Source organism: Alcanivorax borkumensis SK2 (assembly GCF_000009365.1).
GTDB classification, from domain to species: domain Bacteria; phylum Pseudomonadota; class Gammaproteobacteria; order Pseudomonadales; family Alcanivoracaceae; genus Alcanivorax; species Alcanivorax borkumensis.
Genome location: NC_008260.1, coordinates 1 through 57,671, shown reverse-complemented (window position 1 = coordinate 57,671; position 57,671 = coordinate 1). Strand labels below are relative to the sequence as shown.

Here is a 57,671-nt window from a genome sequence, read left to right as displayed (position 1 = left end):
ACAATGCATCCACGTAGCTCACATGATTACAGACCAGCATGCAGGGGCCTTCATCCGGAATATTGTCCATTCCTGTATGCTTTACACGGTACATGGTGTGGGTAAGCATCCACACCAACAAGCGGATCAGAAATTCCGGCACCACGGTATAAATATAAGCAGCCACCAGAATATTGCTCAGCGCAAGGGCAAGGAAAAACTGTGGAACCGTTATTTCCAACAAACCAACCAAGACAATACCCGCCACCGCGGACAAGACCATCAACAAGGCATTAAGGATATTGTTGGCGGCAATGATTCGCGACAGGTGCTTAGGGTTGGCCCGGTGCTGGATAAAGGCAAACAATGGCACAATATAGAAGCCACCGAACACCCCAATACCGAGCAGATCCAGTAGCACCCGATAACCACCAGGCTGCTGTAGAAAGCTGGCAACGCCGATATTATTATTCGTTACCGAGCCAACGCCTGCCAACCCGGCATAAGAAAAGAACAAATCGATACCGAACACGCTCAAGCCAATAGACCCCAACGGCACCAGCCCCAGCTCTACCCGTTTGCCCGAGAGCTTTTCACACAGGAATGAGCCTAAGCCGATCCCCACGGAAAAGGTGCCCAGTAGCAGGGCGTACAAACCATCGGTACCGAACAGATAATCGTCCACGTAGACTTTCAGCTGCGTGGTATATGCCGCCCCCATAAACCAGAACCAGGAAATCGCCAGCACACACATCCACACGGATTTCACTTCCCGTGCATAGCCAACGATGTGCCAGGTTTCTTTCCACAAATTCCAGTTAATCTTGATGGATGAATCCGCTGCCGGCGCGGCAGGAATCCCTCTAGCAGCCAGGTAACCCAACAGCGCCAGCCCCACCACGGTCATGGCAACCACGCCATCGCCCACGCCGTCCATCTTCAGAAAAACGCCAGAAATGGAGCCCAGCAGGATCGCCAGAAAGGTACCCATTTCCACCAACGCGTTGCCAGAAACCAACTCCTTGTCTGTCAGATGTTGGGGAATAATCGAATACTTAATCGGCCCGAAAAAAGTGGATTGCAGGCCCATACAAAACAGCACCGCCAACAGAAAATAGACACCATCAAAAAAGAACCCTACTGCGGCGGCGCACATAATGAACACCTCTACCATCTTGATCTTGCGCACCAGGGTTGCCTTGTCGTACTTGTCTGCCACTTGGCCAGCTAGGGCAGAAAATAAAAAGAACGGGACGATGAACAGCGCTAACGCTACATTGTTCAGTGTGTTGACGCTGACCGTGCTAACCACGCCAGAAGCAATAAGAAGAATCAGCGCTTGGCGAAACACATTATCGTTAAAGGCGCCCAAAAATTGAGTAAAGAAAAACGGCCCGAAACGCCGTGAAACCAATAATGAAAACAACCCTTTTTTCACTGTTTATTCCTTTTTCCGTTGTCGCCATCATCAGTTTCAATAGGCGAGCTAAAATTTGCACTCTCAACTGCTCTCCAGTCCCGCCCAGCTTTTCAGATAATTTTCTAGCAACGAATCCAACATCGCCTGTTCATCCACATCACCGGTTACCTCTAGTTTGTTCTCCGCCGCCAATACGGCAATACCATGAACACTGCTCCACAGAGTTCGGGCTGCCAGATGGACCGCCTCGGTGGGCTGCCGGCCCGCCATCCGAGCCATTTGCTGTTCCACTCTCTCGAACAACAGCCCTGTGCGTTGCTGATACCAAGACGGCACGGGCGCTTCATGCTGCATACGGTGCATAAAGACCATCTGCCACAGGGCAGTTTGCGTGCGTGCCAAGTTCAAGTAGGCGCTAGCCATCTGGTGCAATGCTTGGAAAGGGGCCAGATCAGCCGGTGCCATCATATCCGCCAACAAGATATCGAGAGTGGCCGCATTCGCATGCAAAATCAGGTCATCAAGATTGGTAAAAACGTGATATAGCATCCCCGGGGTATAACGTATTTTTTCAGCGACCTTGCGCACACTGAGTTTGGCCAGCCCTTGCTCTGCGACCAATTCACGCACCGCTTCGATTGCCAGTGCCTGAAGTTCTTCACGACTATGTTGATTTCGGCGTGCCATAGTTAATGCTCAATCATTTTTTTGTTTTAGACATACAGCCGGCATCAGACAAACAATGGCCATACGATAGTGAACGGCCTTTGTTGGCTAATGCACCATTATTCTCGTTACAAGCACGCCAGACTATCTCCATCACGCGCCATTCTTTGCCGGGCACCCGCGTCATTATTCTCTTTCATACGGTGTTCAATCAATACAACGATTAAACATCGTTTAATAAAGGGCGGTTACCGAGTATCACATAGCGTGCTCAGCAGGATGGAGCCCCCGGGCGGCGGCCAATGGGACGGGCGGGATTACCGGCCACGATGGTCCAAGGCGGCACATCACGGGTGACCACCGCCCCCATGCCTACCACCGCATGGTCCCCCAGAGTAACGCCATCAACGATGCCCACCCGGGCACCAATCCAGACATCACAGCCAATGCGAATCCCACGGGAGTTCACTGGCTGCTCGCGCACCAACCGGTCCGCCTCCATGCCATGGTTAAACGCAAAAAGGGTGCAATAGGCGGCAATGCGGGTGTCATCACCGATCTCAATACCCGCTGCCCCACCTTCCAGGCTCACATGATGATTAATACTGACCCGTTGCCCCAACCGAACAGGGCCATGAATAACGCAATCAGCGGCAATTTGGCAGCCATCTCCCACGAAAATATCGCGACCCGGCTCGGCTAACAGAACCGCCTGTGGCGCTACAAAGCAATCCGTCCCGCAATGCACCGTTTCCAGCGCCATCAACCGCTGCTGGATCCCTTGCTGCCAGGGCTCCACCCAAGCTCGATGCCTGAGTTTCAAGCGACCATACAGCCAAGGCATGTAGGCAAGACGTTGTTTGTGTTGTTCACGGTAATCGTCTTCACTCATTGAGCCCCCTGGCCGGCAGCCTACGACGCTGTAGAAGTCCCTATACAAAAAATAGCAGTTTAGCAGTCCCCGCCCTTGCAGTAGCATAACGCCCGAAGACAAGGAGAACACCGTGAAGAAACTACTGCCCTTTGCAATAACCCTAGTACTCGCCGGCTGTCAGAATATGGAATCAGCCATGCCCTGGATCAACATGGGCAACGAGATGGCCAAAAATGCCGGTTACAACACCGACGAAAAACTGGCTGCCGGAATCAAAGAAGCCCTCATCAAAGGCACCGATGTGGCCGCCAACCAGCTGTCTCAGGAAGGGGCCATGAATATGAAATTGCCCAAAAGCGCAGATCCGGTTACCAATACGTTGCGTAACTTTGGCCTTGGCAGCTACGTGGATCAGCTGGAAACGGCCATGAACCGCGGCGCAGAAAAGGCGGTGGCGTCCGGCGCCCCCGTATTCAAAGACGCCATCAACGCTATGAGCGTAGAGGATGCCCTAGGAATCATTCAAGGCGGGGACACCGCCGCTACCACCTACTTCCGTGGCGAGACCGAGAGTAGCCTGCGAGAGCGCTTCCAGCCCATCGTGGAAGATAACCTGCGCCAGACCGGTTTTTATGACCAATACCAAACAATGCTGGGCACCTATAATAAGTTACCACTTACCAACAAGCCCAATCTCGATCTGGAAAGCTACGTTATCGACAACAGCATGAATGAGCTATACACACGCATCGGCGAGCAGGAAACCTTGATTCGGCAGAACCCCATGCAGCAGGGTAGCGCTCTGATCGGAGCAGTATTTGGCAACGCTAACTAGCCAGCCAAAACTCTTGCAGGAGCATCGCTGGCGGCGTGACTGAAGATGAGGCGCTGGAACGTAACGAGCTTCCAGCGGTGAAGATGACAATGCCGGCACAACCTAAAGCGCTGTGCCGGCGAGCCCAAACACTGGCAGCAGGTAACATTAATGCCAATCCGAGCCATACTGCGCTGCGGTTTGTCACTGCTCTTACGCTACCTGCGCTAACGTTAGCTGGGCGAACCGGGCAAGGATAGCGCTGGCATCCCGGCATTCGCGCACATTCTGAAGGTGCGTATCTACCTGTTGCTGCATCAAGCCCTCGCCACTCAACCTCTGCAAGTAGGAACGCATCACATCTGCACTGAATTCAGGATGGAACTGCACTCCCCATACCCGTTCGCCATAACGGAACGCCTGGCAGGCATCGTGCACATTACTGGCCAGCACGGTGCTGCCCGGGGGAGGAGTAAGCACTGACTGCCTGTGCACCACTTGCGCCCACGGGTGACCAGCCATGGCGCCTAACAGCGCATCCTGCTGCCCAGCCGCAGTAAACCGCAGCGGCACGGTGCCCACCTGCATCCCCAGGGGATTATCCGCCACCTCCCCGCCCAGCACCTGGGCCAGCAATTGGTGACCAAAGCACAGCCCCAGCACTGGCAACTGCTGGGCGTTCTCTAGGGTAGAAAAAAGCCAGTGGGCCAGCTTTTTCATCCACGGTTTCGCCTCGGTGACCATGGCGTGAGAGCCGGTAATCACCACACCTGCCAGCGATTCCGGGGCAGGCAGCGGCCCCTCCTTAATGGCATCCACCCGTATCACGGGTGATAACTGGCCCAATCCCTGGGCTATCCAGTCATCGAAATCGCCATAATGCTGGCGAATTTGCGGGTAGGTATGGCCGGTTTGAATAATCGCGATTGGCTTGAGACTGCTCATAATACTCTCCTTGTATGAAGGAGCCTCAGCAAGGGATGTACCAACTTTTCAGTAATAGACTGAAACGCGGGAATAAAGAGAGAATTAGGGGGCCTCTGAAACCCCCTTACGCGGTCGAGAGTAAGCGTGCGGCTTACCGCCCACCTTTTTTATTACAGGGGCATATCGTGGTGAGTATAAGCCCGGCTAAATGAGGGAAGAGGATGACCGGTCATCACCGCTGCCGACAGAACGTCAAACGAGGAGAGCACCGAGCTGAATGTTAAGGAAAGGGCCCCGCCAAAGCAGAGGCCCAAAGGCTCAGACCTTCAAATACTTGGCCGCCTTGCCGTCAGCCTTCTTGGCCAGCGGTTTGAGTTCCGCAATTTTCTTGCAGACCTCATCGCATTCTTCCTTGCTCAAGGCATGCCCTTCCACCGCCTTATGCAACTGGGACATGTAATTATCCAGTACGGAGATCACCGACAAGTGAACCACCGGTGCAATCGACGATTTTTTCTTTTGCGGGCCCTGTTGGCGATGAGCCTGCTCCCAACGCTTCTCGAACTCCTTGTGACTCAAAGACATATTGAACTCCTTTTCAGAATGTCAGCTTACTGACGTTAATGCTGCTCAGGCCCAGCCCGCCACCAGAGATGCCCTCCAATGCCACCGGCAAGCTAATTTCGTTGAGAGAAACATTACCCAACTTCGCCGACAACTGGGCATCCTTGAGGGTCATGCTACCCACATTGAGATGGACCGTTGGCGTGACGGCAATGGTGACTTTTAGAATCCCTAGGTCCACCGTCAGCGATTTGTCGGAGGCAGTGGCATCGGCATCAAAGGCACCACTTTGCGCGCTGGGCAAGCTAATAGAAGGAATATTCACATTACTGAGGCTAGCGCCAGGCAGCTTAAGCTGTCCGGTTGGTGCAGCGTGATTGACCCGCAGTGACTCACCTTCAGCGGCGGGTACGCTTAACGAGCTAAGCGATAATTCACCAATCCCCATGCCGGATACCGACAAACCGGCACTGGGCAGCCCCAACTTGTCTAACCGCATTCCGGCAATTTCCAAGCTCCCCAAATCCAAGTCACGGATCGGCTGCATATCGGCAACCAAACCTGGGATGTCGATGGCCGGAATCTGCAGGTCTATATCAGCCAGGTCGGGAATAGTAATAGTGCCCAAATCCACCGGGACATCCAGGCTGCCAAGACTTTCACTGCCATCCCAGTTACCAATCCAGCCTAGATCGATTTCCCAATCCAGCCGTAAACCCAACTCCACAATGCTGCGCACCTGATTGAGAACCGCACTGGCGTTATTGAGGCTGGCCGAGCCGTTAGTCACACTTAGGGTGCCAATGCTGGCGCTACCCAGCGAAACCTTGTCGACCTTGAGATTACTGAGCATGCCACTATCAACCTTGACCTGGTCGATAGCGATCTTGCGGGATACTTGGGCTCCGAGCAGGCCCAGACGAGTCAATAGATCCCGAGAACCCGGGAACGATTCCATCAAGCTGTCAGCGGACAGCCTTTCCTTAAGTGGCATAAGGTGCCTCCTTGGCGTTGTCATTTTCAGCGCTGCCTACGGTGTAGCCGTGAGGCGCCCTGCTCAACATAAAGGGGCCGTGCCGGGTAAACTATACTGCAAACGTACCAATTTACCGTTATCTGAAGTGAGCCCTTAATCCTCCGTATAGGAGGCGCATGCTCCTTCTGCTTAGGGCGCGTATACTTGCCTGCTAGCCATTACAGGGAGACCCAACCCCATGCCGTCTTTTGACATTGTTTCCGAGATTGATGAAGTGGCCCTTCGCCATGCAGTGGAGAACGCCAACCGTGAACTTTCCACCCGGTTTGATTTCCGTGGCGTAGAAGCCAGCATCGCGCAGAACGGCTTGGCCGTTACCCTGAAAACCGAATCCGATTTCCAGGTACGTCAGCTGGAAGAATTGTTTACCAAAGCCTGCCTGAAGCAGAACATCAGCGCCGCCGGTGCCGACAAACCCGAAGAGCTTGAGCACAGCGGCAAGACCTTCTCGCTTACACTGACTTTCCGTCAGGGCATCGACCAGCCCGTGGCCAAACAAATCGTCAAGCTCATTAAGGAAAGCAAGATCAAGGTGCAGGCATCTATTCAAGGCGACCAAGTACGAGTAAACGGCAAAAAACGCGATGACTTGCAGGCCGTAATGGCCCTGCTGCGAGAATCGAAAATCGAAACGCCGCTGCAATTTAATAACTTTAGAGATTAAGCCGCGCCCCCCAACCCCTTAAGCACCAGCAACCGATTACAGGAATAGTGTTATGTCCGCGCCTACTTCAGCCGTACAGAGACTTAATATGTTTTGGTTTCTGGTGCTCTCAGCACCGCTTTTGATCGGCATAGCCATTGCCGGCCTAGTCTGGTTCGGTAACTACACGGCCTCCATAGAATGGCTGCCGCAAGACACCCTACGCACGGGGGCCATGGGCGCCATGGCACTCATGCTAGTGATTGCCAGGCCGCTGCGTAATGCACTGCTAGCCCCCTCCACCATTGCCCAGCGTTCGGTTCAAACCACCACCCCCGCTGACCCTGCCGGGGACACGGCGGTATTCAAGGTTCAAGCCAGCATGTTTATGCTGTTGGGCATTCTCGATGCGGTATCCATGATTGTTATCGCTCTTAGCCTAATGCAAGCGGATGCCCTGCTAGCCCTGCTCAACGGTGTTTATACTCTGGTTCTGGCGATTATCGCCCGCCCAGATTTTGCTGCTCTACTAGACGCCACCCGTAACCAACTGACACAAAAGGGATAACCCGCAAAATCAATTCCTATTGAACACCCCAAGACATGGCTTGTTAATGAACGCCGTTTAACAAAGCCCTCCGCCACAGGTAAAACAGTGCCCATGATTCATAACAAGGAGAACCATCATGGGTTTCAGGAACGGATACACGCGTTTTGCGGCCGGCCTGGCGTTGCTGTTTGGCTGCCTGCTAACCAACCCAACCCTAGCCGCAGGGCTGATGACCCCAGCGAACAGCTCCCTGCCGCCACTGCAGATTCGCGAGCAACATGTCACCGTGGATGTGGAAGACGGCTATGCCATCACCGAAGTCGAGCAGGTTTTTCACAATCCGAATAACCAGGACCTGGAAGCTTACTACCGCTTTCCTGTTCCCGAAAAAGGCACCGTGGCCGAATTCACCGCGTGGATCGATGGCAAGCCAGTGATCGGTGAAGTACTGGAAAAACAACAGGCCCGCCAGGTCTACGAGCAAGAAAAAGCCGCTGGTCGCGAGGCCGGGCTCACCGAGAAGGACAGCTTCAAGGCCTTCGATGTGAAAGTGCAACCAGTGCGCGCCGGCCAGGACACTCGCGTGCGGTTGGTTTACATGCAACCGGCCTTCGTGGACAACGGCATCGGCCGCTATGTATATCCGCTGGAAGAAGGCAGTGTAGACGAGAAGAAACTGGCGTTCTGGACCGCCAACGAAAAGGTAGAAGAACGCTTCAGCTTTACCCTTAACTTGCGCAGCAGCTATCCGGTGGATGCCCTGCGTCTGCCCAAGCACCCTCAGGCGAAGATCCAGCAGCTTGGTTCGCAGCAATGGCAAGTGACACTGGATAACCGTAACGCAAGCACCACCATTAAAGGGAAAGGAAGGAGTGAAAAGGGCGATAACAACTTCGCTCCGCCAGCAACCAATGGCCACCCCCCCAGCGCCTTCACCTTGGACCAAGACATCGTTGTCTACTGGCGTCACCAGCAAGACCTGCCCGGCAGCGTCGATCTAGTGGCTTATAAGGCACCGGGCAAAGACCGCGGCACCTTCATGCTGAGCATTACCCCAGGGGACGACCTGCCCCCGATCACCACCGGTAGCGACTGGGTGTTCGTACTGGATATTTCAGGCTCCATGAATGCCAAACTGGCGACTCTAGGCGACGGCGTCCGCCAGGCCCTGGGAAAACTGCGTGGCAACGACCGCTTCCGTATCGTTCTATTCGATGACCGAGCCGAAGAACTCACTAGCGGTTTTGTAGATGCCACACCCAATAATATTCGTCAGTACACCCAAAAAATCATGCAGCTCCAGTCCCGTGGTGGCACCAACCTGTTCGGAGGCTTAAGCCTGGCACTGACCCCGCTGGACGCAGACCGGCCCACCGGCATCGTGCTCGTCACCGATGGCGTAGCTAACGTAGGTAAAACCCGACAGAAAGACTTTATCGACCTTCTGGAAAATCACGACGTTCGGTTATTCACCTTTGTCATGGGTAACAGTGCTAACCGGCCCATGCTCACCGCCATGACCGATGCCAGCAACGGTTTTGCCATCAGCGTCTCCAACAGCGACGACATTGCCGGACAGATTCTCAACGCCACCAGCAAGGTTACCCACCAGGCCATGAATGACGTGGAGATCGATATCGATGGCATTCGCACCGCAGACCTACAACCCCAACGCATTGGTAGCATTTACCACGGCCGCCAAATCGTACTGCTCGGCCACTATTGGGGTGACGGCCCCGCCAAAATCACTCTTCGCGCCGAGGTGGCCGGGCAAGAAAAAACCTACAAAACCCGCTTCGATTTTCCCGCCCAGGGCGGCAATAACCCGGAACTCGAGCGCCTGTGGGCTTACGCCACTGTTCAGGACATGCAGCAGGAAATAGAGTATTTCGGTGAGGAAAAAGATCTCCAACAGGGGATTACCGATCTGGGAATAGAATATGGGCTGGTCACCCACTACACCTCCATGGTGGTGCTACGTGAGGAAGTATTTAAGGAGTACGGCATTGATCGCCGCAACACCAAACGTCGGGAGATTGAAAAGCGGGCAAAAGCGCAACGCCAAGCCAGTGCACCTAGCGGTAATCGCGTAGACAACAGCCAACCCATGTATAACAGTAATCGCCCGTCTTATAGCAGTGGCAGTGGAGGAAGCGGTGGTGCCTTCGGTATGGGGGCATTGCTCCCCTTTTTGATCCTGCTAATCGGCGGAAGGTTACGTCGCCGACACTAGCCCGTTAATGGCTGATGGGCATTCCGCTCGGCTATGGCTGAGCGGTTTTTTGCATTATGGGCCTCTGAACACGCCTTACGTGCGCAGCATAACCTGACACGTGAACGGTTAAGTTTTCGACTGTATCTTGAGATCCCGCCCGTCGAGGGCTGCCACCCGGCTCGCACTCATTACGGCCATAGCTAATTCATATCGCACTAAAAACCCACTTGCTCCCCCCCAAAATAAAGCACACCGCCAAGAAAATGGAGACGCTTACAACTGATACTGTAGCGATGGGATTGAAAATGCGGTGCCTGACATAGCCAATTCCCCACCCAGTAAAAGAGCCTCTCTAAACGAAGAAACATAAGACCAGAAGTAAATAAACGGCACGTTTGCGTGCTACATCAGGCCGACACTATATTAAGGCTGATTTCACTCTCCGTTCCGGTAATCACCATTCCTCGCCCCTTAACTCTTCCCTTTTTTCTCATTACCTAAACACTTCATCAACAATCGGAGCGTGCTCAATACCTGTGCATTACAAAACACTGCAATTACAGATACAAAACGATATTTTTAGCCAACACTCGCAACGCAACGAATTTTATACACTCCCTCCAGGGCGTTGACATAAACAACGCCCTGACAGCTTGTTTCGTATATTCATGTTAGAGGGGGATTCACATGTTACATTTGACCCGATTATTGCTGCTATTTACCTTTATGGCAGTATTAACCGCCTGTGGCGACGGCGGCGGCAGCAGTTCTTCCGGTAGCACAAGTACCAACCAAGAAACCGGTAACACCGGCAGCGGCGACACTGGCGGCGGCGATACCGACGGCAGCGATACCGACAGCGGAGACACCGACGGCGGCGATACTGGCGGCGGCGATGAAGACGACACCGTGCCTCCGGTAACAGAGGAAGAAGAAGCCCAGCTCCTCACTTTGATAGATACCAACAACCATTTCACCGTATCAGTTTGCCCGCAGGCTCTGCTTGGCACTCAATTGGGCGGCGCTATTGATGTGCTGACCTGTGAAAATGAGGCACTGGAAAATATCTCTCTTGGCAATGACAACCTACTCGGCCTGCTATGTGCCGACACCGTTGCTGCCACCGAATCTAACTTACTCAGCAGCGCCACCAACCCAGATTTCCTACAGAATTGTCTTTTGGAGTCGGGTGCTTACCTGAAAGACACTCTGACAGGATTGTTGGATAACAGTGGCCCTATCGGCCAACAACTGTGCCCCAGCTCCACTAACCCAATCGAGTGCATCATTGAAACTGTCAACACCGTGCCGGACAGCACGCTTATCGGTGTTCTCGGTTATTTGGGCTGCGAGGATTCACTGAACCCGCAAGTGTGCTTAAGCCAAGTGGCTGAAAATCTGTCCAAGGGCGAGCCACTAATCAGCACAGTGAATAGCTTGTCCACCGCCCTGTGTCCAATATCTACCCGCGCCGATAATTTTCAGCCCCAAGCATGTTTGACCGAAGTGCTCGGCGGCGTTGGCAGCATTCTTAACCTGTCCGGTGGTCTTGGCGAATTGTGCCCTGAAGATGCGGATCCACTAACCTGTCTGCTGGCCGCCGGTGAAAAGCTAGGCCCTGTGGGCGACCTGCTGGGCGGCGGAACCATCAACCCAGGAATCTTAACGGACCTGCTGGCTGGCCTTGCTGAGCCAGGCAACCTCGCGTTGCTGGAAACCCTCCCCACTCTGCTGGAGCAAATTCCGGTTCTGGGCGATCTGCTTGCTGGGCTACTGAACAACGGCGGCGATCTTTTTGCGCCACTGAAAGACCTGCAAACCCTTCCCGAATTGCTCACCCAGCTCCCTATCCTTGGGGATCTACTCAACGGGATTGCTGGCGGCGATAGCGGTGGCCTACCGACAGACGCCTTAGATTTGGAAAGCCTGCTGAACGGCCTGTCTGGCGACCAACTAACTGTTGTCACCGACCTGCTGGCTGAAATCCCCGTATTGGGTAATGTGATCGACCAACTGCTAGGTGCTGTGGCGTGTGAATCTGGCAGCCCATTAGATTGCCTGACTCAATCTGCTGGCCAGTTAGGACAGTTCGGCGATCTATTAACCGAAGTCCCTCTGCTGGGCGATCTATTGGAGCCACTACTGGCCACCCTGACCGGAGTGGCAAGCGGAGGCGAGCTCTTGGCTGGCGTCGACCTACTCAATGAAGTACCCGTCGTAGGTGATTTGCTTAACCAGATCCTCACTGTGCTGCAAGGTGGTGCCGGAGATAGCCTTCTTACTCCCGATCTGGCCATGCTCATTGAGCAACCCGCCCTACAAGGCCTGCTCGACAGCCTGCTTGGCGGCCTGGTGGGTGGCTTGGCAGGTGGCGATCCCAGCCAACTGCTTAACGGCATTCTGGACCAGGATGGCAATTTGCTCGACGCAGTGATCGGCTTAGTACAGTCACTACCGATAGTAGGCGACCTAGTAGGCTCACTGCTGGTAAGCCTGCTCGGTGAGAATGCTGCCGGCTCGCTGCTAGCCCCGCTTAGCGATGTGCTGGCTGACATTCCTGTACTCGGCCCGGTTCTGGGTGGATTACTAGGCGGTCTGCTCGGCTAACGCGATTAAGGGCGGAGGGAGACCTCCGCCCTGTTTATCGTTTCCCTGCATGGCATTCGTGCATGCACATGCACCACTAGTAACAATTTGCGAAAGAGCGCTACCCGGTATTATCTTTCCTTTTCGTCACTCGTTCCCCCCGATTTAACCCTGCCTTTTACCTCCTATACCCTCTAACTATTCCAACCAGCTTACACAGTGCTTTCTTGTTCTTGCCGGTTTGCTACAGTGAGTGTCCATTCTCAAGCCAAGGACGCGAACCATGAGCATTGCAGTTGGCGACAACCTCCCTTCTATCACGCTGAAAACCAACGGTCCCGATGGCCCCCAGGACCTCAACACCGGTGACTTTTTCAAAGGGCGTAAAGTTGTCCTGTTTGCCGTTCCCGGAGCATTCACCCCTGGCTGTTCCAACACCCACATGCCCGGCTTCGTCATTAACGCCGATGCGTTGCTGGAGAAAGTCGATGCCATTGCCTGTATGGCAGTGAACGATGCCTTTGTGATGGGTGCTTGGCAGAAAGATCAGAATGCCGAGCGTATTACCATGCTAGCGGATGGTAACGCTGAACTGGCCAAGGCGCTGGGGCTAGAGCTAGACGCGACCGGTGGCTGTATGGGCATTCGCAGCAAACGTTTCGCGCTGATTGCCAACGATGGCGTAGTGGAATATCTGGGCGTAGATGCCAAAGGCGTGGACAAGAGCAGTGCGGACACCGTACTGAAACAACTATAGGAATAACCGGACGGCGCACGGCGTATGTTGCCGCCGCGCGCCGTGCCGGCTGTAGTGACCAACAAATAACGAAAAGAACTTTACGTTTTCTCTACCACCAGGAAGACCATGCCACCATTGAAAGAGTAAGGCGGTGCGCGTTGCAGTAATCCATCAGACAACCACCGACGCCTTTCTTTGCCTCAGGCAAGCCTTGGCAACCCATCGCCGCCTCTTACTCTAACTTGAGACCCTGAAACCGCCTTTGCATCGGTGCACCACCCCAGCCATTCCCCCGCTGATTCATGCACTCCACCATAAAATCCAATGGCTTTTGCCTGAATCACAACCGCCGCTTGGTCTCAACGCAAATGTCATTGATTGCCTTACGCGCCGCCGGAACAACACCCCCCATGGAAATAAAGCCGTGTATCAGTTCGGGATAATCCAGTGAGGTCACCGTGTTTCCTGCCTCACGTAATTTTTGGGCGTACTCCAAGCCTTCGTCCCGCAAGGGATCCGTAGCCGTGATAACGATCGCCTCAGGCAGGCCAGTTAAATCAGGGTTGCGCAGGGGCGAAACGCGGTAGTCCTCGATCACCGCTGGGTCTTGAACAAAGTGTCCTCGGAACCAAGTCAGCAGCGGTATATCCAAGCCGAACCCTTGCCCCAACGTTTGCACGGAAGGGTGGGCCAGGGCGGCGTCAGTGGTGGGGTAGATCAGCACCTGTAAAGCTGGCAACGCCAGGCCGGCCAGCTTGGCCTGTTGTGACACCACTGCGCTCATGCAGCCGCCAGCGCTATCGCCCATCACCGCCAAGCGGTTCGGATCAAGCCCCAGCTGCGCGGTGTTATTCAGCAACCAGCGCCAAGCCTCCAACGCATCATCCATGCCGGCAGGGGCTGGGTGTTCCGGCGCCAACCGGTAATCCACACTCAGCACCACCGCATTGGTACGCTTCGCTATATAGCGACACAACCGGTCATACTCTTCAACACCGCCAATAGTGAATCCTCCACCGTGAAAAAACATAATAGCCGGTGACACCAGCGGAGCATCGGCCGGGCGATAACGCCGCACTAGAATTTGGCTACCGTCCTCCATGCTAACCTGATGATCAACAACCACAGGAAGGCTAACCGGTGCCATATCTAGCAATGCCAGCGTGCTCCGATAAATCTGCCGAGCCTGCTCCACCGTCCCTGAATCCAGGGTGGGCTTGGCCCCACTGAGCGCAAGCAGAAAGCGCAGACGCGAATCCAAATGCGGACGACTATGGGTTTCCAAACCCGCAGCCAAACGCTCCAAAACCGGGCCCGGCAAAGACATCAGGGCACGTACCGTGGCCCGCTCAATAACGGCAGGATTCATCAGTTCTCCTTAAGTTTTGCAATAAGCAGCACACACCATGCGGCTCGCTATAATAGACAAGGGAAACACTAGCCTGACCAGGAACTCAACCTCGAATATGGAGACGACACAACAACCCAAAACGCATCCAGTAACGCATTACCCATCATCGGTTTGCTATTGTTAATAGCAAACGCTTTGCTGATTCGCGTTGACGCCCTTTTATACCATTGCCCGTCTGCAGAGTCCGGTCATCTGCGGCCTTTTCCAAGCTTGAGGATTGTGATGTCCGTGTATACACCACTCAGCCCGACCCAACTGGCAAAAGTGCTGGAACAATTTGGTTTTCAGTTGCGTGATTATCACGCCGCCAGTCACGGCATCGAGAATAGCACTTTCCTTATCGATGGCCTTGGCAAACATGATCAGCCCTGCCCGCTAGTGTTAACGGTGTTCGAATCCCTCGACCATCCCGCGCTAACCCCGTACCTGACTCTACTAAAACAGTTGGCCAAACAACACTTACCCGTGCCTGCACCACTAGCGACTGCCAGCGGCAACGACCAAATTACCGTTGCGGGCAAACCGGCAGTGTTAATGCCGCGCCTGCCAGGCAGGCACGATTTCTCTGTGGATGCCGATCGCTGCAGGCAGGTTGGTGCTTTGCTGGCACGGCTACACGCTAGCCACACGGAGCAGCTGCAGCCGCTCCCCAGCGAACGGGCGCGGCTGCGCGATTTCACTCATCATCTAGACAAATTACCCACCGCTGATCGAGACAACGCGGCACGCTTGCTTCACCGCTGGCTGGCCCACCCCGCTGGCACCACCTTGATTCACGGCGACCTGTTCCGTGACAACCTGCTATGGGACAACGGTGAAATAAGCGCTTTGCTGGATTTCTATAACGCCTGCCAGGACCATCCGGAGTACGACCTAGCCGTTGCACTCAACGATTGGTGTGTAGATGCTAGAGGCCACGTGGTGGCAGAACGGGAGCACGCCTTACTGTCAGCTTATCGGGGCCAGGGCCGCAGCGTAGACACCCGCCGCTTGAATGAAGCACTGCCGGTAGCGGCTCTGAGGTTCTGGTTATCACGGCTAGCCGGCCCAGTGTCTGACCATAGTGAAGGGCAAGGCAGCAAAAACCCGGAAGAGTTTGCACGGATTTACCGACAGCGGCTGGAAGCGTTCGCCGTATAGGGGAAGGGGTGTGCTGCAAGTTAAAACACACATCACCAACACCCCGTTCATCTTCGAAACAGACTAACGTCTAGTCCGCCCACCCTCTTTGTGGTGGCTACCGCGTGCGCCCAGGAGCTGACCGAAGCTCAAATATAAACATTATCGAGCCTTCTATTTAGGGGGTCTCGTCCTGAGCCGGGGAAGGCGCCGTTAGGCTTTGCCAGCCTTGCTTGGCAGCTTCCCAGCTCCGCTGAAATTTCACCTTGGCCGCCTCCCAATTATCTTCGCTGGCATTCTGCAAGGTCTGGTAATGGCTCTCCAGATCCGCCTGCTGCTCTTTCAACGAGGCAAGCGCGTCTTGCTTGTGCAAACGTGCCTCTTGGGACAGCTCCTTCCATTGGCTGTTGATGTCACCCTGTAGTAGGGTAACTTGTTGATTTAGATCGTCAATGGCATGGCGGGCCACTCGCATAGCTTGATTCTTCTGCTCCACAGAATAGCTCTGGATATCCGCCAACGTTTCTTCTATTTGAGTCTCTATTTTTTCTGGTTCCGGCGTTTTTACGTTGGGAACGCCTTCTGTCTCTGCCCACGCCGTAGCGGTGGTAACCAACATGAGAGTGGCGGCGGCCAATAATCGGTGTGTCATCGGGAGAACTCCTTGCTTTGCTTTTTGTTCCTGTACACGAATGCGACAAGCCATACCGCAAAACGCTCCCCCAATGATGTAAAATGACATAAAACAAGACGCTGAAACCGGACCAGAGCCCCGTGGCATAACGAATGAGGGTTAAGCGTTAAGAATATATGCCAGCATTTCCACCACCTGCTCTGGAGTGCGCGCCACCGCGTCGGCGGCAGCATCCACCTCTTTCAAGGGGTGATCATGCTCTTCATCGTGCAAAATGATCATCGGTGTCCCCAAGGCCGCGGTGTAACCAGCATCAAATGCCGCATTCCACTGTTTATACTTGGGGCCAAACCGCACCACCACAAGGTCAGCCTCATCGATCAGCTTGCGGGTCCGGATACCATTGATGCCCGCACCTAAACGATCTTCCCAGAAACGCTTCTCTTCTGCGCCTAAAATACTCACGCCCACTTTGTCGCTAGCCTCGTGGTCAGTCACTGGGCCGCTAAACTCAATATCCAGCTCCTTATCGATGCAGCCCTTGACGATGCGTTCGCGCCAATCCGTGTGAATTTCTCCAGAAAGATAAACAGTCCAGAAGCTCATGCTCATTCTCCCGATTGATAGCTGAAAAACGGCAGGATAGGCTCGCTTGATTGCAAAAGCCACCTTGAACCGGAGCGGCCACTGCCGTTAAATGCCATCAGGTTCTCACCGATTTCAGGAAGGTTTGCCATGCGTATAACACTGATTCTTCTGATCGCCTCTGCGCTGCTAGCAGGGTGCGAAGACTCAAACGCACCGGCTAAGCCCACAGCCAAATCCACCGACAGTGCCGCCGCTATTAAAAACCCCGCCGCCAACCCAAAAGGGGCTACGCCACAAACCCTAGTACGCAATGTTCACGCGCTAGAAAAAACCGATGAGCAGTGTGACGCTGACGGCTGCCCAAAAGTCGACCTACAATGGCTCACCTTTGAGAATCAAGCTGAACTGAACGACGCTATCACCCAGCACCTTGCTGCCATGCTGATTCACAATGAAGATAACCCCAACCACGATGTCCGCATTGAAGATCTGGCGGATGCATTTCTGCAAGACGCGTCCGACATGGCCATGGCCTCGAGGCAGGGCTGGGAGCTTACCGCTACGGTGAAAAAACAGGGTCGCCGCGGAGACGTTATCACTCTGTCTATGGAAACCTATGAATACACCGGGGGCGCCCACGGGGTGCCTAGCGTGCAGTACTTTCACTGGGATCTCGCTAAACAACAAAGTGTCAAACTAAACGACATGCTGGTGCCGGGCCAACAAGCTGCTTTCTGGGAAAAAGCCCGCGAGCAACATACCGCGTGGCTGAATAAAGAAAATTTGGACCAAGCTTTCCGTGACAGCTGGCCGTTCGACAAAACCGATAACGTCTTCTTCACTGATAAGGGGCTCGTGCTGCAATACAATGTGTACCACATCGCCCCTTACGCCATGGGGCAGCCGACCCTGACGATTCCTTATTCAGACCTGGATGGTATCTTGCGCGCGCCCTATTTATAAGAAAGCACCGCCTGAATTGGCACATGCCGTGCCCACGGTTTTACATTAACGCCGAGACCAACACGTCAGTGTCGGATTACGCCTAAGGCGACTAATCCGACCTACGAGAACCAACAGCGTTACTGCTTGATGCCTTCCACTGAAATAATTATCTCCACTGTTTCAGACGCCGGTCCTAGATTCTTGGTAATACCAAAATCTGCCAGTGTCAGAGTAGTGCTAGCTTCTAGGCCCATACGGTAGCCGCCCCAAGGATCATCGCCATGGCCGATCAGTTTGGCATCCAGGGTTACCGGCTTGGTCACACCATGCAGGGTGAAGTCCCCTGTGATTTTAGCGGTTTGCTCGCCGGTTTTTTCAACGCTTGTGCTTTTAAACGTCGCGGTGGGAAATTTCTTCACGTCTAGAAAATCATCACCGCGCAGGTGCTTGTCTCGCTCGGCATGGTTGGAATCCACACTGGCGGTCTGGATGATGGCGGTTACCTGGCTGTTCTCCGGATTGTCCGCATCCACAGTGAACTCACCGGTAAAATCATTAAATTGCCCATACAGCCAGCTGTAACCCAGGTGGGAAATTTTGAACATGACAAACTGGTGAGTGCCCTTGGTATCGAACTTGTAGGTGCCGCCAGGCTGCTCGGCAAACGCCATACTGCTAAGCAGCAGTGCCAAGGTGGGAAGGGTGATTTTTTTCAATAACGTCAACATAAGCATCAAGCTCCGTTTGGATGATTAAGAATAATTGTGTGTGCCCGTTGAGGGAGACGGGTTGGTGCGAGGCGCCAAGCCAAGGATGCGCCGCAATGTATCATCGCGATCAAGAAAGTGATGTTTAATGGCGGCGAGCGCGTGCACGCTGGCTAACCCAATCACCGCCCAAGTGACCCAGTAATGAATCAGCCCGGCGGTGTCCTCTAGGCCAGTTTGGTGGCCACTGACCGAGGGCACGGAAAACCAATTAAACACCGCAACGGAAGAGCCATCGGCGCTGCTAATCAGGTAGCCACTCACCATGGCTACAAACAACAAAATATACAGAGCCCAGTGGGTAAGGTGGGCACTGATCTTTTCCCAGGGTTTGTGGGACGCAAGCGGCGCCGGTGGCGGCGAGATAAATCGCCAGCCAAGACGAAGAGTCATGACAATAAACAGCAGAACGCCAACGCTACGATGCAGATCAGGCCCCTTACGATACCAAGGGTCGTAGTAACCCAAATCCACCATATAAAAGCCCAATGCAAACAGGCCAATCACCGCCAATGCCACCAGCCAGTGGAATAGCAGGGCAATAGCGCCAAAGCGTTGCGAGTCATTGCGCAGTTTCATGGTGATTCCCTTCCAATGTTCTTCGCCCTTATGACCGGGCGATCCCTTAGTAGCTTGGAGTCCGTACAGCACGATGGGTTCCAAATAATACAAAACTTACAGTCGCCTTGGTGCTGAGACTAGCTTGTCCGCATTGCTTGCTGCGACACAGCGCAAAAAACTGAACGATTTGATCAGCTGTTCCGTTGATTGCCTCAGCAGCCCAGCCTTCTGCTACTCTTACGGTTTATGGATTGTGGGAGAACAGCCTTGAGCTGGGATGAGCAACAATTGCAGACACACCTGGATGCCATGGCTACTGCCATCAATGACCAGTTTGCAGGCAAGGCACCGTTGTTAGTAGGAATTGAGTCCGGGGGAGCCTGGGTAGCGCAGGCTCTGAATGCGCGATTGCCGACCGCGTTACCGCTGGGCTCACTGAACCCGGCTTTTTATCGAGACGACTTTGATACCCGCGGCCTTAAACCCAAGGTAACGCCATCCAAGCTGCCCTTCGATGTGGACGGCCAGCACATTTTACTGGTGGATGACGTGCTAATGACCGGCCGCACCATTCGAGCGGCCATGAACGAATTGTTCGATTTTGGCCGCCCGGCGTCCATATCCCTAGTGGTATTGTTCGACATCGGCCGTCGGGAATTACCGATTGGTGCTGATATTTGTGGGGAAACTTTGGCATTACCCCCCCATCAGCGGATAGAATTACGCGGACCCTCTCCATTGATTGCCGAAATTCGCAATCTGGTTGTTGAGGACGATACTGAGACAAGGTCATAAGAATGACGCCGACGCTTGCGCCATCCTCCCGAGTACAACTTACCGACAGCGGTAAGCTCCGCCATTTTCTCACCACTGAGCATCTGCCCCGCTCCCTGCTGGAAGATATTCTCGATACGGCTGCAAGCTTTGTGGATGTGGGCGGCCGGGCAATCAAGAAGGTCCCACTGTTACGCGGCAAAACCGTGGTGAACCTGTTCTTCGAATCCAGTACCCGCACCCGCAGCACCTTTGAGCTGGCGGCCCAGCGGCTGAGCGCGGATGTGCTCAATCTGGACATTGCCAAATCAGCGACCAGCAAGGGCGAAACCCTGCTCGATACCCTGCGTAATTTGGAAGCCATGGCGGCGGACATGTTCGTAGTGCGCCATCAGGATTCCGGAGCGCCTTTCTTCATCGCCAATGAAGTAACCCCCAACGTAGCGGTGATCAATGCCGGTGACGGACGCCATGCGCACCCCACTCAGGCGATGCTCGACATGTATACCATTCGCCACTACAAGGGCGGCTTCGAGGGCCTGAAAGTGGCCATCGTTGGTGACATTCTCCATTCCCGTGTGGCCCGCTCCCAGGTCCATGCATTGAATATTCTTGGCGCCGATGAAGTACGCCTGATCGGCCCGAAGACATTACTTCCGGTAGATGCAGAAGCCCTCGGCGCAACCGTGTTCACCGACATGGCTCAGGGCCTAAAAGACGTGGATGTGGTAATCATGCTGCGTCTGCAAAAAGAGCGTATGGATTCCGCCTTGCTGCCCAGTGAAGCTGAGTTTTTTCGGCTCTACGGGCTTAACAACGACAAGCTGCTATTTGCTAAAGAGGACGCCATCGTGATGCACCCCGGGCCTATTAACCGGGGCGTGGAAATCGCGTCGGAAGTGGCGGATGGCCCTCGATCAGTGATTCTCAACCAAGTGACGTTCGGCATCGCCGTGCGTATGGCGGTCATGTCCATGGCCATCAGTGGTCAGGATAGCGACATGTCCGCAGCGGGAGGTGCCCATGGCCAGCGCTAACCGTAAACGCGCCCACATCCTGATCCGCAAAGGCCGGGTGATTGATCCGGCCAGTGGCCGCGACGACGTGGCCGACCTGCTGATCGAAAACGGTCGCTTGACCCGCATCGGTGCCAGCCTGGATGCACCAGGTGCCGATATTATCCAGGCCGATGGCCTCTGGGTATTGCCGGGGCTAGTGGATGCCTGCGTGCATTTGTCTCTGCCCGGCAGTGGTCGCACCGGCGATATTGCCAGTGAAACCCGTGCCGCGGCGGCGGGGGGCATTACCCATTTGGCCGCCCAGCCTGATTGTGGGCCGGTGGATTCCACCGCCGTGGTTCGATTGATCCGCGAACAGGCCGGGCAGGCCGGGTTTGCCCGTATCATGCCCATCGCCGCCATGACTCAGGGCCTGCTGGGCGAACAACTGGCAGAAATGTCTACCTTGGCCCGAGCCGGCTGTATTGCGGTGGGCAATGCCGGTGGCAAGGTGGCCAATGCGCTGGTACTCAAGCGCAGCTTGGAATACGCGGCGACCTTTGATTTGCCAGTGATGTTCCGGCCGCAGGATTCGGCGCTCAGTGCCGGCGGTTGTGCCCACGAAGGGCCGGTGGCCACCCGCCTCGGCCTGCCCGGCATTCCCGCCGTGGCGGAAAGCGTGGACCTGTCACGCGACCTGTTGTTGGTGGAGGCCACCGGAGTGCGGGCACATTTCCAACAGATCTCCAGCCGCGATTCTTTGCGCCTGCTGAAAGCCGCCAAACGGCGAGGCCTGCCGGTGACCGCAGATGTGAGCATTCAGCACTTGTTGCTGGATGAATCGGCGCTGGAAGGTTTCAACAGCCATTGCCACGTGATCCCGCCGCTGCGCAGTGCCGAGGACCGGCAAGCACTGCTGGAAGCGGTGGCCGATGGCACCATCGATGCTATCTGCTCTCAGCACACGCCCATTGGTTCCTCCAGCAAGGCGGCCCCCTTCCCAACCACCAAGCCGGGTATGGCCGGGCTAGATGTGCTGCTGTCGTTAGTGCTGCAACTGGTGGATGAGGGCAAGCTGGACTTGCTGCGCGCGCTAGATGCCGTCACCGCCGCTCCCGCTCGCTGCCTCGGTATTCAGGCCGGCCAGCTGGAAGCCGGCCGCCCGGCGAGCCTATGTGTGCTCGACCCCACCGCGGCAAAAGATCTCAGCGAAGATTGGTTATCCGCCGGCAACAATTCTCCTTGGCGCCATGCTCAGCTCAAGGGCACCGTGAAGTTGACGGTATGTCAGGGCAAAGTAAGCTGGTTATCGGATTGAGCCGCCCGCTCAAAATTGAACGTTAAAAAGCGCGAGCGAGAGCCTTGCCTCTCGTTTTGCGCTTTGTTCGCATTTCAACGTTGAACATTTCGCGTTTCGTTTAATGTAGCTGAAACACTTGCTGTCTTAGGTCGGCTTCGCCGATCATCCCTGGCGCCACGCGCCAGCGCCCTTCCTTGTCTTGGAAAATGAGTGTCGGTGTGCCTTGCAGGCCGAGCCCGATCATCAACGCTGTGTTGCTTTGAATCTGGCTGCGAATGGCATCAGGTACTCGCTCCAGCGGTCGAATACCGCCGTCATCATAATACTCTTCGTGTTCTGCCAATGCAGCGCTCGGATCTGGAGCCCCCAGCACTGCAGCGCCTTGCGTGAAGCTGCGTTTAGGGTTGATCAGCCCGACGATGATATGACGGACCTGCAGCACATTATCGGCGTCGTTAATCATCGGCTGCATGTTTTCCCATAATCGAGCGCAGTAGGGGCAAGCCATATCTGTGAATAGATAGGCGACCCGCTGCGGCTCCTGCGCACCTTCTGCCACCCAGCTGCTGGCCTCTAGCTGGGTCAGCAGGCTGTCCATCGAAGCCGCTTCGGCTTGGCTAATAAGGGGAGCCAGCAGGGTTAGCAGCAGGACAACTATTTTGCTCATGGGGTGTCTCCGGAAAGGTTATGGTTGAGAAAGTGGTGCAGGCTGGCGTCGGACAGGGGGCCAAAATGGCGCGCCACTTCTTGCCCCTTATTGTCGAACAGCAGAGTCAGTGGTAGCCCTCGGTTGCCTGCATAGCGACCCAAATCGGTATGCGGGTCCAGTAGCAGGTATTCAAAGTGCAGCTGCTCTTCGGTGAGATACTGGCGAACCTGAGTCGGGTTCTCACCCTGATTGACGAGAATGAAGCGGACATCTGGGTAACGTTGCTGTGCGCTTTCAAGCACCGGCATCTCCCGTCGGCATGGTGGGCACCAGGTCGCCCACAGATTTACCAGTGTTACCCCGTTAGCCGCCGATTTTAGTGTGGCGGTCTCCCCTTCTAGGTTATACAGCGTGACGTCAGGTAGCGGGCTGGGTGTTGGCGACAATGCCTGCAGAGCAGCAAGCGTCACCGTCATGGTGAGCATGGCGGCTGCACAGGTGGATAGCAGCGCAGCCCGAACGCGGGTGTGTCGGAACAGGCTAACGGCCAGCACCGGCAGGGCCAGTAGTACACCGGGCCACCACCAGCCTCCGTCACGGATATCGAGCATGGCCAGCCAAGATTCATATTGGTTGTGGTAGCGCAACACAAATGCCAGACGGGCACCAAACACGGCGGTAACCGCAATCAACCAAAGTGTTGCTTCAATGCGTTGGCCGCGTCGTTGCCACCACAGGCTAGCCAGGGTAGCGGCGAAAAACCCGACCAGCACCACGAAGGTGCCTGCCGGCAGGGCCAGAGGCCCAATAATGACTGTGTCCACGGTATCTCCAATCAAGAAGTCACCAGTGTGACCCGGCTCCATTAACCGTGAGTTAACTGGCGGAGCATACACTGGGTTGCAACTTGAGCAGCCTAACCGGGTCAGAACGGCATGCATATTTTATTGATCGAAGATGATGCTCTGTTAGGCGACGGTATTCAGGCCGGTCTACAAGCCATGGGATTTACCGTAGCCTGGGTGACGCTTGCGCGGGACGGCCTGGCCGCTTGGAAAAGCGTGGATTTTGATGCGTTGGTGCTAGATCTAGGACTGCCCGACCAAGAGGGTAGTGAAGCCCTTTGCCAATGGCGTGAGGCTGGGCTGACGGTGCCGGTATTGATCCTCACCGCCCGAGACGCCGTGCAAGACCGCATTGATGGCTTGCAGCGCGGCGCCGATGATTACCTGATTAAGCCGTTTGATTTGGGCGAGCTGGCAGCGCGCTTACAGGCCCTATTGCGTCGTACCCGGGGCCAAGCCCGTCCGTTTATTGAGCATGGCAGGCTACGGGTCGATCCGTTCCGACAGCAAGTCTGGCTGGCGGATAAAGAAGTGGAATTGCAACGGCGGGAAATGGCGTTGTTGCTTGCTTTGTTGCAAAGCCAGGGTCGGTTACTCACGGCGGACCAATTGGCCGACCGTGTTTACGGCTGGATGGACGGCGTGGAGAGCAACGCTTTGACGGTACATATCCATAACCTGCGCCGCAAACTGGATAGTCGCATTGTGGAAACCGTACGCGGTGGCGGTTACCGGTTAGGCGCGCCGCTATGATGGCACGCTCATTACGTTCCCGGGTGCTGTGGCTGGTGGCGCTCAGCTTGCTGAGTGTCTGGTTGCTGTTGGCATTGTGGTTACACAATACCGTCAAGCAGCATCTGGGAACGGCACTGGATCAACGTCTGGCAGCGTCGGCACGCATGGTCGCTTCCATGGCCAATGCCAGTGCACCGGTGTTATCCGGTAACCCTGGGTTGCAGGCCGCGGTGAATAGCGGGTTATTTTGTCAGGTGATGAATGTACGGGGCGAAATTTTGGCACGCTCCGGTGGAGCCCCAACGGCTCACCTTGCCAGTGCTCAGGACGGCTTTACGGAACGATCCCTGGAGGGTGAGCGCTGGCGCGTGTATACCGTCAGCGAAGGGCAAATACGGGTGGCGACAGCGGAACCCATGGCGGTGCGTGAATCCCTGTTGTCGACCCTAGCCTGGGCGTTGCTGGTAGGCCTGTTGCTGGCACTATTGGGCGCCTGGTTGGCGGTGCGCTGGGCTGTGAGCCGTGGCTTGGCACCCTTGGATGCGATGCGCAAGGAATTTGAGTCACGGCCCGTGCAGACAAAATCCGGGGTGGCGTCCAGCGCGGCGGGGATAACTGAACTGATGCCATTGGTAACCGCGCTGGATGGTTGGGCCGACCAGGCCCGGCAGGCATTGTTGCGCGAACGCCGCCTAACCGATGATCTAGCCCATGAGCTGCGTACGCCGCTGGCAGCACTGAAAACCCAGTTACAAGTTGCCCGCTTAAAAATGGCTCCAGATGCACCAGCCATGATGGCATTGACGGCAGCGGAGAACGCCAGTTCAAGGATGGCGGATAACCTGCAACAGTTGCTGGCCTTGGCCCGCCTAGACGGACTACCACAGAGTCGGCCGCGCCTAGTGAGAAAGGTGATCGATGAAAGTTTGGCCCAGCTGGCCGGACACCCGCAGCGGCAAGCCGTGCAGCGTGATGACCAAGCGTGTGCCGGGATAACACTGGCAGCCCCCTCCCTGGCCAGCCTGGCATTACGCAACTTGCTGGAGAATGCGTTGCGTTACACACCAAAGGGCAAGGAAGTGTGGATTCGCGTAGTGGCGAATACCCGTGAGCTGCACATCCATGTGGAGGACCAAGGTCCAGGAATCAGTGACAATCAAGCGGTGGTTTGCGCGCGGGGCCACCGCGGGGACCGAGGGCAAACGGGTCTAGGCCTAGCCATTGTAGCCACCGTGATGGCCCGCAGCGGCGGGCAGCTTACTCTGCACAATCGCGCGGGCGGGGGGCTTTGTGCCACCTTGAGTTGGCCGCTTACGGATACTGCTTGAACATTTCCTCTACCGCTTTTTGAATATACGTATTGCGACGCTCACTGCTCATCTCATCATGCATTTTGTCACGGCTGGTTGCCTGCCACACTACATTGCGGTTCTGAGGATCAATCAACTGCACTACCAGCTTGTATTCGTCGCTAATCTCGCCTTCTGTGGGAGTGGAGGCTCCCAACCCCACATTGTTACGGGTAAAACCAAACCCAAATTGAACGGAGGAACCATCAAAGCGCTGCTCACGCTTGAAAAAGTATTTCACCTGCACATCCGCTTGGTCTGCATCGACCTCGGTCATTCCCTCCGCCGCCAGCGCTTTTTCCAGCGCAGCCAGAGTGCGTTGATCATCCAGCTCGCGGGGACCGTCTTCAGCCTGGGAAACAAAGGCGTAAGTCTGGTATTGGGCAAGATTCGCGTCCGGCTGGCTGTCGATTACCACCGGGCTAACGCAGGCACTGAGCAACAAGGCTGAGGCCAGCACCAGAAATCTCGGAATCATTAAACGTTGCATGGCAGTCTCCTCACGTTTGGCGTGTGCGCCCTATTTTACGCTTTGCGCGTCATTAGCGGGTGAGCGAGCCGAAACCGTCACCCCCGGACAAGGCAAGGCAGCAGCATCTCGAATCCGCTCCCCAAGATAACGGGCGGCTTGGCCTGCGTATTGGCCATCAGCATAAATCAGGTACAAGTCCATCATGCGCTCTACTCCTTCATCCAAGGCCAGAACCTTCAGGGCGCCGGTCTCAAGGCCGTCACCCATTTCAGATTCCGGCACCCAAGCAAAGCCCAGCCCGCGACGAATTGCTGCCATTCGAGTGGAGGCATGAGATACGGTCCAGCGCTGCTCTGCGCCGAGCCAACCGGAATCAATACGTCGGCTGCCGGAATCACGAACCACGATCTGGCGGTGGTGGCGAAGATCTTCATGGGTCAGCTCCTTAGCCTGGGCCAATGGATGATCGGCAGCTGCCACGGCCAGAAAACGTACCCGCATCAGGGGGTCGCCAAAAAAACCTGGTGGCACACGTCCGCCTACTACCACATCGGCCTCCTTGCGCAGCAGCGCTTCATCAGAGCCGGACAGGATAGTCTCACTGTATTCAACCCGTGTCAGAGGGCTGTGCTGAGCGAAAGCATCCAGCGCGGACAACATACAATGCTGGGGAAATAACCCGTCGGCCGTTACCCGTACCAGCGGCTCCCAACCCTGACTGAGCTGAATGGCCGCGCTTTCTAGGCGGTTAGCTTCCTCCACCAGCACTTTGGCTTGGCGGTACAGCATTTGTCCGGTTTCAGTGAGCTTGGCGCGTCGCCCTTCCAGAGTGAAGGCGCGCACTCCCAGCTCGGTTTCTATCTTTTGCACCGCATAGCTAATCGCCGACTGGCTCTTATTCAGGGCCTCAGCAGCGCTGGCATAGCCTCCCTCATCCACCACAGCCAGCAACGCCTGCCACTGATCCAGTGTAATTTTGGCTGACATATCGAAATTCCTGAGATAAATGTGCAGGTTTATCCCGTTTTATATCGTATTTACTGAAACCACAATAGATCCATAGAAACAATCCTGTCGCCCACCTGGGCCGGCCACACAATAAATGGAGTTGGGGTTATGAACATTCTGGTGATCAAAAGCAGCGTCTTTGGTGATAACGGTAATTCCTCCGCACTGGTTAATGCGCAGGTAGATGCGCTGAAAGCCAAACATCCGCAAGCTACGGTGCGCGTACGAGACCTGTCTACAGATCCCATTCCTCACCTAGACGGTAATCGCGTTAGCGCCTTTTTCACCTCGGCAACGCAGCGCACCGACGAACAGCAAGCGATCGACGCGTTTTCCTTGGCCCTGATTGATGAGATCAAGGCGGCAGACCATATTGTGCTGGGCCTTCCCATGTACAACTTCGGCATTCCCAGCCAGTTGAAGAGTTGGATTGATCACGTAGCCCGTGCCGGAATCACCTTTCGTTATACCGAAAAGGGGCCACAGGGTTTGCTGGAAAACAAACCTGTAACGGTACTAGCAGCCAGAGGGGGTATCTATGCCGGCACCAGCAACGATACGGTCACTCCATATATCAAATTGTTCTTCGGTTTTATCGGCATCACCGATGTGGAGTTTGTATTCGCCGAAGGGTTGAACATGGGCGACGACGTCAAAGAAAAAGCGTTAGCTGTGGCGCGTTCTGAACTACTAGCAAGCACTTGAGGTAAGACAAAAGCACATTTACGTAGAGAGAGAGCATCATGGGATTGTTAGTCGACGGAAGATGGCAAGATAAGTGGTACGACACCCAAAGTACCGGTGGTCGTTTCGAGCGCTCTCAGAGTCAGTTTCGTAACTGGATCAGCGCCGATGGCAGCGCAGGCCCCAGTGGTGAGGGCGGCTTTCAGGCGCAAAGCGGTCGCTACCATCTTTATGTCTCCTATGCCTGCCCGTGGGCCCACCGCACGCTGCTTATGCGCACGCTGAAAGGTTTGCAGCAACATATTAGTGTGTCTGTGGTTCATCCGCTCATGCTGGAGAGCGGTTGGGAACTACGGGATGACTTTGACGGGGCCACTGGAGATTCATTGTATGGTTTCAAAAAGCTGTATGAGTTGTACCTCAAGGCCGATCACAATTATACCGGTCGGGTGACCGTACCCGTACTCTGGGATACACAACAGGAAACCATCGTCAGCAATGAATCCGCCGATATTATCCGCATGCTTAACAGCAGTTTTGATGAGCTCGGCGTTACCGCGGGCGATTACTACCCTGAAGCATTACAAGCAGATATCGAAACGATCAACGAAGGCATTTATCACGACGTTAACAACGGCGTATACAAGGCCGGTTTCGCTACCCGTCAGGACGCCTACGACGATGCGGTAGAGGCCTTATTCAAGCGACTCGATGTATTAGAGGAGCGGTTGAGCAAACAGCGTTACCTGGTAGGCAATACCTTAACAGAAGCAGATATTCGGCTGTGGACCACCCTGGTTCGCTTTGACCCGGTGTATGTCACGCACTTCAAGTGCGACCGGCAACGGATCAGCGATTATCCAAATTTACAGGGCTTACTAAAAGACATTTATCAGCTTCCCGGCGTGGCCGAAACGGTGAACTTAGCACATATTCGTCACCACTATTTTCGCAGCCACCCGACTATCAACCCCCATGGGATTATTTCCATCGGCCCGCAGCTGGACTGGAACTCGCCACACGGCCGCGAGCCGTTGGGAAAGCGAGAGATTGTCCACGTCTAACACCGGCGGGACGAAGGTGATGTTTTGGCGAAATGTCGGCTTCTGCCATTAAGTTTAGGAGGTTCTTATGGAACGCAGCATTCTTAATACGTTTCGCGCAATGGATACATCCGATGGTGCTGGCGTTAAGCTGAAGCGCGCACTGGGATATACCCCTCTCATGCGTTTGGACCCGTTTCTGATGCTCGATGCGTTTTCCTCCGACAATCCCGACGATTATATTGCCGGCTTTCCGCCGCATCCGCATCGGGGATTTGAAACGGTGACCTATTTGGTGGAAGGCCATATGCGTCACCGAGATCACCTAGGAAACGAAGGGGATCTCAAACAGGGTGGCGTGCAATGGATGACCGCTGGAAGCGGTATTATCCATGAAGAAATGCCACAACAGGAAAACGGTTTGTTACGCGGTTTTCAACTGTGGATTAACTTGCCCGCAGCGGAAAAAATGAAGCCGGCAACGTATCGAGATATTGCTGATACAGAGATGCCGCGGTTGGATCTGGCCAGTGGTGGGCAGATCAAAGCCATTGCCGGTGAAGTGACGATTGCCGAGCAAACGCTCAGTGCTCCGATGAAAGGCGGCCAAACCAACCCGTTATATCTAGATGTGGTACTACGCCCGAGAGAAAACCTTACCGTGCCACTGGCGCGGGGCCATAACGCCTTTGTGTATCTGTTCGAAGGTCGCATAGAGGTGAGCGGAGAGACCGTGGAAACCCATCATCTAGCCACCTTGACCGATGGTGATAATGTAAAGCTAGTAGCAAGAAAAAGGGGGGCGCGTCTGTTATTGCTGTCAGGCAAGCCGCTGGGGGAGCCGATAGTGCAATATGGCCCCTTCGTGATGAACACTCAAAGTGAAATTAATCAAACCCTGCGGGATTACCGTGATGGAACGCTGACAGCACAGTCGTCGTTGTTATAGCGATGCGATTATGACAATAACCGGTCACCTTAGTGAACAACTCTATAATCGAAGCCTTATAAGAGTGCCACAGCGCATAGTTATTCACTTCTAGAGGCCGATGTCCAGTGAGTGATAGGCGCAGCCCTCACCCACTGGTAATAACGCTGTCACACTTTCGGACCACGCCCTTTCAGCGCATTGACGACCAGGCTAATGACCAGCAGTGCCAGAAAGATAAAGAAAATAATTTTGGCAATGGATGCCGCGCCGGAAGCGATACCACCAAAGCCGAGTACGCCAGCAATAATTGCTACGACAAGAAATGTGAGAGCCCATCCAAGCATAATTGATACCTCATCCATGGTTGGTGTGTTGTACGACCTTTCACTTTCACCGTATCAAACTGAGCACTGGCTTGGCTCATAACCACTCAGACATTTAATCTTCTTTGACATTTTAATCGTTATAGCCCGAATGCTCATCAACACATTTATTATAGGAATGGATGAAAAGCCCCCCGAAGATCATTGAGCAGCATGACCGCTATGCGTTTGCATAAGCTAATAATGAACCGTTGTGCCGGCAAGCTATGGTAGCTTGAGCAAGTAAACGCCACCTACCGATAATGATGACCGGCTGGGACCTGAAATAAATGAGGGTTGAAAATCATTTCATCGTCCTTACCGTCATCTTATCCGACCAATCACATATTGGTCTTTAATTTACATAGGAGAAACAAGAAACCTTAGCGCAAGGTAAATGCTGATTTCTGAAAGAATGACGGAGGTGATTTGATGTCAGCGCAGAACCTAACTTGCCCTGCATCGATACAAACCGATCCTTATCCCACCCGGTTACATCAACACCCGGACCAACCTTGGTACAAGCGTCAGGAGCATACGGTGAAAGGCCGCCATCTTCCTGGGCCGCTTTCCCAATCACAACTTGATAACTTTGAGCAGAACGGCTTTCTGTTCGAACGCGGTTTTTTGCACAGCGATGAAGTGAACGCGCTTTCTAACGCCATGAGCGAGCTTCTCAATCGTAATGACTATCGAAATCGCTCTTTCACAATTACCGAACCTGACAGCCAGGAGATTCGTTCTGTCTTTGCGGTACACTTTTTACATCGCGCTTTCCAAAGACTGGCCCGTGACCCACGCCTAACCGATCGGGTGAAGCAGATATTGGGAGGTGAACATTATATTCACCAATCACGCATTAACTATAAGCCAGGGTTCAAAGGTAAAGGCTTTAATTGGCATTCTGACTTTGAAACTTGGCACGCCGAGGACGGCATGCCAGCCATGCACGCGGTAAGTGCCTCAATCATTCTTACTGATAACCACACGTTCAATGGCCCACTAATGCTGATTCCCAGATCCCATCAGCATTTCATTCCCTGTATAGGAGAAACGCCAGACGAACATCACAAACAGTCGCTGAAGAAGCAGCAAATTGGTGTGCCGCCAGAAGATGCCCTGAGCGCAATGATCAATAGAAACGGCATTGAGGCGCCCACGGGCCCCGCGGGCAGCCTGCTGTTGTTCGACTGTAATACGCTGCATGGTTCTAATGCCAATATGGCACCGGATCCACGTAGCAATGTCTTCTTCGTATTCAACCGACAGGACAATGCCTGCCAGGCTCCGTATGCGGCAAAGAAACCTCGGCCAAGTTTTCTATGCCACACACCAAATCAACTATGGCAGCCCAACGATCATTAAAAAACGCTGGCTGTGGGAGCTCTGCGGCCCATAGCCAGTCAGTCGTTTTTATGCTGAAAAAAAGCTTGGATACTGGAAAAGTCCTTATCTGAGTAGCCGTGATTACCATGAGCGGCATATAGGCTTTTCGCCAAGTTACCCATGGGCGTGGCGGACTGGCTGCTGAGACCGGCTTGTAATGCCAAACCCAGATCTTTGTTCATAAGCTTTACCGCGAAACCGCCTTCATAATTTTTCGACGACGGCACATTTTCCATCACCCCGGGCCAGGGGTTGTACTTATCCAGTGACCAGTTATCACCAGAGCTGGCTTTCATAATATCGGATAACACCGCTGGATCGAGCCCATGATCCACGCCCATTTGTAGCGCTTCTGCGGTACCGATCATATGGATGGCCAGCAACATATTATTGCAGATTTTTGCTAACTGACCTGCGCCATTATCGCCGGCACGAAATACCTGTGCACCCATGCATTCTAAAACCGGACGAGCACGATCCACCGCCGCTTGCGGCCCACCGCAGATAAAGGTCAACGTCCCGGCCTTGGCTCCACCCACACCGCCAGATACAGGCGCATCAATCATCACCCTGCCTTGCTCTTTGGCTATGCTTGCCACGTCACGGGCAGTATCCGCATCGATGGTGGAACAGTCGATAATCAGTGCGCTTTCATCAATCTGTTGCAGTACGCCATCGTCGCCCAGGTAAAGTCCGCGCACGGCACCGGCAGAGGGCAGCATGCTGACAACAACCTCCGCTCCCTGCACCGCTTGCGCTGCACTACTGGCCGCTTGCGCACCTTCTTTCACGGCACCGTTGAGCAGCTCTGGAACCAGATCAAAGACAGTGACCTGATGACCAGCCTTAATCAGGTTGGCCGCCATGGGCCCACCCATATGGCCAACACCAAAGAATGCGACTTTCATTGTTATCTCTCCCTTGTTTTGTTGCAGTGGTAAGAGCGTCGCTTGAGCCGCAAAGAAACTAACCCCGCTTTCACCAGCTGGCTCGCAGCTGGAGAGTCACTCTTACGGTGATTGATTACTTAAAGAAACGACAAATCTTTTAGCACATTGCGCGCAATAATCACGCGCATGATTTCATTGGTGCCTTCCAGAATCTGATGCACCCGCGCATCACGCAGGTAGCGCTCCAACGGATACTCAGTGATATAGCCGTACCCCCCGTGCAGTTGCAACGCGTGGTTGCAGACGTTGAAACACAGATCCGTAGCCATCCGCTTGGCCATGGCGCACAGCATGCTCTTATCGCTGTGGTTTTGATCCAGTTTCCAGGCAGCCAGGCGTACCATCTGCTGTGCCGCTACCAGTTCCGTTGCCATGTCTGCCAGGGTGAATTGCACCGTCTGAAAATCGCTAATGGCCTGACCAAATTGTTTACGTTCCTGCACATATTGCTGCGCCTGATGTAGCGCTGCCTGAGCGGCACCTAGTGAACAGCTGGCAATATTGATGCGGCCACCATCCAACCCGCCCATGGCAATCTTGAAGCCCTGCCCTTCTTCACCGATCAGGCACTCCGCCGGGATTCGCACATCCTCCAGGATGACCGCTCGGGTGGGCTGACTTTTCCAGCCCATCTTGGCCTCGTTGCGGCCATAGCTAACCCCTGGCGCATCTGCGGGCACAGCAAAACAGGAAACTCCGCCAGCACCAGGGCCACCCGTGCGCGCCATCAATACCAGCACATCGGTATCTCCAGCGCCGGAAATAAAGGCCTTGGCACCATTCAATACATAGTCGCCGTTATCCTTTTTTGCCGTAGTCGAAAGTCCCGCAGCGTCCGAACCTGCATTCGGTTCAGTGAGGCAATAGGAAGCCAGCTTTTCGCCACTCATTAGGGCTTCGGCCCAGCGCGACCGTGTCGCATCGTTACCGAAGCGGGTCAACATCCAGGTAGCCATGTTATGAATGGTGATAAAGGCCGTAGTCGAAGTACACCCTTGTGACAATTGTTCGAAAATCAATGCAGCATCGAGACGGGACAAACCCATGCCACCATGCTCTTCATCACAATAGAGAGCGCAAAAACCTAACTCTCCCGCTTTACGAATGGCGTCCTTTGGAAAATAGCTTTTTGCATCCCATTCGGCGGCATAGGGAGAGAATTCTTTTTCAGAAAATTGTCTCGCCGTTTCGCGGAACGCTTGCTGCTCTTCAGTAAAAGAAAAATCCACAGTTTTTCTCGCCGTTATTTTCTATAACTCATACTCAACACGTTAGTTGAGCGTTCAATAACACGGGCGTTTTTCAGAAAACAATTTTTCATTAGAAATCTTCATTACGTTTTCAAATAAACGCCCGATATTTTCAATCTTTTACTTCAAGTTGATGCTCATATTGGGTCCCGCCGCAACCGGGATATCGGAGTCAAACCAGCGGCTAGTAACCGTCTTGGTTTCCGTATAAAAACGCACGCCTTGCTTGCCATAAGCGTGTTGATCACCATAGAAAGAGCCCTTCCATCCCGTGAAGCTGAAGAAGGGCAGCGGCACAGGAATCGGCACATTGATACCCACTTGCCCGACTTCTACTTGGTGCTGATATTTACGTGCCGCAGCGCCGTTGGCGGTAAAAATGGAAGTACCATTGCCATAGGGACTGCTGTTAACCAGCTCCAAGGCTTCTTCTAGTGAGTCCACACAAACGCAGCACAACACCGGGCCAAAAATTTCCTCGCGGTAAATTGCCATGTCGGTAGTCACATCGGTGAATAACGTTGGGCCAACCCAGTTACCGTCTGGCAGACCTTCCACGGTGCAATCTGATCCATCCAGCAAACAGGTAGCGCCTTCTTTTTTGCCCTGTTCAATCATGCTCAGCACTCGCTGTTTGGCGGCCGGGCTGATCTGCGGGCCATAGGCCGCTTCCGGGTCATTCCATGCCCCCGGACGAATTTGAGCAAACTGGCTGGCCAGCTCATCGATCCAGGCTTTTGAATCGCCCACGAACACCGCCACACTGATCGCCATGCAGCGCTGACCCGCAGCCCCACAAGAAGAACCCACCAGGCTACTAACAACCTGTTCCTTGTTGGCATCCGGCATGATCACCATGTGATTTTTAGCGCCGGCGAAGCACTGCGCGCGCTTCATGTTGTCGGTTGCGGTGCGGTACACGTGCTGCCCCACCGGCACGGAACCCACGAACGATACCGCTTTAATATCAGGATGCCTAAGCAACGTATCGACCTGCTCCTTACCGCCGTGCACCACCTGTAACAAGCCTGGCGCTGCGCCAGCCTCTTGAAATAACTCTGCCAGTCGATTCGGCGTCATCGGATCTTGCTCGGAAGGCTTGAGCACAAAGGTATTACCGGCGGCGATGGCCAGTGGGAACATCCATAGGGGAATCATGGCCGGGAAGTTGAACGGGGTAATCCCCGCGCATACTCCCAAAGGCTGGGTCCAGGAGTGGGTATCGATGCTACGCGCCACGTTCTCCACGGTTTCGCCCATCATCAACGACGCGATGTTAGCGGCCTGTTCTGCAACCTCGATGCCACGCCAAACGTCGCCCTTGGCATCCTCAAAGGTTTTGCCGGTTTCCTGGCTGAGAATCTCGGCAATCTCATCGTGATGTTCTTTCAGCAGCGCCTGATAGCGCAGCATCAAGCGCGCTCGCTCCGACACCGGCACCTCTTTCCAGGTTTGGAAGGCCGCCTTGCCCGCCGCAATGGCCTGCTCCATTTCCTCGGCGGTGGCCGCCGGGGCTTCGCACAGCGTCTGCTGGGTGGCCGGGTTGGTTACCGCAATCCACTGGTCAGTTTGGCTGGCAACAAATTCGCCATTAATCAGCAAAGGTAATTGGTGGGCCATCGGGGGTCTCCATTCTTTTCGGGGTCCAGGTTATCGGGCTCAGAGCTGGGGGCGCCAGCGTGAAGCATGTCTGCGTTAAAGCATGATTCCAGTTTTAGCACAGCTAGTCTGTCATGCAGATAGCCACATTTGACTAGAGATAGACTATATTGCTGTTTATGGAAATCGTAGAACAACCTACTACCAAAACTTCTCACTGGCCATTACCTGCCAGAGGACAGCGTACGGTCATTCCGCCTTCGGTGCTTTCCAGCGTCCGCGATCATCCGCTTTGTTCCGGCTGTATGCCCCACGGGGTGGGCTTTTATCCCCAGGCCAGCGGGCATCGAATGGAACGCCAGCGACCCGCAGATAATCTACTAATTTATTGTGTGTCCGGTGCTGGAGAACTGGCTTACGGGGGCCAAAGCCAACCTGTTGAGGCCGGTGATCTATTGCTGTTACCCGCGGGCTTTTCTCACCGTTACCACGCCAATCCACAGCAACCCTGGAGTATTTACTGGGTGCACCTGGGTGGGCATGAGGTTCAACGGTATTTCGACGAGATTGCCGGCCAACCTGACGGAGGCATTCGCAGGGTTAGGGTCGGCGTACATTCACGTCTAGCGGAAGATTTTCAAGCGTTGATGGCGGCTGCCACCAACGCGCAACCCGAGCATCTTGTTTATGCGGCCAATCTGTTGCGTAGCCTGCTTGCCTACGCCTCCTTGATGCGCCGCCAGCACCAGGTCCGCCATGCCACTCTAGATGTAACCCGAGTAAACAGTTATCTGCAAACGGCGATCGACCGGCGACTCAGCCTAGACGACTTAATTACCGCCACTAGCGATTTGTCCCGTTACCATTTTATTCGCGAGTACAAACGCCAGACTGGACAAACCCCCATGCAGGCATTCCAGCGCATTAAAGTCAGCCACGCCTGCTATCTTCTTGATATCAGCGACGATAGCGTAGCGACTATTGCTCTGCAGCTGGGCCATGACGATCCGTATTATTTTTCTCGTCTTTTCAAAAAAATGATGGGTATTTCTCCGCAGAAATACCGCAAAGAAAGGGGAAAAAATTAATTCAAAATTTTCGAAACTATGGTCGACTTATCCAACTCATAGTTAATACCTTTGGGTTGCTTTCACACTGAAATACATAGGCACAACCGCTATTACCAAACCAAAATGGAAGGGTGTCTGCGGAGTCCAGCTGAAAAATAAATTTCATCGGTTTTTCGCAACAGGAACACAGTGGGTAACTTACCTCGCTTACCCAGTTAGGCCAACCGAGAAACTTGTCACCCGGACGCGGAGTAGGGCGGTGAGCTTGAAGTAAGGCGAGCATAGCTTCCGGAACATCATCATTAATCGCAGTCATTTCCTGCCGGTCGGGAAAATCCGTCATGCACTGCCAGCCAGTCAATGCTTGCTCAACAAACGCATCGGGAATGGCTTGCGGTAGGGCATCAAAACCATCGGCTTGCTGGCGGGGAATGACTCGCACCAACGTGACATCAGAGAATGGCAGGTGCGCATGCCCCAGTACCTCGCAATCTTCCTCCCCGTTAGTACAGTAAAACACCTGCAACACACCATCACCGAATGCGCTGCGGGCCTCGACCGGCAAATCCAGCGAATCAAGCTGCACAAACAACTGCATAGGCTGGTGGCAGTGGCCGCAGCATGGCCAAGCTTCGTCCTTTTTCAGCAGCGGCAGGCCGCCAAATTTGGAGCGCGCACCTGGCACCGCCGGCCCCACTCGAGGGCGCCAGGCGGGACGGGACAAAATAGCCAATTTGTGTTTGATTTCTTCGGGTAACATGACACGCCCTCGTATGATCGTATCATGCTCACCTCCACCCAATGTGGACGCAATGAATGAACTTCACTTACCCGCTATCAGGGCGATTTTACCGACTCAGCGGCGTGCAATTATCTGCCTTTGCTCTGTTTTCTACCCTTTATCTGCTCCGTTCAAGAGGGATTCAGGGTCAGCGTAGCGGTCATGCCAGCGGCCAGCACCGTGTTTTCGGGCAGGCTATCTGCATCAATCGACACCCTTACTGGCACTCGTTGGGCCAGCCGCACCCAGTTAAAGGTAGGATTCACATCCGCCAGTAGATCGGCACCGGTGGGGTTATCCCGATCAGCGATTCCGTGGGCGATACTATGCACCTTGCCATTGGCACGGATGCCACTAAGCAGGCGCACCTGCACCGGATCCCCCACATGCACATTCGGCAGTTTAGTTTCCTCGAAATAGCCATACACCCAGAAATCGTGTCTATCAATCAACGCCATACGGGCCTGTCCGGCATGGGCGTAGTCGCCCGGATACAACGCCAGGTTAGTGACGTAACCGTCCACCGGAGCACGCACTTCTGTACGCTCCAGGTTCAGTTGCGCCAACGCCAACGCCGCATTGGCCTGCTGAAGCCGAGCCAATAACTGCTGCTGACCGGCCGTTGCCCGCTGATGGCTAGCTTGGGCAGCCTGCAATTGGGCCTCGGCGGCCTCAGCACTGCTGTGAGCGTTGTCGCGTACTTCCCTGGAAACCGCCTGAGCAATCCGGTCACGGCGACGGGATTCCGCCTGACGCATGGCAAACTCCGCCCGCGCTTTAGCGGCACTGGCTTGAGCGGCACGAATATCAGCACCGGCTGCCCGCGCTGCGGCCTCAGCGGCCTGCTGATCCGCTTGCGCTTGCAGCAAGGCATTCTGGTAACGGCTACGGTCGATCACGAACAACAAATCACCCCGCTGCACGGCCTGGTTATCCGCCACCGGCACTTCCGTCACTAGGCCCGATACATCCGGCGCTACCTGCACCACCCGTGCCCGCACCCGGCCATCGCGGGTCCAGGGGGAATACATATAGTGCTGCCACAAGGCCCAAGCCAGCAGGGAGGCCAACGCCACTGTCAGCAGCGTTACCGAAGCCCGGATCAGGGATTGGGTTTTCATTGTTTTCACTCCTTTACTGCATGGCCAGCAAACCTAGGCCACCAAAACAGCAGAAAAATACAGCCACCCGGAACAGGGGCGGATGCCAGACATAACGGTACAGCCCATAGCGACCGCCTACCCAGTCCACCGCCCACTGCAGCAGCAAGCTAATCACGAACACCAGCAACAGGCTGGGCACTAACGCATCCAACAGCGCAATTTCACGGGGCATCCGTCGCCGCCTCCTGATATGAAGATAAATAAGGGGATAAAGGCGCAGCCAACACCGACTCGGTATCCAGCAAAGCCAAGCGCAATAGATGGAGCTGACGCAGGGCAGGGCGGTCAGACACCGCCGCCATGGCCGTATCCAGCGCCCGCAATGCCCGCTGACGGGCGCTTTCTTGCTTGCCCTCATCACTGCGATACAGCGCCGCAAACGCCTCCAGCACCGCGCCAACCACGCCCTGCTGAGTGTCCGGCAGCGAGGCCTGCAAACGACGTAATTCCACCACCGCCCGGCCGGTTTCATGTACCGACAATGCCCAGGCCAGCCAGTCACGGGCTCGCGGGCCGGCATGCACCATAATCTGCATGAACAGGTCCCGGGTGGCACTTTCAACGCGGTCTCGCAGCCCTGGCAACGGTAACTCACAGGCACGGGCAACCTGAGAGCGCAGCTGGCGCAACAGGCGGTTACGTAACCAACGGTTGCTGGAGGCATTGCCAAACAAACTGAATGCCACCGCCACCGCCAGCACCCCAACAATTTGGCTAATGCCTTCGTTGACCACATACACAGGATCAAAGGTCATCGGGCTATGCAGATTCAACAGGTAAATAAAACTGAGCACGAAGCCGGTCCCGTAGCCCGCCAACGTCGGGCGGGTCGTCAGGTACAACCCGATGAGCAGAAACGGCAATGTTCCCGCCACCATCAACACAAAACCATCCATGTGAGTGAGCACCATAAACTGGCAGAGGAAGGCCAGCGGCATGCCGGTGGCGAAGCCCAGAGTAATCTGTCGCACTACCGCCGATGGATTTGGCGCACTGGCAAACATGCCAGTGAAAATAGTCGCCAACATCATGGCACTACCGCCATGCACCCAGCCGGACATAATCCAGAAACTGCCCATCACCAACATTGTGACCGTGGCGCGGACGCCGCACATCAGCGCGCCGAGGTGGTCATTTCCGTGCTGAAACACCACCTCTTTCTGAGCGGCCGTGGGCACGCCGGGGCGGCGCAATAGCGCATAGGCCTGCACATAGGCCTGCAGCTCTTGTAGGCAACGGCTAAGCAACTCTGCTCCGGTATCAAAATCCAGCTGTTCGCGGGGTGAAGTGAGGCCCTGCCGCTGCTCACTGATTTTGCCGGGCAATTCCCGCTCAGCCTTCTGCAGCGCTTGCGATAACCGCGCTGCGGCAGCCGGATCTGGTTCGCAATCATCCTCTAGGGCAGTCGCGGCAAACTCGCATAACTGCATCAATCGTTGGCGGGTATCGTGATGATGGGGTGCATGCATACGGTTCATCAGGTGGTGCAGGGTCTGATAGCTGGTGGAGACCTCCATAAAGCGCTGATTAAGCTGACGTAGCCGCGGACTGTGTGCTCGCACCCCGGCATCTTCGAACACCACGGAACTGCGTAGGTTTTCCACCTGAATGGTCTCACCGACAAAACGCATATGGGCGTTTTCCAGAGCATCCCGGCCCAACACGCCGCCTAAACTGCCGCGCACAAAAGCCAGAAAGCCGCTGTATTGTCCAGATAATTGCTGACGCAGCGCCATGCGTAACCGCTGGGGGAACAGCACATCGCCCACCAGCCCAGCCACCAGGATGCCCAGCATCACTTCACTGACCCGCATTACCGCCGAATCGAATAACGCCTGCGGATGTTGCACCACCGGCAACACCACAATGGCCACGGTATAGCCGGACAACACAAACCCGTAGGACATAAAGTTGCGATACAGGGAGGCCCCCGCCGCACACAGGCCAATCCACAGGGCCATACCCACCAACAACAGTTCACGCTGCTGGGGGAACAGCCCCACCAGCGCAATGGCCGCGCCACAACCGACCAAGGTGCCCACCGCGCGATAGAAACTCTTTGCCAGCACCATGCCACTGGCCGGGTGCATCACCAGCGCCACCGTCAACATAGTAGTGGCCGGCTGCTGCAAATCTAGCCGCATAGCCAACCCGCCGCCCATAAAGATGGCCAGCAGCACTTTACCCACATACAGCCAATCCAGCCCGGCTTCGCGCAGCAGGCCAATCAGCAAAGGTTTAGAGAGCGCAGCTTGGTTCTCGGCCTTCATGACAACGCGCTCACAGATTCCGTTCGATCTGCTCGGCCACTCCCAGTAACCGCTTCAACAACGTTTCCAGTACCGCGATTTCTTGTGCATCAAATGCGGCCCCGTACTGGTTTAACAAGGACGCCATGGAGGGCAGAAACTGTTCTACCAACTTTTCTCCTTCCGTGGTCAGGGAAACCAGCACTCGGCGCCGGTCCTGAGGGTCCGCAAAACGAGCGATCCACCCCCGCTCGCAGAGAATATTGCACACTCGGGTCACGTTGGCGGACTTTTCCGCCGCCGCATCGCGCAGCTGGGTGACAGTCATCCCTTGTTGCTCGCAGCCGTACAGCATCATCAACACATTGTAGTCGGTATGATTAAGCCCATACTCGCGCAGCAACACATTGGCAGAGTCATGTACATGCTGGGATATGGCTTTCATCAATCGCACTAGCATGGCTGGTTCGCGAGGGTAGGCTGGGAAGCGCTTATGGGTCAGGCTAATGCGATTTTCAGTAGCGTCGAAGCGGGTCACGCGTTTTCCTAAATGGCCATGAACTCAGTTCATTTATTCTACAAATAAATAGTACACAAATGAACTATTTATTTGTAGAAACGTCCTCGCAATAGAGGACTTGCATCTACCCGATTGATTTAAAAGGGTTAATCTGTGGTCGTTTCATCCGTCGTCTGGAACGCTTGCAACTGCCACTGGGCAAACGCCTGCTGAGCCCACTCCAACTGTTCGATCAGCCGCTGGCGCTTACTGGGTTCAAAGCGGCGTTGAGCGAGCGCCTGCAAGCTCTTTTGCAGGCCATTACGATGGCTTCGTTCCATCTGCCCCAGCCAGTGGTCATCGGCACCGGTTACCACCAGCACATCACGGCCAGCATGGTTGCGCTGGCTCACTTGATACCAGTGCACCAACGCCCGGCCCAGCACCACATAAGCAAACTGTGGGTCTCTCAAGGGGCCGTAGACTGCTTCGCGGAAACCGCCGCTAAGCGGGCCGAATTTTAGTTTGGTGAGTTTGCCGCTGTAGTAATAGCTCCCGGCGGCACCCAATAGCCCACCAATGAGTGCCCCGGCGCCCAGTGAATGGCCCAGCGCCATGGCATCGATTCCAGCGCCGCCCACGGCGCCAGCACCGAAGCCTGCCGCAGCCAGCTGATTCTTGCTGATGCCCCACAACTGCCGGGTGCGCTCACTGAAAAGATCGCCGCCTTCCGGGGTCACCAGCGTGTCCTCCTGACGCTGCAAGCGCCGGTGCTGGTACAGATCTTCCACCGCTCCTCGCAAACGCTGCTCGCGCTCGCGCTGCCAGGCCTGCCAGCGTTGCTGCAGCTTAGGCAGCAAGGGTTCGGCGCTCTCAAATTCCCCCAGCCGGGCGGTTTCCTGATGGCCGAGCATGCCAATTAACGCGTCGGCAATACATTCCAGCGCTTGGCTGTCGCGACCAAACTTGAGCGCTTGCAAATATTCCAGCGCCGCATCCAGCGGCTCACGCCAGTGTGGGGCTAACTGGCCAAAGCTGCGCAACAAGTCTAGGTGTTTTTCGAAGGGGGCACCCACCGCGTCGAAGCGACGCACAATCTGGAAATATTGCCCCAGTGCAGCCTCCCAAGCGGCGCTGTGATCGTCCGGGCCGATCTGATTGATCAGCGCCAAACTGGGCCGACCAGTCCAGCGCAGTATATTCATTTCCGCTTCATGCTCACGGTTATAGGGCACCGAGCCATCCACCACGTAGATGATACCCGCCCCCTCCACAATGGGCCGCAGCAATTCACATTCATCGTGATAGCGAGGATCATCACGGTGTTGTGTCACAAAAGCCGCGACCGTGTCTGGCCGGTCCGAGGCAGAAAGGCTGTGCCCCTGCAGCCAGGCCAACACCTTGCGGGGCCGCTGAAAGCCCGGGGTATCGATCAATTCATATAGCGTCACGTCATCCACTTTCATCGGATAACGGTGGCTATCGCGGGTGGTTCCCGGCTCCATAGCAATGGCAATGCTGTCGTTCTGAGCTAGGGTCGCCACTACACTGGATTTACCCTTATTGGGGTGGCCCACTACAGCAAAGCGTGGCTCGGCAATGCCAGTGCAGCGCCCATCGAGGTTCTCTGTTTTACCTTTATCGTCCATGGCGTTTTCAGCGTTATTGAGTATTGGCTGCCACTTAAACAGGCTGTTGAAAAGTGAAGAGCTGTCTGCGGCTATGACATCAGACCGGCGTCATTGGGCATCAGCGCGTGGAGCGCACAGCAGTAGCTGGCTGTCGCGCTGGCGATCCACAAAGCGTTGCCACTGCGCCAGCAACTGCGGGTCGGCCAACGCCGCACCCTCTTCATCGGCCAACGGCACCAGCGCCAGCAACGCCGTCACGCCTTGTTCTCGGGCATCAAAAATAAAGTCACTTAGCTCACCGGTAGGTGGCTCCCAACCACGGGCCACCAGAATCACCGGCTGCCCGGATTGACCTGCTTGCGCCAACACCCGAGCATCTTCCTCAAGGCTACTGTTGCCGCCGGCCCGTAACTGTAAGGGAGCCGGATCTGCCGACAGAGCGGCACGTAATAGCGAAGAGTTCATGCCCGCGCCGGCCCAATGAATCAGAGTGGCGCTGGCAGGAAGTGGTGACAGAAATATTTTGGCCGGAGCAGGGGCTATTTGCCCCTCATCATCGCCACGGGTGTCCACCCAAGGCGTGTCAAAACGATAATGCAACGGCTGCCAGCCAGGATGGGCACGCAAAGCGGCGTGTGCCTGCCAGCGTAATTGCAGTGTCGCCAGCATCAGCAATACCCAGCGAGGCAGCAGCACATAAACCAGCCACAGCATCAATACGAACGGCCACCAAGTGCCCAGTAAGGCTGGATTGCTCACCCCACTACTCTGTTGTAATCGGTAAAACTGAGAAGCTTCCACCAGCGCCTGCGATGGAACGGCCTCAGGCCACAGGGCTTGCCACGGCAGCGCCAGAATAGCGATCCACTGATGATAACCCGCGGCGGATGCTTGCAGAGTTGTACTCCAACCAAACGCTAGGTCTTGCACCAGCACCATCAACAGCAGCGTCAGCAGACCACTGAAGGCAAACGCCAACCCACCGGTATGGGCTACTCGAGCGGATAGCGCCGGGCGCAACGGTGCCAACGCACTGTCATCATCGCCCCTGGGGCCGAACAGGGCACGCCAGGGCTGCACACTGGTGAACAAAGCCAGTAACCCTTGCAGACCGACCAATGCGACCAGCAGAGTCACATTGATCTGCCGACCCCCATCGTAATAGAGCAGCCCTAACATGAAGGCCACGCCGAGCATCGCCCCCAGGCCAGCAAACAACCAACGGGCCTGACGCCAGCGGCGTAGACGCGGATCGGCATCGCTGGCCACCTGCCGCTGCCCATTGAGGGCGTGCAACGAGTCCAGCCAAGCGGTTATGGTGAGCGGTTGCCGGTGTTCTTGTTGCTGCTGAGCAAAACGCCGGTCGCGACGATGCAGGAAGCCATGGTTCTGGTCCACATCGCGGCGATACTGGTCGTCAAAGTCCAGTAGCAAGGTTAAGGGATTTGCCAAGACGACCTCGGGTCAAACTGAATTAATAACGCGACGGCGCAGCAGGCGCCACTCCACCTTTGCCCGGAGTGGTAGGACTGGACACCGGCCCTGGCATATTCGGATCGCTTTTTTGCGAGGTGTATGCCACTCCATAGGTAGCACAGGCAACGCAGGCATTGGAATATTCACCCAGAATACCGCCTTGATAGTCATAACCAAATACTGGGCGATAGTCCTGTGTACACACTTGCGGTGGATCATCCGGGCAGGTGAGGGTGTCCTCCGGCAAACCCATGGGGTAATTGTTGTCGTACGAGGAACTACAACCTGCCAGAACCAAGGCTAGGCCCGTTACAGCCAGAACGACAGCTTTCATATTGCTCTCCTTGTCGCGCGCGTTACCACACACGTGAATGGGCTTTCTCAGAGCTCCAAGCATAGATAAAGTTCGCCTCGAGCGCAGCCTGCGTTTAAATGATCCCTGCGTTAAACTCGCGCAGTCCTTATTTTTCACTTGTTCGCGAGGCCTTTCATGCACCCCACCCATCGATCCATCGACTGGCGCCATACCCCAGCGGCCATCTGGCGCGGCCGTTCACAGACATTGCGTCCGGTTCCCCATCCGGACCCGGTACGATTGGACGACCTGCTCGGCATTGCCCCCCAAAAAGCCAAACTGGTGCAGAACACGGAACGATTTCTTGCCGGGCAACCTTGCAACCATGTGTTGCTGTGGGGCAGCCGCGGCACCGGCAAGTCCTCCATCGTCAAAGCCCTGCTCAATGAATATTCCCCACGCGGATTACGGGTAATCGAAGTGGACAAGGACGATCTGCACGACCTGCCGGATATCGTTGACGATATTCGTGACCGCAGTCAGCGGTTTATTATTTATTGCGATGACTTGTCTTTCGAAGATGGCGAAAACCAGTACAAACACCTGAAGAGCGTGCTGGAAGGGTCACTGGAATTGCCGCCGGAAAATGTGCGAATCTATGCCACCAGCAACCGACGCCACCTGCTGCCTGAATATATGAAAGACAACGAGCAAACCCAGGTCGTTAATCGAGAGTTGCACCATGGCGATGTGGTAGAAGAAAAAATCTCCCTGTCTGATCGGTTCGGTCTGGGACTGAGTTTTTACCCTATCAACGAAACCCAGTATTTTGACATCGTCGACCATCTGTTCGGCACGGTGCAAGACCGCGAACAACTGCACGTGCGAGCGCGGCGTTTTTCTATGGAAAAAGGCGTCCGCTCTGGCCGCACCGCCCGGCAGTTTTATAATCAGTTTGTTGGCGAATTTTAAACGCAGAAAACGTTAAATGTTGGAAGGGTAGGGGAGATACACGCTCTTCAACAGGCGATGGGTTGATCGAAAGGCCTTGCTCACGCGCACCGGAAACCGAAGCATGACAGCATAAGCTCATCCATTCACAACCCATTCTGGTGACGTGTCAGCTTTGTACTCCTGGATTCAAATCCCGGTGCCTCGGACAGCTAGTAAGATGATCATTCACCATACCCGTGGCCTGCATGAAAGCATAAACGATGGTGGGACCGACAAACCGGAAACCACGTTCTTTTAGATCTTTACTCATGGCTTGCGCCACCGCCGTGGTCGTGGGCACCTCTTGCAGGGTGCGGTAATGATTAATTTGCGACTTACCCTCCACAAAACCCCAGAGATACTGATCCAGGGTGAGGCCCTTGTCTCGCAAAGCCAGATAAGCCTGAGCATTGCCGATAGTAGCCGCCACTTTCAAACGATTGCGTATAATCCCCGAGTCCACCAATAAGTCAGCCACCTTGCGCTCGTCATAGCGGGCGATTTTCTCCGCATCGAAACCATCAAACACCCGCCGGTAATGCTCGCGTTTGCGCAGCACAGTAATCCAACTCAATCCGGCTTGAGCGCCTTCCAAGTTCAAGCACTCGAACAGGCTGCCTTCGTCATGGTTGGGCACCCCCCACTCATGGTCGTGATAATGCTGATAAAGCGGGTCATCTCCGCACCAGGGGCAACGCTCGTTCATTCTTTTTCCTCTCTCTTATCTGCCCGACATTGTCTGCTTGGCAGCAAGCCACCGCCACCGGTATCACCTATCGAGCCGGGCCGGTATACTTGGCGCCTTTCGCGGCCATCCCTCGCGACCATCTGGGACCGGAATACCTTTACCGAATAACAGGATTCACCATGGCGGAACAACCGCAAACGGATATTTTGACCTTTCAGGGCCTTATTCTTGCCCTGCAACAGTACTGGGCTGAACAGGGCTGTGTCGTTGTGCAGCCGCTGGATATGGAAGTAGGCGCGGGGACTTTCCACCCCTCCACTTTCCTGCGCGCCATTGGCCCGGAAAACTGGAACAGTGCCTATGTGCAGCCCTCCCGCCGACCCACCGATGGTCGCTACGGGGAAAACCCGAACCGGCTACAGCACTATTATCAGTTCCAGGTGGTGCTGAAGCCATCGCCAGACAATATTCAGGAGCTCTATCTGGGCTCGCTGCGTATGCTGGGCTTTGATCCACTGGTGCACGACATCCGTTTCGTAGAAGACAACTGGGAATCGCCCACGCTGGGCGCCTGGGGCCTGGGCTGGGAAGTGTGGCTGAACGGCATGGAAGTCACCCAGTTCACCTATTTTCAGCAAGTGGGCGGTATCGACTGTTATCCGGTCACCGGTGAAATTACCTATGGCCTGGAACGCTTGGCCATGTACATCCAAGGCGTGGATTCCGTCTACGACTTGGTGTGGTCAGATGGCCCCTTCGGCAAGGTAACCTACGGTGATGTGTTCCTGCAAAACGAAGTGGAAATGTCCACCTTCAACTTCGAACACGCCAATGTTGACGAGCTATTCAAGCAGTTCGACCTGTTTGAGGGCGAATCCTCCAAGCTGATTGACGCGGGCCTACCGCTGCCGGCCTACGAGTACGTTCTCAAAGCCTCCCATACCTTTAACCTGCTGGATGCCCGCAAGGCTATTTCTGTCACCGAGCGTCAGCGCTTTATCTTGCGTGTGCGCACACTGGCACGGGCGGTGGCCCAGGCCTACTTCGACAAGCGGCGTGCGCTGGGCTTCCCCATGGCGGATGACACCGTTCGCGAGGAAGTAATGGCAGAGCTGCAAAAGCAGGATGACAAGGCCGCCAAGCAGGCCCAGAAAGACGGCCAAAAGAAAAAGGGGAAGCAATAATGTCCCGGGATTTACTGATTGAATTGGGCACCGAAGAGCTGCCCCCGAAAGCGCTGGCCTCACTGAGTGCCGCGCTCACTGATGAATTTGTCCGCCAACTGGATGAAGCTGGCCTGAACCACGGTGCTGTAGAACGTTTTGCCGCCCCTCGCCGTCTGGCTTTGCTGGTGCGGGATCTGGATGAGAAACAGGCCGACCGCGATATCGAGCGCCAGGGCCCTGCGGTGCAGGCAGCCTTCGACAGCGACGGCAACCCAACCAAAGCCGCCCAAGGCTTTGCCGCCTCGCTGGGACTGACCGTAGACCAGCTCGGCCGCCAGGACACCGGCAAGGGTGAGCGCCTAGTGGCACAGATCACCGAGCAGGGCAAAAGCGCCGCCGAACTGATCCCCGCCTTTTTCACCCAGTCCATCCAGAAGCTGCCGATCCCCAAACGCATGCGTTGGGGCAAGCGCAAGGTGCAGTTTGTGCGCCCGGCCCATTGGCTGGTGGCGTTATTTGGTGACGAAGTCATTCCGTTTGAGCTGCTGGATCTGCAATCTGGCCGCACCAGCTATGGCCACCGCTTCCATGCTCCAGGCGCTATCGAACTGGCCTCTGCCAGCGAATATGCCCAGCGCATCGAAAACGACGGTCACGTTCTGGCAGATTTTGACCGCCGTAAGGCCATGATTAAAGAACAGACCTTGGCGGCCGGCAAAGAAGCCGGCGGGGTCGCCCAGATCAATCCAGACCTGCTCAACGAAGTCACCGCTCTTGTGGAATGGCCCGAGGCACTCATGGGTAGCTTTGATGATGACTTCCTGCGCGTTCCCCAGGAAGCCCTGATCAGTGCTATGGAAGAGCACCAGAAATATTTTTCGGTACTGGATAACGACGGCAAGCTGATGCCCCGCTTTATTACCATCAGCAATATCCAGTCCAAGGATCCGCAACAGGTGATCCACGGTAACGAGAAGGTCATCCGTCCGCGCTTGGCCGACGCCGCCTTCTTTTACGACAACGATTGTAAGCGCACTTTGGCACAGCACGCCGAAGGCTTGACCAATGTGGTATTCCAACAGCAGCTAGGCACCGTCGCCGAAAAGTGCGAACGCATTGGTGGCCTGGCCGCCGTGATCGCCGAGAACATCGGTGGCGACGTGGACAACGCTAAACTGGCCGGAAAGCTCAGCAAAGCCGACCTGAACAGCGAAATGGTCGGCGAATTCGACACGATGCAGGGCATCATGGGCTTCTATCTGGCCCAGCGGGAAGGTCAGCCGAAAGAGGTGGCTAACGCCTTGTATGAACAGTACCTGCCACGTTTCGCCGGCGACACCTTGCCGCAAAGCAAAACCGGCATGGCTGTTTCCTTGGCCGACAAAATCGATACCCTGGTGGGCATCTTCGGTATTGGCCAAAAACCCAGCGGGACCAAAGACCCCTATGCGCTACGTCGCGCTACCTTGGGCGTGCTGCGCATTATCATCGAACATGAACTGGCGCTTGACCTGCGTGAGCTACTGGATAAAGCAGCCGAACAATTGGGCGAGCGTATTGATACCGCCCAAGTGGATGATGCTTTTGAGTTCATCAAAGGCCGTTACCGCGCCATTTATCAGGAACAAGGCATCGCTACCCCGGTGATCTTGTCGGTGCTGGCCATCGACGATGCTTGCCGCAAGCCACTGGACTTCGACCGTCGGGTGAAAGCCGTGGCGGCCTTCCAACAACGTGACGAAGCGCAAGCACTAGCGGCTGCCAACAAGCGCGTCTCTAACATCCTTGCCAAGCTGGAAACCGCACCCGCCGAAGAAATCGATGGCGCCTTGCTGGAAGATGAAGCAGAAAAAACGTTGACCAATATGGTCGTGGCCGCATTCGAACAGACCTACGAACTGCTGGAAGCCGGCGACTACGCCAGCGTGCTGGAAATGCTTGCGCAACTGCGTGAGCCTGTAGACACCTTTTTTGACACCGTCATGGTGATGGCGGAAGACGAAGCTGTGCGTAATAACCGGTTAGCGTTGCTCGCCTTCCTGCGAGATCTGTTCCTGAATGTGGCGGATATCAGTTTGTTGCAGGAATAAAAGCCATACGCTAAAACCTAAATAAAGGCCGCTTAATCAGCGGCCTTTATTATAATAATCTGCCGTAGAAACATTACTGGCAGCGACGCTCTGCGGCAGAGGAAATAAATATTCGCTCATGAATAAGATCATTATTCTCGATCGTGACGGTGTCATCAACGAAGACTCCAATGCTTACATCAAAACGGTAGACGAGTGGATCCCCATCCCCGGCAGCATTGACGCCATTGCCCGCTTGAGCAAAGCAGGCTATATCGTAACAGTGGCGACGAACCAATCGGGTATCGCCCGCGGCTACTATGATGTAGCCACGTTAGAGGCCATGCATGAGCGACTTCGCGCCTTAGTAGAAGAGCAGGGCGGCAAGCTCGGCAAGATCGTCTACTGCCCCCACGGTCCCGATGACGGCTGCACTTGCCGCAAACCGCTCCCCGGTCTTATCGATCAGATTGTTACCGAGTATGGCGATGTGGCCGGGGCTCCGCTGATTGGTGATAGCCTTAGGGATCTTGAAGCGGGAATCGCTCGCCATTGCCTACCGGTACTGGTACGCACCGGCAAAGGCAATAAGACTCTTGAAAAGGGCCTTCCGGACTCCTTGGGCACCGTTTCTATTTATGATTCCCTCGCTGACTTTACAGATCACCTCTTGAAGGAAAAAGCATGACCCCGCACGCTCCACCGTCGCTGTCGATCAAGGTCCGCAGCGCACTTTTTTTTGTGCTATATAGCCTGACCGGCATTTTTCACAGTTTCTTATGCGTGCTTATCGGCCCATTTCTGCCACGGCATGCGCGGCACCGGTTTATTAATCAGTGGACTCGTTTTGCCATGTGGCTCGACCAGCGGCTAAACCGTATTACCGTAACGTTAGAAGGCCACGAACACCTCAGCGAAGACCCTTGCGTCATTCTCGCTAACCATCAAAGCAGCTGGGAAACATTTTACCTACAGGTACTCATCAGCCCGCAAGCCACCGTGTTGAAAAGGGAACTCCTTTGGATTCCCTTCTTCGGCTGGGGTTTAGCGTTGCTTAATCCCATTCGCATCAACCGAAGTGATGGCAATGGTGCGCTGAAATCCGTTCTTTCCCAAGGCAAACAACGCCTCAAGAGCGGCCTGCGTGTGGTCATTTTTCCGGAAGGAACACGACAACCACCCGGTACGCTAGGCAAGTTCAACCACGGCGGCAGTTTGCTGGCAAGCCAAGCAGGTGTACCCGTGATAGCCATTTCCCATAACAGTGGAAATTGCTGGCCACGAAAAACCTGGATCCGTTATCCAGGTACTATCACCTTGCGCATAAGCCCCCCCATTTCGACCGAAAATAAAAAAGCCAAGCAAATAACCGCTGAAGTACACCAATGGATAGTGGATCATTACCCAAGCTAAAATTTACAACCTTCGCTATTTTATGAGTATGAGCGGTTGATAAACTGGGGTTAGATGTTACTTGGGCCATTTAATAGCTTTTATATTGCCAAGGCCTTTTAAAATAATTACAGTCTGAGCCGTTATTCTACGATCTAAATAAGGGCACCTTAATGAGCATTAATCTTGACCAATTGTCTGTCGACGAACTGGAAAAACTGATTAAGCAGGCAGAATCCGCGCTAGATAAAAAGCGTAAAGCCGAATTGAAAAATGCCCAGGCTGTACTGGAGAAAATGGCCAAAAATTTGGGTGTCGCTCCACAGGATCTGCTGAAAAGTTCTACTGAGAAGAAAAAAACTACTCGCAAGAACGCCGCAAAAAAGAAAACCGGAGTTCGTCGTCCGGCAAAAGTAAAATTCCGCGACCCTAACAACAGTGGCAATACCTGGACCGGTCGCGGCAAACGCCCGCTGTGGTTGCAGGATGCCCTGAGCAAAGGCGCCAAGCTGGAAGATTTTGCGGTATAAAAATTACCGCACGCTGCAGCAACACAAAAAAGCGAACCCTAAGGTTCGCTTTTTTTATACCTGCTACAAGTAACGTTACGCGTACAACGTCTCTTTACACATCCAAATTAGATACCTGAAGCGCGTTGGACTCGATGAACCGACGGCGCGGGTCTACATCATCACCCATCAGGCAGGTGAAAATCTGATCCGCTGCGATGGCATCTTCGATGGTCACCTGCAACATACGGCGACTTTCCGGATCCATGGTGGTTTCCCATAGCTGGTCAGCGTTCATCTCACCCAGCCCTTTATAGCGCTGGAAACTGGTGCCACGACGAGCCTGGGCCATCAGCCAGTCTAGAGCTTCTGCGAAATGACGGATAGGCCGCTGTGACTCACCACGTTGAATATAGGCATCCTCAGCCAGCAAGCCTTCAAGGGTTTCCCCCAGCGCCTTGATTTTCTGGTAGTCCGGAGACTGCAAGAAATCCAGTGTCACCTTATATTCGCGGGGTACACCGTGAGCGAGCACTTGCACACGAGGAAGATACAGACCCCGCTCCTCGTCCCGCTGAGCAGTAATAGTGAAGGTCTGGGTCGCATCAGTAATCGCATCCACACGTTTACCCAAGGTCTCACACCATTGCATCATGGCAGCTTCGTCGTTCAATGAGCTTTCGCTGAGTGACGGCATATAAATCATCTGCTCCAGTACTTCTTCCGGGAATACCCGGGACTGGCGATCGACAATTTTCATTACACCACGGTATTCAGCAATCAGCTTGGCCAGCGGCTCACCACTGATCGGTGGTGCATCGTTGCCTGGATACAGGCCGGTTTTATCCAGTGCCAAGGTGGTTAAATACTCCTCCATGGCCGGATCATCTTTAAGGTAGGTCTCTTGCTTGCCTTTCTTCACCTTGTACAACGGCGGTTGAGCAATGTAGACGTAACCGCGCTCAATCAGCTCAGGGAGCTGACGGAAGAAGAAGGTGAGCAGCAGGGTACGAATGTGTGAGCCATCCACGTCCGCATCCGTCATGATGATGATACGGTGGTAACGCAGCTTTTCGATATTGTACTCATCTCGACCAATACCACAGCCCAGAGCCGTAATCAGGGTGCCCACTTCCTGAGAAGACAGCATCTTGTCGAAACGGGCTTTTTCCACGTTCAGAATTTTACCCTTGAGCGGCAAAATCGCCTGGTTCTTGCGGTCTCGACCCTGCTTGGCCGAACCACCCGCAGAATCACCCTCCACAATGTAGAGTTCAGACAACGCCGGATCTTTCTGCTGGCAATCAGCCAATTTTCCGGGCAGGCCAGCGATATCCAGCGCGCCTTTACGCCGAGTCATCTCACGGGCTTTACGAGCCGCGTCACGGGCGCGGGCCGCATCGATGATTTTTTGCACAATACTGCGTGCTTCACCTGGGTTTTCCAGCAAATAATCCTGGAAGAGATCACCCATAGTTTGCTCTACAGCGCTTTTCACCTCGGAGGACACCAGCTTATCTTTAGTCTGGCTGGAGAACTTGGGATCCGGCACTTTCACGGAAATCACCGCAGTCAGCCCTTCCCGAGCATCATCACCGGATGGACTAGCTTTTTCCTTCTTGAGGAACCCCTCCTTGTCCATGTAGCTGTTCAAGGTCCGGGTCAGCGCTGCCCGAAAGCCTGCCAGGTGAGTACCACCATCGCGCTGAGGAATATTATTGGTAAAGCAGAAGATATTTTCCTGATAGGAATCATTCCACTGCATGGCCACTTCTACCGCAATACCATCCTCTTCGCGCTCGTAATTGAAGTGGAATACCTGATTTAGCGGGGTTTTATTGGTATTCAGGTAGCTGACAAAGGCGCTTAAGCCACCTTCATACTCGAAAACATCCTCATCACCGCTACGCTCATCCATCAGATGAATACGCACACCAGAGTTCAGGAAACTCAGCTCACGCAGTCTCTTGGCAAGAATGTCGTAATGGAATTTGATATTGCTGAAGGTTTCCGGAGAAGGACGGAAGTGCACCGCGGTGCCGCTGGAATCTGTCGTGCCCACTACTTCAAGTGGTTTTGCTGGCACCCCGTGATTATAAATCTGCTCGTGGACCTGGCCATTACGGCGAATAGTCAGTTTCAGCTCTTCTGACAAAGCATTCACCACCGATACGCCTACACCGTGAAGGCCACCGGACACCTTGTAGGTGTTATCGTCGAATTTACCACCAGCGTGCAGCACCGTCATGATCACTTCTGCTGCACTAACACCTTCTTCCTCGTGCATTTCGGTAGGAATGCCACGACCATTATCTTGGATAGACATGGACTCATCGGGATGGATAACCACTTTGATTTCAGAGCAAAACCCGGCGAGAGCTTCATCGATGGAGTTATCTACGACCTCAAACACCATGTGGTGCAGGCCTGTGCCATCATCCGTATCACCGATATACATGCCTGGACGTTTACGTACGGCATCCAATCCTTTCAGCACCTTAATGCTGGATGAATCGTATTTTTTCTCCGCCATGGTATTTCCTTATTTGCTCTCGGTGAGGGATCGCAGCTTTCCATGTTCCACGTGGAACATTTTGTTCTCGACCGACTGTAATGCGTCATTATCATTAACGATGGCAGCCCATTGGGGCATATCCAGCGCAGTAATCAATGTCTGGTGGCCCGTTGTGGCAAGATAGCCAAGCAATTGATTACGATGCTCTTCGTCCAATTCAGCCGCCAGATCATCCACCAGCAGGGTGCAAACCTTACCTGACTGACTAATCATGGGCAGCTGAGCCAAGACCAGCCCATAAGCGACCAATTTCGCCTGCCCGCGAGATAAACGATCGCGGGCGACAACGCCGTGGCTCTCTATACGGATATCACTGCGGTGGAACCCAGCCTGGCTAAAACCGCGCCGCAAGTCATCAGACTGAAGACGCGACAATGCTTGGGCATAGGACTCACCCTTATGGAGCCCTGTTTGCAACCTAAGGCGTATTTTTAGCTCCGGTGCCAGTACCGTTAAGGCCTCATCAAGACCACGCTGCAGTGCATTCAGATAGCCTCTGCGCAACCCTTCAATTCTATCAGAAGTCTGCGACAGTTGCTGATTCCAAAAGCCCAGTTCGCGCAGGTTTGGATTGCCGGCTCGCAGCAGCGCGTTGCGCTGCTTTAGCGCGGCGGATCCCGCGCGCCACACGGGCATAAACTGATGTTCCACGTGGAACATTCCCCAGTCCATGAACCGACGACGCAGCTGAGATGCACCAAAAACCAACTCAACCGAAGTAGGGTGCAGCGCTAATACCGGCAACAGAACAGCCACTTCACTCAGCGCTTTGGGGGTCTGACCGTCCAACTTGATTGCATCAATCCCCCCAGGCGTACGGCGAATCCCGATACGGTGTACATCTTGAACACCAACCACTTCAGCGTACAAGGTGGCGGCCTCAGCACCATCACGCACTAACCGCGACAAACGACCACCACGAAAGGAACGACCGCCACTACCGATAAAATAAATCGCTTCCAGCAAACTGGTTTTGCCGCTGCCATTATCCCCAAGGATCACATTCAGGGACGAAGACAGATCCACTTCAGCGGTGCCGTAGTTACGGAAATTGCTTAACTGGAGACGGCTAAGCATAGGAAAGACAACAGCGGTCAAAAAAAGGGGAGGGGAAGAACATCAACGGGGCGACGATGGAGACCACCCCGGCAAGACAATACATACTCAGAGGCGCATCGGCATAACCACATACACGGCTGCCTTACTCTCAGGATCAAAAACCAGGGCACTGCTATTGCTATCACCCATCTCCAATTCCGCCTGCGTGCCACCCATAGTATTCAGCACGTCCAACAGATAGCTGACATTGAAACCAATCTCCAAGGGCGAGCCATTAAAATCTACGGACACTTCTTCTTCCGCTTCTTCCTGCTCTGGGTTGTTAGCCACAATCCGCAAACTACCCTCAGACAACTGCACCCGCACACCACGGTACTTTTCGTTAGAAAGGATCGCCACCCGAGCCAACGCTTGGCGCAGGGTCTCACGGTCAGCCACCACCTTACGGGATCCTTCCTTCGGGATTACTCGGTCATATTCCGGAAACTTACCATCAACTAACTTGGACGTGAAAGTGATCGCTCCGACCACGATACGCACATGATTACGACCAATAGTCAGGCGTGCAACTTCACCGCTATCCCCGAGGATTCTCGATAGTTCCATCACCCCTTTGCGCGGCAGAATAACCGACGCCTCTTCCACGGGTACATCCAGTTCTGCATCGCACAGGGCCAGGCGGTGGCCATCGGTAGCCACCGCACGCAAACGGCCAGACTTAAGTTCAAAAAGCATCCCGTTCAGGTAATAGCGCACATCCTGCTGAGCCATAGAAAACGCTGTTCGATCAATCAGACCACGCAACACATCCGGCTTAATCTCAAGGCTACTGCCAGCGGCATCTTCTTCCAGATTCGGGAATTCGGAGGCCGGCAGGGTGGACAGAGTAAAGCGGCTACGGCCAGAACGAACCAGCATGCGCTCACCATCCACCTCAAAACGGATATCCGCCTCCGCCGGCAAGCTCTTGCCAATGTCTACCAGCTTACGGGCCGGCACGGTGGTTTCGCCAGGCTCAAGCTCGCCCTCAAGCGGCAAACGGGCGACCAGCTCCAGTTCCAGGTCTGTCCCGGTCATAGATAGCTGGCCATCACCCACTTCCAATAACACATTGGACAGTACCGGCAAGGTCTGCCGCTTCTCCACCACTGCCGCAACCTGCTGTAGCGGCTTGAGCAGCTGTTCTCTATTGATTGAGAATTTCATCGCGCTTTCCCGTTCTGGTTATTGGGTCTTGCTCGCCACAGAGCCACCCCGATTAGGACGTCAATGTCCGTAACAGATTCAGATAATCTTCTTCAATTTCCGGATTGGATTCCCGCAACTCCAGTACTTTGCGACAGGCGTGCAGTACCGTAGTGTGATCCCGGCCACCAAAATTCTCACCAATTTCCGGCAAGCTGTGGCTGGTCAACTCTTTCGACAACGCCATAGCAACTTGCCGGGGCCGCGCCACGGAACGTGTGCGTCGTGGAGACAAAAGATCATTAATCTTAATTTTGTAGTATTCGGCTACGATGCGCTGAATATTATCAATACTGATCTGTCGCGCCTGCAGTGCAATCAAATCCTTCAGCGCTTCCTTGATCAGGCCGATATCAATCTGCGCACCGGTAAAGCGAACGTGAGCAATCACCCGACGCAATGCGCCTTCTAGCTCCCGCACGTTTGAACGAATCCGCTGGGCAATAAAGAAGGCCGCATCATTCGGCAGATCCACCTTGGCTTCTTCGGCTTTTTTCTTAAGAATCGCCACTCGCGTTTCCAATTCCGGCGGCTCCATCGGCTGAGACAACCCCCAACCAAAACGGCTCTTCAGACGCTCCTCTAGGCCATCCACCTCTTTAGGAAACTTGTCGCAGGTGAGAATGATCTGTTGCCCATTTTCCAGTAACGCATTGAAGGTGTGAAAAAACTCCTCCTGGGACTGCTCTTTTCCTGCAAAAAATTGAATATCATCAATCAGCAGAGCATCCACAGAACGATAAAACCGCTTAAACTCGTTAATGGTCTTGTTACGTAAGGCAGAAATCATATCTGCTACAAACCGTTCACTGTGCAGATAGACCACCTTGGCATTGGGGTTGCGTCGCAACAACTCATTGCCGACCGCATGCATCAGGTGAGTTTTACCCAGCCCCACACCACCATACAAAAGCAAAGGGTTATAGCCATGACTGGCCGGGTTTTCGGCTACCTGCTGCGCTGCCGCCGCTGCCATACGATTGGATTTACCCTCAACGAAGGTTGAGAAAGTAAAGCCTGTATTAAGGTTGCTGCGGTGCTTACGAGCTCCACCCAACGAAGTGGGTTGCGGTCGGCTATCAGACTCAGGCTGACGGGGCGCTGGAGCCGCGGCAGGCGTCGTTATCGGCCCATTACTAGAGGAGGAGGAGGAACCATTGAAGTACGATGCTGCAGGCGTGCTGGCACGGGTAGACCCTACCTCCAAACGCAATTGGGGAAGGGGGCCTGACTGCATCTCCCCTAGAACCTCGCTAATGCGATCTAGGTACTTGTCACGAACCCAATCCACCACAAACCGGTTAGGGGCAAACAATGTTAGCTCCGCACCATCTGCAGACGCAGCAACTTGAAGCGGCCGTATCCACATATTGAACTGCTGCGACGGCAACTCATCTTCCAGCCGCGTCAAACAGCGTTGCCAGAGCTCTTCAGACAC

General features: G+C 54.7%; 56 protein-coding genes (1 of these 56 running past the window's edge). 24 read left to right on the top strand and 32 right to left on the bottom strand.

The features are described from left to right. From ABO_RS00280 to ABO_RS00270, 3 genes are all read right to left on the bottom strand, one after another. Positions 1-1,417, bottom strand: partial view of an MFS transporter gene (locus ABO_RS00280; protein WP_041704549.1) — the 5' portion only. The gene continues 470 nt to the left of window position 1, outside the view; the window shows 1,417 of its 1,887 coding nt (coding positions 1-1,417); its start codon is at positions 1,415-1,417; its stop codon lies off the left edge, out of view. 63 nt (positions 1,418-1,480) lie between these two features. Then, entirely contained in the window at positions 1,481-2,086 is a 606-nt protein-coding gene (locus ABO_RS00275; RefSeq protein ID WP_011587352.1) for a TetR/AcrR family transcriptional regulator, read from the bottom strand. A 250-nt stretch (positions 2,087-2,336) separates the two neighbouring features. Then, positions 2,337-2,957 (bottom strand): acyltransferase, encoded by a 621-nt coding sequence (locus tag ABO_RS00270; RefSeq protein ID WP_011587351.1) that lies wholly within the window; start codon positions 2,955-2,957, stop codon positions 2,337-2,339. A 112-nt stretch (positions 2,958-3,069) separates the two neighbouring features. Between ABO_RS00270 and ABO_RS00265 the strand changes: the two genes are divergently transcribed. Then, positions 3,070-3,774 carry a DUF4197 domain-containing protein gene (locus tag ABO_RS00265; protein WP_011587350.1) on the top strand — a complete coding sequence of 235 codons (705 nt, stop codon included), beginning with the start codon at positions 3,070-3,072 and terminating at the stop codon, positions 3,772-3,774. A gap of 192 nt (positions 3,775-3,966) precedes the next feature. Here ABO_RS00265 and ABO_RS00260 read toward each other — a convergent pair whose 3' ends face one another. The 3 genes from ABO_RS00260 to ABO_RS00250 form a co-directional block, all read right to left on the bottom strand. Further along, on the bottom strand, positions 3,967-4,698 hold the full coding sequence (locus ABO_RS00260) for a glutamine amidotransferase (protein ID WP_011587349.1): 732 nt from the start codon (positions 4,696-4,698) through the stop codon (positions 3,967-3,969). A gap of 300 nt (positions 4,699-4,998) precedes the next feature. Next, positions 4,999-5,265 carry a hypothetical protein gene (locus ABO_RS00255; RefSeq protein ID WP_011587348.1) on the bottom strand — a complete coding sequence of 89 codons (267 nt, stop codon included), beginning with the start codon at positions 5,263-5,265 and terminating at the stop codon, positions 4,999-5,001. 13 nt (positions 5,266-5,278) lie between these two features. Beyond that, entirely contained in the window at positions 5,279-6,238 is a 960-nt protein-coding gene (locus ABO_RS00250) for a hypothetical protein (protein WP_011587347.1), read from the bottom strand. 220 nt (positions 6,239-6,458) lie between these two features. On the opposite strand from ABO_RS00250, the gene ABO_RS00245 reads away from it, so the two are divergent. From ABO_RS00245 to ABO_RS00225, 5 genes are all read left to right on the top strand, one after another. Continuing rightward, positions 6,459-6,944 carry a YajQ family cyclic di-GMP-binding protein gene (locus tag ABO_RS00245; protein WP_011587346.1) on the top strand — a complete coding sequence of 162 codons (486 nt, stop codon included), beginning with the start codon at positions 6,459-6,461 and terminating at the stop codon, positions 6,942-6,944. A gap of 88 nt (positions 6,945-7,032) precedes the next feature. After that, entirely contained in the window at positions 7,033-7,491 is a 459-nt protein-coding gene (locus ABO_RS00240) for a hypothetical protein (protein ID WP_101234994.1), read from the top strand. Between the two features lie 118 nt (positions 7,492-7,609). After that, a complete protein-coding gene (locus tag ABO_RS00235) occupies positions 7,610-9,706 on the top strand; it encodes a VIT and vWA domain-containing protein (protein ID WP_011587344.1) in 2,097 nt (698 codons plus the stop codon). Between the two features lie 669 nt (positions 9,707-10,375). Further along, positions 10,376-12,295: a hypothetical protein gene (locus ABO_RS00230; RefSeq protein WP_011587343.1), complete on the top strand. Its 1,920-nt coding sequence runs from the start codon at positions 10,376-10,378 to the stop codon at positions 12,293-12,295. 262 nt (positions 12,296-12,557) lie between these two features. Beyond that, positions 12,558-13,031 (top strand): peroxiredoxin, encoded by a 474-nt coding sequence (locus ABO_RS00225; protein ID WP_011587342.1) that lies wholly within the window; start codon positions 12,558-12,560, stop codon positions 13,029-13,031. Positions 13,032-13,353: 322 nt separating this feature from the next. Here ABO_RS00225 and ABO_RS00220 read toward each other — a convergent pair whose 3' ends face one another. Continuing rightward, positions 13,354-14,382, bottom strand: a complete 1,029-nt coding sequence (locus ABO_RS00220; RefSeq protein ID WP_011587341.1) for an alpha/beta hydrolase — start codon at positions 14,380-14,382, stop codon at positions 13,354-13,356. Between the two features lie 264 nt (positions 14,383-14,646). On the opposite strand from ABO_RS00220, the gene ABO_RS00215 reads away from it, so the two are divergent. Then, positions 14,647-15,564 carry a homoserine kinase gene (locus ABO_RS00215; RefSeq protein WP_011587340.1) on the top strand — a complete coding sequence of 306 codons (918 nt, stop codon included), beginning with the start codon at positions 14,647-14,649 and terminating at the stop codon, positions 15,562-15,564. Positions 15,565-15,721: 157 nt separating this feature from the next. Here ABO_RS00215 and ABO_RS00210 read toward each other — a convergent pair whose 3' ends face one another. Together ABO_RS00210 and ABO_RS00205 are read right to left on the bottom strand one after the other, a co-directional pair. Then, on the bottom strand, positions 15,722-16,195 hold the full coding sequence (locus ABO_RS00210) for a hypothetical protein (RefSeq protein ID WP_011587339.1): 474 nt from the start codon (positions 16,193-16,195) through the stop codon (positions 15,722-15,724). Positions 16,196-16,336: 141 nt separating this feature from the next. Beyond that, entirely contained in the window at positions 16,337-16,783 is a 447-nt protein-coding gene (locus ABO_RS00205) for a YtoQ family protein (RefSeq protein ID WP_011587338.1), read from the bottom strand. 129 nt (positions 16,784-16,912) lie between these two features. On the opposite strand from ABO_RS00205, the gene ABO_RS00200 reads away from it, so the two are divergent. After that, positions 16,913-17,728: a DUF3298 and DUF4163 domain-containing protein gene (locus tag ABO_RS00200; protein ID WP_011587337.1), complete on the top strand. Its 816-nt coding sequence runs from the start codon at positions 16,913-16,915 to the stop codon at positions 17,726-17,728. Between the two features lie 119 nt (positions 17,729-17,847). Here the strand turns inward: ABO_RS00200 and ABO_RS00195 are convergent, their stop codons facing one another. Further along, positions 17,848-18,438, bottom strand: a complete 591-nt coding sequence (locus tag ABO_RS00195) for a YceI family protein (protein ID WP_041705191.1) — start codon at positions 18,436-18,438, stop codon at positions 17,848-17,850. Between the two features lie 24 nt (positions 18,439-18,462). Then, positions 18,463-19,056 (bottom strand): cytochrome b, encoded by a 594-nt coding sequence (locus ABO_RS00190; protein ID WP_011587335.1) that lies wholly within the window; start codon positions 19,054-19,056, stop codon positions 18,463-18,465. Positions 19,057-19,284: 228 nt separating this feature from the next. Here ABO_RS00190 and pyrR point away from each other — a divergent pair, with 228 nt between their 5' ends. Genes pyrR through ABO_RS00175 form a run of 3 tightly spaced genes read left to right on the top strand, consistent with a single transcriptional unit; the run spans position 19,285 to position 22,128 of the window. Next, positions 19,285-19,833, top strand: a complete 549-nt coding sequence (pyrR, locus tag ABO_RS00185) for a bifunctional pyr operon transcriptional regulator/uracil phosphoribosyltransferase PyrR (protein WP_011587334.1) — start codon at positions 19,285-19,287, stop codon at positions 19,831-19,833. A 2-nt stretch (positions 19,834-19,835) separates the two neighbouring features. Further along, positions 19,836-20,849, top strand: coding sequence for an aspartate carbamoyltransferase catalytic subunit (locus ABO_RS00180; protein ID WP_011587333.1), 1,014 nt, complete (start codon positions 19,836-19,838; stop codon positions 20,847-20,849). Beyond that, on the top strand, positions 20,836-22,128 hold the full coding sequence (locus ABO_RS00175) for a dihydroorotase (RefSeq protein WP_046961592.1): 1,293 nt from the start codon (positions 20,836-20,838) through the stop codon (positions 22,126-22,128). Before ABO_RS00180 ends, ABO_RS00175 begins: the two co-directional genes overlap by 14 nt. Before the next feature lie 100 nt (positions 22,129-22,228). Here the strand turns inward: ABO_RS00175 and dsbG are convergent, their stop codons facing one another. Beyond that, the gene (gene dsbG, locus ABO_RS00170; RefSeq protein WP_011587331.1) at positions 22,229-22,777 is read right to left on the bottom strand and encodes a thiol:disulfide interchange protein DsbG; all 549 of its coding nucleotides are present in this window, start codon (positions 22,775-22,777) and stop codon (positions 22,229-22,231) included. Beyond that, entirely contained in the window at positions 22,774-23,583 is an 810-nt protein-coding gene (locus tag ABO_RS00165; RefSeq protein ID WP_041704536.1) for a TlpA disulfide reductase family protein, read from the bottom strand. Before ABO_RS00165 ends, dsbG begins: the two co-directional genes overlap by 4 nt. 111 nt (positions 23,584-23,694) lie before the next feature. Here ABO_RS00165 and ABO_RS00160 point away from each other — a divergent pair, with 111 nt between their 5' ends. Continuing rightward, positions 23,695-24,357: a response regulator gene (locus tag ABO_RS00160; RefSeq protein ID WP_011587329.1), complete on the top strand. Its 663-nt coding sequence runs from the start codon at positions 23,695-23,697 to the stop codon at positions 24,355-24,357. Further along, positions 24,354-25,667, top strand: a complete 1,314-nt coding sequence (locus ABO_RS00155) for an ATP-binding protein (RefSeq protein ID WP_011587328.1) — start codon at positions 24,354-24,356, stop codon at positions 25,665-25,667. Before ABO_RS00160 ends, ABO_RS00155 begins: the two co-directional genes overlap by 4 nt. Here the strand turns inward: ABO_RS00155 and ABO_RS00150 are convergent. Both ABO_RS00150 and ABO_RS00145 read right to left on the bottom strand, forming a co-directional pair. Beyond that, positions 25,651-26,178, bottom strand: coding sequence for a DUF4136 domain-containing protein (locus tag ABO_RS00150; RefSeq protein WP_011587327.1), 528 nt, complete (start codon positions 26,176-26,178; stop codon positions 25,651-25,653). The two genes, ABO_RS00155 and ABO_RS00150, sit on opposite strands and share 17 nt — an antisense overlap. A gap of 30 nt (positions 26,179-26,208) precedes the next feature. Beyond that, positions 26,209-27,147, bottom strand: a complete 939-nt coding sequence (locus tag ABO_RS00145) for a LysR family transcriptional regulator (RefSeq protein WP_011587326.1) — start codon at positions 27,145-27,147, stop codon at positions 26,209-26,211. Positions 27,148-27,276: 129 nt separating this feature from the next. Between ABO_RS00145 and ABO_RS00140 the strand changes: the two genes are divergently transcribed. The 3 genes from ABO_RS00140 (at position 27,277) to ABO_RS00130 (ending at position 29,844) form a co-directional block, all read left to right on the top strand. Beyond that, the gene (locus ABO_RS00140; RefSeq protein ID WP_011587325.1) at positions 27,277-27,873 is read left to right on the top strand and encodes an FMN-dependent NADH-azoreductase; all 597 of its coding nucleotides are present in this window, start codon (positions 27,277-27,279) and stop codon (positions 27,871-27,873) included. Positions 27,874-27,911: 38 nt separating this feature from the next. Continuing rightward, positions 27,912-28,916: a glutathione S-transferase family protein gene (locus ABO_RS00135; RefSeq protein ID WP_011587324.1), complete on the top strand. Its 1,005-nt coding sequence runs from the start codon at positions 27,912-27,914 to the stop codon at positions 28,914-28,916. Positions 28,917-28,983: 67 nt separating this feature from the next. After that, the gene (locus ABO_RS00130; RefSeq protein WP_011587323.1) at positions 28,984-29,844 is read left to right on the top strand and encodes a pirin family protein; all 861 of its coding nucleotides are present in this window, start codon (positions 28,984-28,986) and stop codon (positions 29,842-29,844) included. Positions 29,845-29,993: 149 nt separating this feature from the next. On the opposite strand, the gene ABO_RS14165 is transcribed toward ABO_RS00130, so the two are convergent. Then, positions 29,994-30,170, bottom strand: a complete 177-nt coding sequence (locus ABO_RS14165) for a DUF1328 domain-containing protein (protein ID WP_011587322.1) — start codon at positions 30,168-30,170, stop codon at positions 29,994-29,996. A 450-nt stretch (positions 30,171-30,620) separates the two neighbouring features. Between ABO_RS14165 and thpD the strand changes: the two genes are divergently transcribed. After that, a complete protein-coding gene (gene thpD, locus ABO_RS00120; protein WP_011587321.1) occupies positions 30,621-31,553 on the top strand; it encodes an ectoine hydroxylase in 933 nt (310 codons plus the stop codon). 38 nt (positions 31,554-31,591) lie between these two features. Here thpD and mmsB read toward each other — a convergent pair whose 3' ends face one another. From mmsB to ABO_RS00105, 3 genes are all read right to left on the bottom strand, one after another. Then, a complete protein-coding gene (gene mmsB, locus ABO_RS00115) occupies positions 31,592-32,482 on the bottom strand; it encodes a 3-hydroxyisobutyrate dehydrogenase (RefSeq protein ID WP_011587320.1) in 891 nt (296 codons plus the stop codon). Positions 32,483-32,601: 119 nt separating this feature from the next. Continuing rightward, positions 32,602-33,753: an acyl-CoA dehydrogenase family protein gene (locus ABO_RS00110; RefSeq protein WP_011587319.1), complete on the bottom strand. Its 1,152-nt coding sequence runs from the start codon at positions 33,751-33,753 to the stop codon at positions 32,602-32,604. Between the two features lie 141 nt (positions 33,754-33,894). Then, positions 33,895-35,394 (bottom strand): CoA-acylating methylmalonate-semialdehyde dehydrogenase, encoded by a 1,500-nt coding sequence (locus ABO_RS00105; RefSeq protein WP_011587318.1) that lies wholly within the window; start codon positions 35,392-35,394, stop codon positions 33,895-33,897. A 158-nt stretch (positions 35,395-35,552) separates the two neighbouring features. Here ABO_RS00105 and ABO_RS00100 point away from each other — a divergent pair, with 158 nt between their 5' ends. After that, entirely contained in the window at positions 35,553-36,461 is a 909-nt protein-coding gene (locus ABO_RS00100) for a helix-turn-helix domain-containing protein (protein WP_041704529.1), read from the top strand. Positions 36,462-36,477: 16 nt separating this feature from the next. Here the strand turns inward: ABO_RS00100 and ABO_RS00095 are convergent, their stop codons facing one another. The 8 genes from ABO_RS00095 to ABO_RS00060 all read right to left on the bottom strand — a co-directional run bounded on the left by ABO_RS00095 (position 36,478) and on the right by ABO_RS00060 (position 44,576). Then, a complete protein-coding gene (locus ABO_RS00095; protein WP_011587316.1) occupies positions 36,478-37,203 on the bottom strand; it encodes a DUF1963 domain-containing protein in 726 nt (241 codons plus the stop codon). Between the two features lie 152 nt (positions 37,204-37,355). Next, positions 37,356-38,345, bottom strand: coding sequence for a biotin/lipoyl-binding protein (locus ABO_RS00090; protein WP_011587315.1), 990 nt, complete (start codon positions 38,343-38,345; stop codon positions 37,356-37,358). Positions 38,346-38,358: 13 nt separating this feature from the next. Then, positions 38,359-38,559, bottom strand: coding sequence for a DUF1656 domain-containing protein (locus ABO_RS00085; protein WP_011587314.1), 201 nt, complete (start codon positions 38,557-38,559; stop codon positions 38,359-38,361). Beyond that, complete coding sequence (locus ABO_RS00080) at positions 38,549-40,657, bottom strand: FUSC family protein (protein ID WP_011587313.1); 2,109 nt, start codon at positions 40,655-40,657, stop codon at positions 38,549-38,551. The genes ABO_RS00085 and ABO_RS00080 overlap by 11 nt, the downstream gene beginning before the upstream one ends. Before the next feature lie 10 nt (positions 40,658-40,667). After that, positions 40,668-41,174 (bottom strand): MarR family winged helix-turn-helix transcriptional regulator, encoded by a 507-nt coding sequence (locus ABO_RS00075; RefSeq protein WP_011587312.1) that lies wholly within the window; start codon positions 41,172-41,174, stop codon positions 40,668-40,670. Positions 41,175-41,302: 128 nt separating this feature from the next. After that, positions 41,303-42,784, bottom strand: a complete 1,482-nt coding sequence (locus ABO_RS00070) for a GTPase/DUF3482 domain-containing protein (protein ID WP_011587311.1) — start codon at positions 42,782-42,784, stop codon at positions 41,303-41,305. A gap of 90 nt (positions 42,785-42,874) precedes the next feature. After that, positions 42,875-44,218, bottom strand: a complete 1,344-nt coding sequence (locus ABO_RS00065; protein WP_011587310.1) for a DUF2868 domain-containing protein — start codon at positions 44,216-44,218, stop codon at positions 42,875-42,877. Between the two features lie 22 nt (positions 44,219-44,240). Next, entirely contained in the window at positions 44,241-44,576 is a 336-nt protein-coding gene (locus ABO_RS00060; protein ID WP_050731490.1) for a hypothetical protein, read from the bottom strand. Positions 44,577-44,732: 156 nt separating this feature from the next. Here ABO_RS00060 and ABO_RS00055 point away from each other — a divergent pair, with 156 nt between their 5' ends. Then, the gene (locus ABO_RS00055; protein WP_011587309.1) at positions 44,733-45,509 is read left to right on the top strand and encodes an ATP-binding protein; all 777 of its coding nucleotides are present in this window, start codon (positions 44,733-44,735) and stop codon (positions 45,507-45,509) included. Positions 45,510-45,657: 148 nt separating this feature from the next. On the opposite strand, the gene ABO_RS00050 is transcribed toward ABO_RS00055, so the two are convergent. Beyond that, positions 45,658-46,236, bottom strand: coding sequence for a DNA-3-methyladenine glycosylase I (locus tag ABO_RS00050; RefSeq protein WP_011587308.1), 579 nt, complete (start codon positions 46,234-46,236; stop codon positions 45,658-45,660). A 161-nt stretch (positions 46,237-46,397) separates the two neighbouring features. Between ABO_RS00050 and glyQ the strand changes: the two genes are divergently transcribed. The 5 genes from glyQ (at position 46,398) to ABO_RS00025 (ending at position 51,375) form a co-directional block, all read left to right on the top strand. Further along, entirely contained in the window at positions 46,398-47,402 is a 1,005-nt protein-coding gene (gene glyQ, locus ABO_RS00045) for a glycine--tRNA ligase subunit alpha (RefSeq protein ID WP_011587307.1), read from the top strand. Next, complete coding sequence (gene glyS, locus ABO_RS00040; protein WP_011587306.1) at positions 47,402-49,474, top strand: glycine--tRNA ligase subunit beta; 2,073 nt, start codon at positions 47,402-47,404, stop codon at positions 49,472-49,474. The genes glyQ and glyS overlap by 1 nt, the downstream gene beginning before the upstream one ends. Before the next feature lie 118 nt (positions 49,475-49,592). Continuing rightward, positions 49,593-50,141, top strand: coding sequence for a D-glycero-beta-D-manno-heptose 1,7-bisphosphate 7-phosphatase (gmhB, locus tag ABO_RS00035; protein WP_011587305.1), 549 nt, complete (start codon positions 49,593-49,595; stop codon positions 50,139-50,141). Next, positions 50,138-50,866 (top strand): lysophospholipid acyltransferase family protein, encoded by a 729-nt coding sequence (locus ABO_RS00030; protein ID WP_011587304.1) that lies wholly within the window; start codon positions 50,138-50,140, stop codon positions 50,864-50,866. Before gmhB ends, ABO_RS00030 begins: the two co-directional genes overlap by 4 nt. A gap of 152 nt (positions 50,867-51,018) precedes the next feature. Next, positions 51,019-51,375 carry an H-NS family nucleoid-associated regulatory protein gene (locus ABO_RS00025; protein WP_011587303.1) on the top strand — a complete coding sequence of 119 codons (357 nt, stop codon included), beginning with the start codon at positions 51,019-51,021 and terminating at the stop codon, positions 51,373-51,375. 94 nt (positions 51,376-51,469) lie between these two features. On the opposite strand, the gene gyrB is transcribed toward ABO_RS00025, so the two are convergent. The 4 genes from gyrB to dnaA all read right to left on the bottom strand — a co-directional run bounded on the left by gyrB (position 51,470) and on the right by dnaA (position 57,671). After that, positions 51,470-53,887 (bottom strand): DNA topoisomerase (ATP-hydrolyzing) subunit B, encoded by a 2,418-nt coding sequence (gyrB, locus tag ABO_RS00020; RefSeq protein WP_011587302.1) that lies wholly within the window; start codon positions 53,885-53,887, stop codon positions 51,470-51,472. A 9-nt stretch (positions 53,888-53,896) separates the two neighbouring features. Continuing rightward, the gene (gene recF / locus ABO_RS00015; protein ID WP_041704514.1) at positions 53,897-55,006 is read right to left on the bottom strand and encodes a DNA replication/repair protein RecF; all 1,110 of its coding nucleotides are present in this window, start codon (positions 55,004-55,006) and stop codon (positions 53,897-53,899) included. An 87-nt stretch (positions 55,007-55,093) separates the two neighbouring features. Beyond that, positions 55,094-56,194 carry a DNA polymerase III subunit beta gene (gene dnaN / locus ABO_RS00010; protein WP_011587300.1) on the bottom strand — a complete coding sequence of 367 codons (1,101 nt, stop codon included), beginning with the start codon at positions 56,192-56,194 and terminating at the stop codon, positions 55,094-55,096. Positions 56,195-56,246: 52 nt separating this feature from the next. Next, on the bottom strand, positions 56,247-57,671 hold the full coding sequence (dnaA, locus tag ABO_RS00005; protein ID WP_011587299.1) for a chromosomal replication initiator protein DnaA: 1,425 nt from the start codon (positions 57,669-57,671) through the stop codon (positions 56,247-56,249).

Bases quoted from the DNA above. Each gene is read 5' to 3' on its own strand.
- ABO_RS00275 (WP_011587352.1), bottom strand. From the start codon at position 2,086: ATGGCACGCCGAAATCAACATAGTCGTGAAGAACTTCAGGCACTGGCA.
- ABO_RS00270 (WP_011587351.1), bottom strand. From the start codon at position 2,957: ATGAGTGAAGACGATTACCGTGAACAACACAAACAACGTCTTGCCTAC.
- ABO_RS00260 (WP_011587349.1), bottom strand. From the start codon at position 4,698: ATGAGCAGTCTCAAGCCAATCGCGATTATTCAAACCGGCCATACCTAC.
- ABO_RS00255 (WP_011587348.1), bottom strand. From the start codon at position 5,265: ATGTCTTTGAGTCACAAGGAGTTCGAGAAGCGTTGGGAGCAGGCTCAT.
- ABO_RS00250 (WP_011587347.1), bottom strand. From the start codon at position 6,238: ATGCCACTTAAGGAAAGGCTGTCCGCTGACAGCTTGATGGAATCGTTC.
- ABO_RS00245 (WP_011587346.1), top strand. From the start codon at position 6,459: ATGCCGTCTTTTGACATTGTTTCCGAGATTGATGAAGTGGCCCTTCGC.
- ABO_RS00240 (WP_101234994.1), top strand. From the start codon at position 7,033: ATGTTTTGGTTTCTGGTGCTCTCAGCACCGCTTTTGATCGGCATAGCC.
- ABO_RS00235 (WP_011587344.1), top strand. From the start codon at position 7,610: ATGGGTTTCAGGAACGGATACACGCGTTTTGCGGCCGGCCTGGCGTTG.
- ABO_RS00230 (WP_011587343.1), top strand. From the start codon at position 10,376: ATGTTACATTTGACCCGATTATTGCTGCTATTTACCTTTATGGCAGTA.
- ABO_RS00225 (WP_011587342.1), top strand. From the start codon at position 12,558: ATGAGCATTGCAGTTGGCGACAACCTCCCTTCTATCACGCTGAAAACC.
- ABO_RS00220 (WP_011587341.1), bottom strand. From the start codon at position 14,382: ATGAATCCTGCCGTTATTGAGCGGGCCACGGTACGTGCCCTGATGTCT.
- ABO_RS00215 (WP_011587340.1), top strand. From the start codon at position 14,647: ATGTCCGTGTATACACCACTCAGCCCGACCCAACTGGCAAAAGTGCTG.
- ABO_RS00210 (WP_011587339.1), bottom strand. From the start codon at position 16,195: ATGACACACCGATTATTGGCCGCCGCCACTCTCATGTTGGTTACCACC.
- ABO_RS00205 (WP_011587338.1), bottom strand. From the start codon at position 16,783: ATGAGCTTCTGGACTGTTTATCTTTCTGGAGAAATTCACACGGATTGG.
- ABO_RS00200 (WP_011587337.1), top strand. From the start codon at position 16,913: ATGCGTATAACACTGATTCTTCTGATCGCCTCTGCGCTGCTAGCAGGG.
- ABO_RS00195 (WP_041705191.1), bottom strand. From the start codon at position 18,438: ATGTTGACGTTATTGAAAAAAATCACCCTTCCCACCTTGGCACTGCTG.
- ABO_RS00190 (WP_011587335.1), bottom strand. From the start codon at position 19,056: ATGAAACTGCGCAATGACTCGCAACGCTTTGGCGCTATTGCCCTGCTA.
- pyrR (WP_011587334.1), top strand. From the start codon at position 19,285: ATGGATTGTGGGAGAACAGCCTTGAGCTGGGATGAGCAACAATTGCAG.
- ABO_RS00180 (WP_011587333.1), top strand. From the start codon at position 19,836: ATGACGCCGACGCTTGCGCCATCCTCCCGAGTACAACTTACCGACAGC.
- ABO_RS00175 (WP_046961592.1), top strand. From the start codon at position 20,836: ATGGCCAGCGCTAACCGTAAACGCGCCCACATCCTGATCCGCAAAGGC.
- dsbG (WP_011587331.1), bottom strand. From the start codon at position 22,777: ATGAGCAAAATAGTTGTCCTGCTGCTAACCCTGCTGGCTCCCCTTATT.
- ABO_RS00160 (WP_011587329.1), top strand. From the start codon at position 23,695: ATGCATATTTTATTGATCGAAGATGATGCTCTGTTAGGCGACGGTATT.
- ABO_RS00155 (WP_011587328.1), top strand. From the start codon at position 24,354: ATGATGGCACGCTCATTACGTTCCCGGGTGCTGTGGCTGGTGGCGCTC.
- ABO_RS00150 (WP_011587327.1), bottom strand. From the start codon at position 26,178: ATGCAACGTTTAATGATTCCGAGATTTCTGGTGCTGGCCTCAGCCTTG.
- ABO_RS00145 (WP_011587326.1), bottom strand. From the start codon at position 27,147: ATGTCAGCCAAAATTACACTGGATCAGTGGCAGGCGTTGCTGGCTGTG.
- ABO_RS00140 (WP_011587325.1), top strand. From the start codon at position 27,277: ATGAACATTCTGGTGATCAAAAGCAGCGTCTTTGGTGATAACGGTAAT.
- ABO_RS00135 (WP_011587324.1), top strand. From the start codon at position 27,912: ATGGGATTGTTAGTCGACGGAAGATGGCAAGATAAGTGGTACGACACC.
- ABO_RS00130 (WP_011587323.1), top strand. From the start codon at position 28,984: ATGGAACGCAGCATTCTTAATACGTTTCGCGCAATGGATACATCCGAT.
- ABO_RS14165 (WP_011587322.1), bottom strand. From the start codon at position 30,170: ATGCTTGGATGGGCTCTCACATTTCTTGTCGTAGCAATTATTGCTGGC.
- thpD (WP_011587321.1), top strand. From the start codon at position 30,621: ATGTCAGCGCAGAACCTAACTTGCCCTGCATCGATACAAACCGATCCT.
- mmsB (WP_011587320.1), bottom strand. From the start codon at position 32,482: ATGAAAGTCGCATTCTTTGGTGTTGGCCATATGGGTGGGCCCATGGCG.
- ABO_RS00105 (WP_011587318.1), bottom strand. From the start codon at position 35,394: ATGGCCCACCAATTACCTTTGCTGATTAATGGCGAATTTGTTGCCAGC.
- ABO_RS00100 (WP_041704529.1), top strand. From the start codon at position 35,553: ATGGAAATCGTAGAACAACCTACTACCAAAACTTCTCACTGGCCATTA.
- ABO_RS00095 (WP_011587316.1), bottom strand. From the start codon at position 37,203: ATGTTACCCGAAGAAATCAAACACAAATTGGCTATTTTGTCCCGTCCC.
- ABO_RS00090 (WP_011587315.1), bottom strand. From the start codon at position 38,345: ATGAAAACCCAATCCCTGATCCGGGCTTCGGTAACGCTGCTGACAGTG.
- ABO_RS00085 (WP_011587314.1), bottom strand. From the start codon at position 38,559: ATGCCCCGTGAAATTGCGCTGTTGGATGCGTTAGTGCCCAGCCTGTTG.
- ABO_RS00080 (WP_011587313.1), bottom strand. From the start codon at position 40,657: ATGAAGGCCGAGAACCAAGCTGCGCTCTCTAAACCTTTGCTGATTGGC.
- ABO_RS00070 (WP_011587311.1), bottom strand. From the start codon at position 42,784: ATGGACGATAAAGGTAAAACAGAGAACCTCGATGGGCGCTGCACTGGC.
- ABO_RS00060 (WP_050731490.1), bottom strand. From the start codon at position 44,576: ATGAAAGCTGTCGTTCTGGCTGTAACGGGCCTAGCCTTGGTTCTGGCA.
- ABO_RS00055 (WP_011587309.1), top strand. From the start codon at position 44,733: ATGCACCCCACCCATCGATCCATCGACTGGCGCCATACCCCAGCGGCC.
- ABO_RS00050 (WP_011587308.1), bottom strand. From the start codon at position 46,236: ATGAACGAGCGTTGCCCCTGGTGCGGAGATGACCCGCTTTATCAGCAT.
- glyQ (WP_011587307.1), top strand. From the start codon at position 46,398: ATGGCGGAACAACCGCAAACGGATATTTTGACCTTTCAGGGCCTTATT.
- glyS (WP_011587306.1), top strand. From the start codon at position 47,402: ATGTCCCGGGATTTACTGATTGAATTGGGCACCGAAGAGCTGCCCCCG.
- gmhB (WP_011587305.1), top strand. From the start codon at position 49,593: ATGAATAAGATCATTATTCTCGATCGTGACGGTGTCATCAACGAAGAC.
- ABO_RS00030 (WP_011587304.1), top strand. From the start codon at position 50,138: ATGACCCCGCACGCTCCACCGTCGCTGTCGATCAAGGTCCGCAGCGCA.
- ABO_RS00025 (WP_011587303.1), top strand. From the start codon at position 51,019: ATGAGCATTAATCTTGACCAATTGTCTGTCGACGAACTGGAAAAACTG.
- gyrB (WP_011587302.1), bottom strand. From the start codon at position 53,887: ATGGCGGAGAAAAAATACGATTCATCCAGCATTAAGGTGCTGAAAGGA.
- recF (WP_041704514.1), bottom strand. From the start codon at position 55,006: ATGCTTAGCCGTCTCCAGTTAAGCAATTTCCGTAACTACGGCACCGCT.
- dnaN (WP_011587300.1), bottom strand. From the start codon at position 56,194: ATGAAATTCTCAATCAATAGAGAACAGCTGCTCAAGCCGCTACAGCAG.